This is a genomic window from Brucella sp. TWI432 (assembly GCF_039674445.1).
GTDB lineage: Bacteria > Pseudomonadota > Alphaproteobacteria > Rhizobiales > Rhizobiaceae > Brucella > Brucella chromiisoli.
In genome coordinates this window covers 56,149-112,447 of the sequence record NZ_JBDJNL010000008.1, presented here as the reverse complement: position 1 = coordinate 112,447, position 56,299 = coordinate 56,149, and the positions used below count along the sequence as shown (strand labels likewise).

The following is a 56,299-nucleotide window of genomic DNA, read 5'->3' as shown; positions in this document are numbered from 1 at the left end:
ATCGTCGCGCCATTCGATTTTGAGTGGGCCGCCGGGGACATTGACGGTGACATTGCGTTCGGTGCGTCCCGTACGTGCGCCTGAGACGGCAGCAGCGCAGGCGGCGGAACCACAGGCACGGGTGAGGCCCGCGCCACGTTCCCATGTGCGCAGGTTCATGCTGTCGCGCGATGTGATTTGTGCGATGGAAATATTGGCGCGTTGCGGGAAGACCGGGGCATGTTCCAGTCCGGGACCATATTTATCCAGTGCATAGGACCAGACATCGTTTTCAACCCAGAAGATCGCGTGCGGATTGCCCATGGATGCGATCGACGGCGCTTGCAGAACAGGCGCATCAGCAGGGCCAGCAGACAGGTCGATGGCGCTTGTGTCTTCAACTGCATGGGCGAGGGGGATTTCCTTCCAGCCGAAATGCGGCTTGCCCATATCGACGGTAATCAGCCCATCTTCGTGCTCATTGGCGGTCAGGATGCCAGCCAGTGTCTGGAAGACATAATCCTGCTTGCCGCTTTCTTTGGAAAGCCATTGCACAACGCAGCGCGTACCATTGCCGCAAGCCTGCGCCTGCGTGCCATCGCAATTGATGATCTCGATATAATGATCGGTGCCGGGCGTTTTGGGATCATGAATGGCCATGATCTGATCAAACGCGGTTGCCTCATCTGCGGCCAAACGGATGGCAGCAGTCGCAGCAATATGATCGCTGCGTCCGCGCATATCAGCAACAATGATCTTGTTGCCCAATCCGTTCATCTTGGCGAAGATGGCCTTGCTCATTGCTGGTTCGTGGTCCCGTTCGTTTAGAAAGGCTCTATATGGCGGAAAAGCCCACAAATTGCCAGTACCGGCGCACTATTGACTGTAACGGTGTTTGATGGTCCGCATTCTGCATCGCAGTTTGTTCAAAAACTGTGTCCTTCCTGCGCCATTTTGAAAATTTCTAAGCACTTTCAAGCCTTCCTGATCCTGTTTTGACGAAATTCGCACAAGACTACAGTTGATTTTTTAACCATATCGCCATTTTATCGGTGCAATAATGTTTTAGGTCGAGCTTTCAAACTCGATCCTGCAAGGGGCACTCCCCCACTTGTTGGCCCCACCAAGACCAGGAATTGGAGAACCAGATGGGAATTTCAAAAGCAAGTTTGCTCAGCATTGCTGCGGCGGGCGCTATTCTGGCCGGTTGCCAAAGCTCCCGGGTCGGCGGTTTTGACAACAATGCATCGCCACCGCCACCAGCACCGCTGCGCTCTGCTCCCGTCAGTTCTGTGCAGTCCGGCAATTTGAATGCGCCGACATCGTTTCCGACGGCGCCGACGACTGACACTTCAATGCCTGCCGCAGGCACGCAGGTTGCAAGTCTGCCGCCCGAATCGGCACCTGATCTGACGCCGGGCAAGGTTGCTGGCGTGTGGAATGCTTCCCTTGCCGGTCAGAACTGCAAGATCGCAACCCCGCAGACCAAATATGGTCAGGGTTTCCGCGCTGGCCCATTGCGCTGCCCCGGTGAACTTGGAAGCCTCGCTTCATGGGCGGTCAATGGCAAGCAGCTTTCGCTTTATGATGCGAATGGCGGCACGGTCGCAACGCTTTATTCTTCCGGTCCGAGCCGATTTGACGGCCAGACCACAAGCGGTCAGGCCGTTTCGCTGTCGCGCTGATAAAGCAACTGCGTTAAAGACAGGCGGAGCAGTCGCAAGACGCTCCGCCTTTTCTGCAATTGAGTGGTGGGACAGACAATCATGTCTTTCGACGGTAATCTGAAGGCGTTCCCCTCGGTTCGCGAGCATTATGACGCGCTGGTCAAGGCGGGGGAAGTCGAGGCCGATCCCGCGCAGCTTGAACTGACCGCACGCTATGACCGGCTGATCGAGGAAGTTTGCAGCAAACGCCTGTCGCGCAAATCGAGTGCGCTGGGCTGGCTGTTTGGCAAGCGCAAAGAGATTGCCACCGTCAAAGGCCTTTATGTCCATGGCGAGGTTGGGCGTGGCAAGACCATGCTGATGGATATGTTCTTCCAGCTTTTGCCGGTCGAACGCAAACGCCGCGCGCATTTCAATGATTTCATGGCCGATGTCCATGAGCGTATCAATGCGCATCGTCAGGCCTTGAAGCGTGGCGAAACCAAGCAGGAAGACCCGATTCCGCCGGTTGCAGAAGCTTTGGCGCATCAGGCTTGGGTGCTTTGCTTTGACGAATTTACTGTGACCGATATTGCGGATGCGATGATCTTGTCGCGCCTGTTCAGCGCTTTGTTTGCGCGCGGCGTGGTGCTGATTGCGACGTCCAACGTGGCACCGGACAATCTTTATCGCGATGGGCTGAACCGTCAGCTGTTCCTGCCCTTTGTCGATATTCTCAAGCAGCATGTCGATGTGATCAATCTCGATTCGCGCACCGATTACCGGCTGGAAAAGCTCGACCGTCAGCCGGTTTATCTGACACCGCTTAATTCCGAGACGAGCAAACGGATGGAGGCTGCGTGGACAGCGCTGAAGGCTGATCGGCAAGAAAAGCCGGATGTGATCCACATCAAGGGGCGCGATATTTCCGTGCGCCGTGCAGTACCGGGGGCAGCACGCTTCAGCTTTGATGAACTGTGCGCGCAGCCGCTTGCAGCCAATGATTATATCGCTATCGTCACGCGCTATTCGACATTGTTTATCGATGATGTGCCGATGCTTGACTATTCGCGCCGCAATGAAGCCAAGCGCTTTATTTTGCTCATCGACGTGCTTTATGATCATCATGCGCGGCTTTTCATCTCTGCCGAAGCGCAGCCTGAAAAGCTCTACGAGGCTAAGCAGGGCGTGGAAGCCTTTGAGTTTGACCGTACAGCCTCGCGCCTTTTTGAAATGCAGAGCGCAGAATATCTCGACAGTTTTTCAGAAAGAGCTCAAGGCTGAGACAGCTTCGCCGTCTTTGCGCCCTATCATCGAATTGACAAAGACTCGACTTATAGAAAGTTCGGGCTATGTTGCTTTGCAAAAAGGGCAGAATGCGGGAGGAGCGGTGCTCCTTCAGCAAGCTCTTTAAGACGATCACCTGCGGCCCGGCTGGTGCATCTTTCAAGATGCGAAACAGCCGGACGATAGAGTCGAGTTGCCTTCATTTTGTCAAAATATATTACGTTTACGTAAGAACATATAAATCTAACCGATTGAAAACATTAGTCGCAAAATAATGAGTTGAGTTTTTTTGCAAAGAGTCCTATCGAACCCTCGCAGCGCAGACGCGTTTTCCGGGAGGAAACCGGATAGCTTCATGCGTTTCTGGATCAAACTTGAGGAAAGAAACAATCATGGCACGCAACAAGATTGCCCTCATCGGCTCCGGCATGATCGGCGGCACGCTCGCTCATCTTGCTGGCCTGAAGGAACTCGGCGACGTCGTCCTTTTCGATATTGCGGAAGGCACTCCGCAGGGTAAGGGACTGGATATTGCAGAATCTTCACCCGTTGACGGTTTTGATGCGAAGTTCACCGGTGCAAACGACTATGCCGCAATTGAAGGCGCAGACGTTGTCATCGTTACCGCAGGCGTGCCGCGTAAGCCGGGCATGAGCCGCGACGATCTTCTGGGTATCAACCTGAAGGTCATGGAACAGGTCGGCGCAGGCATCAAGAAATATGCGCCTGAAGCTTTCGTCATCTGCATCACCAACCCGCTTGATGCGATGGTCTGGGCTTTGCAGAAGTTCTCCGGCCTGCCAGCGCACAAAGTTGTCGGCATGGCTGGCGTTCTCGACAGCGCCCGTTTCCGTTACTTCCTGTCGGAAGAATTCAACGTGTCTGTCGAAGACGTCACGGCATTCGTGCTTGGTGGCCACGGCGACTCAATGGTTCCGCTCGCTCGTTATTCGACCGTTGCCGGTATTCCGCTGCCAGATCTCGTCAAGATGGGCTGGACCACACAGGAAAAGCTCGACAAGATCATTCAGCGCACCCGTGATGGCGGCGCAGAAATCGTCGGCCTGCTCAAGACCGGTTCTGCTTTCTACGCGCCTGCTTCGTCGGCAATCGCGATGGCTGAATCCTACCTCAAGGACAAGAAGCGCGTTCTGCCTGTCGCAGCACAGCTTTCCGGTCAGTATGGCGTGAACGACATGTATGTCGGCGTTCCAACCGTGATTGGTGCCAATGGCGTTGAACGCATTATCGAGATCGATCTTGATAAGGGCGAAAAGGCTGAGTTCGAAAAGTCGGTCGCATCTGTTGCCGGTCTTTGCGAAGCTTGCATCGGCATTGCTCCGTCACTGAAATAAGTTCCAGACAAGGCCGGGTTGCTCTTGGGCGTGCCCGGCCTTTTCCGGCTGTCAATCCGTACCGGCTCTGTTGAAAGGGTCGGGAATCCGCAGAGGACAACCAGATGAATATTCACGAATACCAGGCCAAGCGCCTGCTCCACACTTACGGCGCACCGATCGCCAATGGTGTGGCTGTTTATTCCGTCGAACAGGCGGAAGAATGGGCAAAGACGCTTCCCGGCCCGCTTTATGTCGTCAAGAGCCAGATCCATGCTGGTGGACGCGGCAAGGGCAAGTTCAAGGAACTCGGCCCTGATGCCAAGGGCGGCGTGCGCCTCGCAAAGTCTGTCGAGGAAGTGGTTGCCAATGCAAAGGAAATGCTCGGCAACACGCTCGTCACCAAGCAGACCGGCGAAGCTGGCAAGCAGGTCAACCGTCTTTACATCGAAGATGGTGCAGATATTGAGCGCGAGCTTTATCTCTCGATCCTCATCGACCGCACCGTTGGCCGTCCTGCTTTCGTCGTTTCGACCGAAGGCGGCATGGATATCGAAGCTGTTGCGGAAGAAACCCCTGAAAAGATCATCACGGTTGCCATCGATCCTGCCAAGGGCGTGACCGATGCAGACGCCAACAAGCTCGCCGATGCGTTAGAGCTTAAAGGCGAAGCCCGTGAAGACGGCCTCAAGCTGTTCCCGATCCTCTACAAGGCCTTCACCGAGAAGGACATGAGCCTTCTGGAAATCAACCCGCTGATCGTCATGACCAATGGTCGCGTGCGCGTTCTCGATGCCAAGGTATCGTTCGACGGCAATGCACTGTTCCGTCATCCTGACATTCAGGAACTGCGCGATCTGTCGGAAGAAGACGAAAAGGAAATCGAAGCTTCCAAGCACGATCTCGCTTACGTTGCTCTTGATGGCAATATCGGCTGCATGGTCAATGGTGCAGGCCTTGCCATGGCAACCATGGATATCATCAAGCTCTATGGTGCTGAACCGGCTAACTTCCTCGACGTTGGCGGCGGCGCTTCCAAGGAAAAGGTCACGGCTGCGTTCAAGATCATCACCGCTGATCCGGCTGTTCAGGGCATTCTGGTCAACATCTTCGGTGGCATCATGAAGTGCGACGTGATCGCTGAAGGCGTGATCGCTGCCGTCAAGGAAGTCGGCCTCAAGGTTCCTCTGGTTGTCCGTCTTGAAGGCACCAATGTCGAGCTTGGCAAGAAGATCATCAACGAGAGCGGCCTGAATGTTATTTCAGCTGACGATCTCGACGATGCGGCGCAGAAAATCGTCGCTGCAGTGAAGGGGAATTAAGGCATGTCCATTCTCGTTAACAAGGACACCAAGGTTCTCGTACAGGGCCTGACCGGCAAGACCGGTACTTTCCACACCGAACAGGCGCTTGCTTATTACGGCACGCAGATGGTCGGCGGTATTCACCCGAAAAAGGGTGGCGAAACCTGGGAAGGTTCGAAAGGCGAAAAGCTTCCGATCTTCGCAACTGTTGCAGAAGCCAAGGAACGCACAGGTGCAGACGCATCGGTGATCTACGTTCCGCCAGCAGGTGCGGCGGACGCAATCATCGAAGCGATTGACGCTGAAGTTCCGTTCATCGTCTGCATCACCGAAGGCATTCCGGTCATGGACATGGTTCGCGTCAAGGAGCGTCTGGAACGCTCAAAGTCGCGCCTGCTCGGACCGAACTGCCCGGGTATCCTGACCCCAGAAGAATGCAAGATCGGCATTATGCCGGGCAATATCTTCAAGAAGGGTTCTGTGGGTGTTGTTTCCCGCTCCGGCACACTTACCTATGAAGCAGTGTTTCAGACTTCGAACGAAGGTCTCGGCCAGACCACGGCTGTTGGTATCGGCGGCGACCCGGTCAAGGGCACCGAGTTCATCGACGTGCTGGAAATGTTCCTGGCCGACGACGAAACCAAGTCGATTGTCATGATCGGTGAAATCGGCGGTTCGGCTGAAGAAGAAGCTGCGCAGTTCCTGAAGGACGAAGCCAAGCGCGGTCGAAGCAAGCCAATGGTTGGCTTTATCGCTGGCCGTACCGCTCCTGCCGGACGCACCATGGGCCATGCGGGTGCTGTGATCTCCGGTGGCAAGGGCGGCGCAGAAGACAAGATTGCAGCCATGGAATCGGCTGGCATTCGCGTGTCTCCTTCGCCAGCACAGCTGGGCAAGACGCTGGTTGAAGTCCTTAAGGGCTAAGATTGCGCATTGTCGATTGAAATGCCCCGGCAGTGGCGAAAGCTGCTGCCGGGTTTCATACAGATACCGGGGCGGCCGGTTAAGAGAATGTCAGGCTTTGGCCATCATTCTTCCGCATGAATCAAGTTTGTGATCGAGTTATGCCGGGGTCTGTTGTGGTTCCTCCCCGGCGGCGTGAGGGATGAAGGTCAAAAGCTTCCGGCCCGCGCATGATGAGCTACTACAAGGAGACGGAGCGGAGGCTCCGGATTAGGTTATGGCAAGGCAAGAACAAGCCAACGACGTTTTCGCCCTTACCTCATTCCTCTATGGCGGCAATGCCGACTATATTGAGGAGCTGTATGCCAAGTACGAGGATGATCCCACATCGGTTGATCCCGAGTGGCGTGAGTTCTTCGCACAGCTGAAAGATGATGCCGACGATGTGCGTAAAAACGCACAGGGCGCAAGCTGGACGCGCAAGAACTGGCCCATTCCGGCCAATGGCGAGCTGATCTCGGCGCTTGACGGCAACTGGGCCAGTGTCGAAAAGCATGTGACCGACAAGCTGAAGGACAAGGCCAAGGCTGACGCCAAGAGTGCCGCTGCAGCATTGACCGCCGAAGAGATTGCACAGGCTGCACGTGATAGCGTTCGCGCCATCATGATGATCCGCGCCTATCGTATGCGCGGCCACCTCCATGCCAATCTTGATCCGCTTGGTCTTGCTGAAAAGCCAAACGACTTTAGCGAACTTGATCCGGCAACCTATGGCTTCACACCTGCCGATTATGATCGCAAGATTTTCATTGACAATGTTCTGGGTCTTGAATATGCGACCGTGCCGCAGATGCTTGAAATCCTCAAGCGCACCTATTGCGGCAATATCGGCGTCGAATTCATGCACATCTCTGATCCGGTTGAAAAGGCTTGGATTCAGGAACGCATCGAAGGCCCGGACAAAGGCTATGCCTTCACCGCTGAAGGCAAGAAGGCCATTCTGTCGAAGCTGATCGAAGCTGAAGGCTTTGAGCAGTTCATCGATGTGAAGTACAAGGGCACCAAGCGGTTTGGTCTTGATGGCGGTGAATCGCTGATCCCGGCGCTCGAGCAGATCGTCAAGCGTGGCGGGCAGATGGGCCTCAAGGAAGTCGTGCTTGGCATGGCGCACCGTGGTCGTCTGAACGTGCTGTCTCAGGTTATGGGCAAGCCGCACCGCGCAATCTTCCACGAGTTCAAGGGCGGCTCTTATGCGCCTGACGATGTGGAAGGTTCGGGTGACGTGAAGTACCATCTTGGTGCTTCCTCGGACCGCGAGTTTGATGGCAACAAGGTTCACCTTTCGCTGACTGCAAACCCGTCGCATCTCGAAATCGTCAATCCAGTTGTCATGGGCAAGGCACGCGCCAAGCAGGATCTGCTTGTTGGCCGCACCCGCGATGACATGGTGCCATTGACGGAACGCGCCAAGGTTCTGCCGCTGCTTCTGCATGGCGATGCTGCTTTTGCCGGTCAGGGTGTGGTTGCTGAGTGCCTTGGTCTTTCAGGTCTGCGCGGTCACCGTGTCGGCGGTACGCTGCATTTCATCATCAACAACCAGATTGGCTTCACCACCAATCCGGGCTTCTCGCGCTCTTCGCCTTATCCGTCGGATGTGGCCAAGATGATTGAAGCACCGATTTTCCACGTCAATGGCGATGATCCGGAAGCGGTTGTTTTTGCAGCCAAGGTTGCGATGGAATTCCGCATGATCTTCCACAAGCCGGTGGTCATTGACATGTTCTGTTACCGCCGCTTTGGTCACAATGAAGGTGACGAACCATCCTTCACGCAGCCGTTGATGTATAAGGAAATCCGCGCGCACAAGACAACTGTTCAGCTTTACAGTGAAAAGCTGATTGCTGAAGGTTTGCTGGTACAGGCTGACGTCGACAAGATGAAGGCTGACTGGCGCGAAAAGCTTGAGCAGGAATTCGAAGCTGGCCAGAGCTACAAGCCGAACAAGGCTGACTGGTTCGATGGTGCCTGGAGTGGTCTGCGCACGGCTGACAATGCCGATGAGCAGCGTCGTGGCAAGACCGGCGTTCCAATCAAAACGCTGAAAGAAATCGGCAAGAAGCTTGTTGAAGTGCCAAAGGACTTTCATGTCCACCGCACGATCCAGCGCTTCCTTGATAACCGTGCCAAGATGGTTGAGACGGGCGAAGGCATTGATTGGGCAACGGCTGAATCGCTTGCTTTCGGTTCGCTTGTTTCGGAGGGCCATCCGATCCGTCTGTCGGGTCAGGACGTTGAACGCGGCACCTTCTCGCAGCGTCATACGGTTCTTTACGATCAGGAAAACCAGAACCGCTACATTCCGCTGAACAATGTTCAGAAGGGTCAGGCGATCTACGAAGCCATCAACTCGATGCTTTCGGAAGAAGCCGTGCTCGGTTACGAATATGGTTATTCGCTGTCCGATCCACGTGCGCTGGTGCTCTGGGAAGCCCAGTTCGGCGATTTCGCCAATGGTGCGCAGGTTGTCTTCGACCAGTTCATCTCGTCGGGTGAACGCAAGTGGCTGCGTATGTCGGGTCTCGTCTGCCTTCTGCCGCATGGCTATGAAGGTCAGGGTCCAGAGCATTCGTCAGCGCGTCTTGAGCGTTATCTCCAGCTTTGCGCTGAGGATAACATGCAGGTTGCCAATGTTACCACGCCGGCTAACTACTTCCACATTCTGCGCCGTCAGATGAAGCGTGACTTCCGCAAGCCGCTTATCATGATGACGCCGAAGTCGCTGCTGCGCCACAAGCGTGCTGTTTCAAGCCTGAACGAATTGTCGGGTGATTCGTCGTTCCACCGTCTGCTTTGGGATGATGCACAGTACAACAAGGGCGATGAAGGCATTAAGCTTCAGAAGGATGCAAAGATCCGTCGCGTCGTTCTGTGCTCGGGCAAGGTCTATTATGATCTTTACGAAGAGCGCGAAAAGCGTGGCATTGACGATGTCTATCTTCTGCGCGTCGAACAGCTGTATCCGTTCCCGGCCAAGGCACTCATCAATGAGCTGTCGCGCTTCCGTCAGGCAGAAATTGTCTGGTGTCAGGAAGAGCCGAAGAACATGGGTGCGTGGTCGTTCATCGATCCGTATCTGGAATGGGTTTTGGCGCATATCGATGCCAAGCATCAGCGCGTTCGCTATACCGGTCGTCCGGCAGCGGCATCGCCTGCAACGGGCCTGATGTCGAAGCATCTTGAACAGCTGGCCGCATTCCTTGAGGATGCACTCGGCAATTAATTTAACTTTCGGCCGGAAGCAGTTTGAAAAAAGCTGCTTCCGCTTGAATTGAAGTCAAATCTAACGATTGAAGATCAACGGAAGAAGAAACCATGGCTACCGAAATTCGCGTTCCCACGCTTGGGGAGTCCGTTACTGAGGCAACCATCGGAAAGTGGTTCAAGAAAGTCGGCGATGCTGTTGCTGTCGATGAACCTCTGGTGGAACTGGAAACCGACAAGGTAACAGTGGAAGTTCCAGCTGCGGCTGCGGGCGTACTGGCCGAAATCGTGGCACAGGAAGGCGACACGGTTGAAGTGAACGCACTGCTCGGCCAGATTTCCGGTGCGGGTGCTGCACCTGCTCCGAAGAAGGAAGAAGCCAAGCCAGCTGCAGCTGCTGCTCCGGTTGCGGCCCCTGTTGCGTCGGCATCGTCGGGCCCGGCAATGCAGCCAGCCCCCGCCGCTTCAAAGCTCCTCACTGAAAAAGGCCTTTCGGCTGATCAGGTTGAGGGTTCGGGCAAGCGCGGTCAGGTTCTCAAGGGCGATGTTCTTGACGCGATCGCCAAGGGTGTTTCGACTGCTCCTGCGGCAGCCGCTCCTGTTGCAGCGCGTCCGGCTTCGTCGGCTGATGATGCACCACGCGAAGAACGCGTGAAGATGACCCGTCTGCGCCAGACCATTGCCAAGCGCCTCAAGGATGCGCAGAACACCGCTGCGATGCTGACGACTTACAACGAAGTCGATATGTCGGCAGTGATGGAACTGCGTTCGCGCTATAAGGATATTTTTGAGAAGAAGCATGGCGTGAAGCTCGGCTTCATGGGCTTCTTCACGAAGGCTGTGACGCATGCGCTCAAAGAAATTCCGGCTGTTAATGCCGAGATCGACGGCACCGATATCATCTACAAGAACTTTGCGCATGTCGGCATGGCCGTCGGCACCGACAAGGGTCTTGTTGTTCCTGTTATCCGCGACGCTGACCAGCTTTCGATCGCAGGCGTTGAAAAGGAACTGGGTCGTCTTGCGAAAGCGGCACGCGACGGTTCTTTGTCGATGGCAGACATGCAGGGCGGCACATTCACCATCACCAATGGTGGTGTTTACGGCTCGCTGATGTCTTCGCCGATCCTCAATTCGCCGCAGTCGGGTATTCTTGGCATGCACAAGATCCAGGAACGTCCGGTTGTTGTTGGCGGCCAGATCGTCATCCGTCCGATGATGTATCTTGCACTCTCCTACGATCACCGCATCGTTGACGGCAAGGAAGCCGTGACCTTCCTTGTTCGCGTCAAGGAAAGCCTGGAAGATCCGGAGCGTCTGGTTCTTGATCTTTAATCGGAGACAGTGATGGAGCCGGGCATGTTTTCATCGTCGCCTTTTCTTCCGCTGATTGGCTGGAGTGTGGTTCTGCTGGTGGTTCACATCCTCTTGCAGGGCTTTACGGCGACGAGGGAACTCGGCTCCCAATGGAATGCAGGTCCGCGCGATGAAGGGCGCAAGCCCTCCGGTCATCTGGCCGGTCGTGCGGACCGTGCGTCTGCCAATTTCCGCGAGACCTATCCCGCATTTGTTGCGCTCGCTCTTGCACTTGTGTTCAAAGGGGAGGCGGCAGGTTTCGGGCTTTATGGTGCATGGATCTGGATTATGTGCCGCATTATCTATGTGCCGCTTTATCTTGCGGGCATTCCCTATATCCGCTCGCTTGTCTGGATCGGTTCGCTGGCCGGGCTTGCGTGCATGTTTTTCAATCTGGTTTTTTGATGGTTGCCTGCATCTCTTGATGCGGGGGCGAAGGAAAAGCGATGCATCCCTATCTGTTTGAACTTGCATCTCTGATGGCGATTTTTGCCTTTGCTATCGTTTCGCCGGGCGCTGATTTGGCTATGGTTATCCGCCAGTCGCTGATGCATGGACGTCGTGAGGCCATCATCACCAGTTTCGGCATTGGTTCGGCCTTAATGATGCATGTCACCTATACGGTGCTTGGTCTCGGGCTGATTATTTCCAAGTCGATCTATCTGTTTAATATCGTGAAATGGTGCGGTGTGGCCTATCTGGTCTATATCGGCATCAAGGCACTGCGCGCTGGTACGACGAAGATCGATATCGACATGCGAGAGCAGGACAAGCAACGCAAGCAGAGCGCGCTCAAGGCTTTCAGCCTTGGTTTTGCCGCCAATGCGCTTAACCCCAAGGCGGTGTTTTTCTTTCTGTCGATTTTCTCGACCGTCGTCAGTCTTCATACACCGACAGAAGTCAAGCTTGGCTACGGCGTTGTGATGGCCACAGCATTGATTTCGTGGTTTATCGGTGTCAGCCTCTTTATGACAACGCCGAAGATGCGCGCGGTTTTTTCGCGTGCTTCAAAGTGGATCGACAGAACGAGTGGCGTTGTTTTCATTGCGCTTGGTCTGAAACTTGCTGCTGAAAAGGCGCATTAAAGCTGCCGGATGAACGAGGAGAACCGACAGATGCCTGATGTTAAGAAGCTCTTCAAAGTGGTGGCAGCATCTGCGCTCGCCGTTACGGTTTTCTCAAGTGCTGTTCAGGCCGCCTGCACGCAGAACCGTGCAGTGTATCGTGACCGGGGTGATGCTTACACGCTCACGTTTCATGAGGGGCAGTCGAACGCGCTCAAGATGAATCCGGCCCCCACCAATGAATTCACGATTACCGCCGATGACAAGCCGGAGTTCAAGCTTTCCGGTCTGGTGATCTGGCCGGAAGAGGGCGTTGCACGTCCGTATGCGCTCATTACCTATAACTGCAAGAACGGTGGCACTGACCCTGAAGACCTTGATGATTGCAGTCTCTGGCAGAGTGTTATCTATGCGCTGAAAGAAGGTGCGGAAGCCGATGTTTTGCCCAAGGCCGATGAGCCGGCAGCGCAGGCCATTCTGTTTCCCGATCTGGCAACAGCGCTCGACGGATATGATTTTGGTGCAGCGAAGCCTGAAAAGCCGCTTCAGTTCGAGACGTTTCGTTTCAAGGCCTGCACCCCTGAAGAATGACCGGATTTCCGGTTTTGTAACAGTTTAAGGGCCGTAACGGCCATTCTGGATCAGACTGAAGAAGGATAGTTTAATGTCATACGATGTGGTTGTCATCGGTACCGGCCCCGGCGGTTATGTTGCTGCAATCAAGGCCGCACAGCTTGGCCTTTCGGTGGCGGTGATCGAAAAGCGCAAGACCTTTGGCGGCACGTGTCTCAACGTTGGCTGCATTCCTTCCAAGGCGTTGTTGCACGCATCGGAAGTGTTTGCGGAAGCCGGACATTCTTTTGATACGCTGGGTGTTGAAGTCGGTACGCCGAAGCTCAATCTTGAAAAGATGATGGCGCACAAGGATGCGACGGTGAAGTCGAATACGTCGGGCGTCGAATTCCTGTTCAAAAAGAACAAGATCACGCCATTCATCGGCACTGGCAAGATCGTTGCCAAGGGCAAGGTTTCCGTGACGGCCGAAGATGGCAGCGTTCAGGAAATCGAAGCCAAGAACATCATTATCGCAACCGGTTCGGACGTTGCTGGCATTCCCGGTGTCAAGGTGGACATCGATGAGAAGGTCATCCTGTCTTCAACGGGGGCAATCGCGCTCGACAAGGTTCCGGGTCATCTGGTTGTCGTTGGTGGCGGCGTGATCGGTCTGGAACTTGGTTCCGTCTGGTCCCGTCTTGGTGCGAAAGTGACGGTTGTCGAATATCTCGACAAGGTTCTGGGCGCGATGGACGGCGAAGTGTCCAAGCAGTTCCAGCGTCTTCTTGAAAAGCAGGGCATTGTTTTCAAGCTTGGCGCAAAGGTGACGGGCGTTGAAAAGGCTGGTAAGGGCGCAAAAGTGACCTTTGAACCAGTCAAGGGCGGCGATGCGGAAACACTCGAAGCCGATGCCGTTCTGATTTCGACTGGCCGCCGTCCTTATACCGATGGTCTTGGTCTTGCTGAAGCAGGCGTCAATGTCGATGATCGCGGTCGTGTGGCAATCGATGATCATTGGCGCACCAATGTCGAGGGGATTTATGCCATCGGTGACGTGGTTCAGGGCCCAATGCTCGCACATAAGGCCGAAGACGAAGGCATTGCCGTTGCGGAAATCATCGCCGGTCAGGCAGGACATGTAAACTTCGACGTTATTCCAAGCGTTGTTTATACGCAGCCGGAAGTCGCCTCCGTTGGCAAGACCGAGGAAGAGCTGAAAGCCGCAGGCATCGAATACAAGATCGGCAAGTTCCCGTTCACGGCCAATGGTCGCGCACGCGCCATGCAGCACACGGATGGCTTTGTGAAGATCCTCGCCGACAAGGCAACGGATCGCGTTCTTGGCGCCCATATCCTCGGCTATAATGCCGGCGAAATGATCCACGAGCTGGCTGTTCTGATGGAGTTTGGTGGTTCGTCCGAAGATCTCGCACGCACCTGCCACGCGCATCCAACCATGTCGGAAGCCGTTCGTGAATCGGCGCTGGCAACCTTTGCCAAGCCAATCCATATGTAATTATTGGTTCAAACCAATATGAAGAAAGGCCTGCTCGCGCAGGCCTTTTTTGTCGGTTTTGTGCCGGTGGGGCAGGCGGTGCCGCCGGTTGCGCTGATTGTTCCGAAACAGCGTAGTCAGGCGCGGGGATGCGCGTTGTCATACACTTCGAGAAGGCGTGCGGTATCGACGCCGGTATAGACCTGTGTTGTTGAAAGGCTCGCATGACCGAGCAGCTCCTGAATGGTGCGCAGATCGCCGCCACGGCCAAGCAGATGCGTGGCAAAGGAATGGCGCAGGGCATGCGGGGTTGCGGTATCGGGAAGGCCGAGGCCGGCACGCAGTTTCTGCATCTCGCGTTGAATAATGGCGGCATGAAGCTGTCCGCCCTTGGCACCGCGGAACAAAGCTTTGTCGGGCGAAAGATCAAACGGGCAAAGCGCTCTGTATTGCGCCACAGCGCGATGCACCGCTGGCAACAGTGGCACCATGCGGGACTTGCCGCCTTTACCGGTGATGGTGATCGAAAGCACGGATGGGTCGTTTAGCGCTTCACCCGCAAGGCTTAAAGCTTCTGAAATGCGCAGGCCGCACCCATAGAGCAGTGTGAGAACGGCAGCATTGCGCGCTGCAATCCACGGCTCTTCCGCCATCTGGCCATCGGCAGCAACAACGCGGCGCGCATCTTCTGCGGTGAGTGGCTTTGGCAGCGACTTTGGCTGGCGCGGTGCGCGTATGGCACCTGCACCGGCTGCATTGATCAGGCCGCGCCGTTCCAGATGCCGCAACAGCGAGCGAACGCCTGCGAGACCGCGGCCAAGCGTGCGCGCGCCTGCACCATTGTTGCGGCGATTGGCAAGATAGGAGCGCAAATCCGCGATACGCAGATTGCCGATGTCTTTGATCGACGGCGGCTCGCCCAGATGCCCGGTCATGAATTGCAGAAACTGACGCGTGTCGCGCTCATAGGCTTCAAGGGTGTTTTCCGAAAGACGGCGCATGTCTTTGAGTGATTTCAGCCATTCCTCGCGTGCCGCCGCAAGGTCGGCGCGGGCTGGGATAAGGAAGTCGGCTTTGCTGGTCATGATCGGGATTCGCTCTTGGCGTTGTTGTCGGTGCAGTGTGACAGCGATAGGTTGCCGGGCAGTAAATATTGCTTTTCGCTCTTTTCCTTGGCGTTCTTGCGAGAAATTGGGTATGCGATTAGCAATTGTATCTAATCACGGAAATATTCATGCCTCGTCCCGAGAACCCAATCCAGCTTGCCGTCATCGGAGCCGCGCATGGCATACGTGGCGAAGTTCGGGTCAAGACATTTACCGATGATCCGCTGGCTATTGCTGATTACGGCCATCTCTATGATGCGCAGGGCAAGGCCTATGAGGTGCTGGAAGCCCGTGCGGCAAAGACTGTTGTTGTTGTTCGCTTCAAGGGCGTCAATGATCGCAATGCTGCCGAAGCGCTCAACGGCACCGAGCTTTTCATCGACCGCTCACAATTGCACGATGATGAACTTGATGAAGATGAGTTTTTCCAGACGGATTTGATCGGGCTTGAAGCCGTTGATGCGAACGGTCAATCCTATGGGGTTGTGAGTGCCCTTTTCGATTTTGGTGGCGGCGATCTGATTGAGCTCAGTCTCAAAGGCAAACGTCCAATGCTGATCCCGTTTACGGAAGCAGCGGTGCCGGAAATCGATTTTGACAAGGGGACTATAACGGTCGAGCCTTATGCTGCGGGACTGATTGCCGAGGATGATGAGGCAGCGCTTCGCGAATATACCAAGCAGCAAAACGACCAGAAGCGACCAAAGAAATCATGAGCGCGCTTTCTGATACGGATAAAGCGCGACCGGGATTTCATGCTTCGGTGCTGACGCTTTATCCTGAAATGTTTCCGGGGCCGCTTGGCATTTCGCTTGCTGGCAAGGCGCTTTCTGAAAGCACGTGGTTGCTTGATACAGTGCAGATTCGCGATTTTGCTGAAGGCAAGCACCGCATGGTGGATGACACGCCATCGGGTGGTGGTGCGGGCATGGTGATGAAACCGGATGTGGTGGCGCGCGCGCTCGATTCGGTTGCTGATGATCGTCCGATGCTGCTGATGAGTCCGCGCGGTGCGCCGCTCACACAAAAGCGCGTGCGTGAACTGGCTGACGGTCCGGGCGCGATTATTCTGTGTGGCCGTTTTGAAGGTGTCGATGAGCGGGTGATCGAAGGACGCGCGCTCGAAGAGATTTCGATCGGCGATTATATTCTGTCGGGTGGCGAGACTGCGGCCATCGTTTTGCTGGATGCGATTGTGCGGCTTTTGCCTGGCGTGATGGGCAACCGGGAATCGGGCGAGACGGAAAGCTTTGAAACCGGGCTTCTGGAACATCCGCATTATACCCGCCCGCAGATTTGGGAGGATCGCTCGATCCCTGAAATTCTCACCTCCGGCAATCATGGTGCGATTGATAAATGGCGCCATGCTGAGGCTGAACGCATTACAAAAGAACGGCGTCCTGATCTTTGGGAAGCCTATCGCAAGGGCAAGCGCTCATGAACCTGATCCAGCGGCTTGAAAGCCTTTCTCTGGCGCTGTTGGCGCTTGGCGCATATTGGGTGATGGGCGCAAACTGGTGGCTGTTTGCGATTCTCGTCCTTGCACCGGATCTATCGTTCTTTGCTTATCTTAAAGGACCACGCACGGGCGCTGTCGTCTATAATATCGCGCATAGCTGGATTGGCGTTGTGCTTGTGGCCGTGCTTGGCTGGGTTATGAGCTGGCCAGTTTGCCTTTTGATTGCGCTTATCTGGGCTGTTCATATTGGCGTGGATCGTGCGCTTGGCTTCGGCCTTAAATACGGAACCGGTTTTCAGGATACGCATCTTGGCCGTATTGGCGGAAAATAGCGATTTCGCAGCACCGATATTGATTCATTGACGGCAATGGTGTATTGCCGCGCCAGTTGGGCAAAAGCCCGACATCTTTAAACCAATAAATGGTGTACCGCTCCTGCCTGGTTTTTCGGGCATAACCACAGGGCCAAAGATGCTTGGTGGTGAGTGCAGAGCGCTCTGGCTGTTTGAGAAGAATTCAGAAGGAAGAGACGATGAATATCATTCGTCAGCTTGAAGCCGAACAGGCAGCCAAGATCGAAGAAAAGCGCAAGCTTCCAGATTTCCAGCCAGGTGACAGCGTTCGCGTTCAGGTGCGCGTTACCGAAGGTACACGTACCCGTGTGCAGGCTTATGAAGGCGTTTGCATTGCCCGTTCCGGCGCTGGCATCAACGAAAACTTCACCGTTCGTAAGATTTCTTACGGCGAAGGCGTAGAGCGCGTATTCCCGGTTTATTCGCCAATCGTGGAAGGTGTTGAAGTTGTTCGCCGCGGTAAGGTCCGTCGCGCGAAGCTTTACTACCTCCGTGGCCTCACCGGTAAGGCTGCACGTATTGCTGAAAAGAAAGACAACCGTTCCAAGGCAGAACGCGAAGCCGACAAGATCGCTGCTGCCAAAGCAGAAGCTGCAAAGACTGCTGCTGAATAAGCCAGTTGTGCAAGAATCTGAAAAGGGCGGCCTTTGGGTCGCCTTTTTTATTTGCAAAAGCCAAAAGGCTGCGTAACATATTGCACAATTTCGCCTACATTGCGCAAGATTGTTACTGCGACACCCTGTTGCGGTTTGTGTTTCTTGACGAAATGCGGTGGCGGGTGCATATGACAGCCAATTAAGAACTATTCAAAGGAACTCTCGCAATGAGCGCGCCGCGTACACTTTATGACAAGATCTGGGACGACCATGTGGTGGATCAGCAGGACGATGGTACCTGCCTCCTTTATATTGATCGCCATCTTGTGCATGAAGTGACAAGCCCACAGGCTTTCGAAGGCCTGCGCATGACGGGCCGCAAGGTGCGCCATCCAGAGCGTACACTGGCTGTTGTCGATCATAATGTTCCAACATCGCCAGATCGTATCAACGGCATCAAGAATGAAGAAAGCCGCATTCAGGTTGAGGCTCTTGCCAAGAATGCCGCTGATTTTGGCGTTGAATATTATTCCGAGCGTGATCGTCGTCAGGGCGTGGTGCATATCGTTGGTCCAGAGCAGGGCTTTACGCTGCCGGGCATGACGATTGTGTGCGGTGACAGCCATACATCGACGCATGGTGCATTTGGTTCGCTGGCGCATGGTATCGGCACATCGGAAGTCGAACATGTTCTGGCAACGCAGACGCTGATCCAGAAAAAAGCCAAGAACATGCTGGTGCGTGTTGAGGGTGAACTGGCTCCGGGCGTTACTGCCAAGGACATCACGCTTGCCATCATCGGCGAAATCGGCACCGCAGGTGGCACCGGTTACGTAATCGAATATGCAGGCAGCGCCATTCGCTCGTTGTCGATGGAAGGTCGTATGACCGTCTGCAACATGTCGATTGAAGGTGGTGCGCGCGCCGGTCTTATTGCGCCGGATAAAACCACATTTGAATATATCAAAGACAAGCCGCGTGCGCCCAAGGGCGAAGAGCTTGAGCAGGCGATCCGGTATTGGAAGACGCTCAATTCGGATGAAGGGGCGCATTTCGACAAGATCGTCGAGCTTGATGCTGCCAAGATTTCGCCGGTTGTATCCTGGGGCTCATCGCCGGAAGATGTGGTCTTCGTCACCGGTATCGTTCCCAACCCGGACGAGATCAAGGACGAAACCAAGCGTGCATCCAAGTGGCGTGCGCTTGACTATATGGGCCTGAAGCCTGGCACCAAGATGACGGACATCGCCATTGACCGCGTTTTCATCGGATCTTGCACGAACGGACGTATTGAGGATTTGCGCGATGCAGCCCGTATGGTCGAAGGCAAGAAGGTTGCGGCAAGCGTGAACGCCATGATCGTTCCGGGTTCGGGCCTTGTGAAGGAGCAGGCGGAAGCGGAAGGTCTCGACAAGATTTTCATCGAAGCGGGTTTTGACTGGCGCGAGCCGGGCTGTTCGATGTGCCTTGCCATGAATGATGACCGTCTGAAGCCGGGTGAGCGTTGCGCTTCGACGTCAAACCGTAACTTTGAAGGCCGTCAGGGCTTCAAGGGTCGCACGCATCTCGTTTCGCCCGCCATGGCAGCCGCTGCAGCGATTGCCGGTCATTTCGTGGACATTCGCGACTGGAACTGATGGTCGTAAAAGATGATTGAGAAAACCGCCGGAGTGATCCGGCGGTTTTTTTGTTTCGTAAACAACGTATTATTTGCATTTCTAAATTAGATGCTTTTTTAGCGGTTTTGGTCTAATATAGCATTCAATGAATGGTGCGGGGTGTGGTCTTCTCGCGCCACCAGATATATGCAGGGATGGACGGATGGATGGTGCTGAGTTCATACTGCTTATAAATACGACGGTTTCGGGTCTGTTTGCTCTCACCTTTTTCGGTATCGCTGCCTATGCCCGTGATAACGCTGCCGCCCCCGTGTTTGGGCTCGGCTTTGTTTTTGCGATGCTGTACTTTCTCACTGAGATCCTGATCTCCTTCCTCCCCAGCCAGAAATTCGCTTACATGCTCAGTTTTGGCATGTATTTCATAACGCTTTCCTGTCTGGTTGTCGGTCTTGCCCGCATGTATGGTCTTCCTGTGCCGTGGGTGCGGCTGGGGCTTCTCTTTGCCGGTTCGCTGGTCATGATCTTTGCGATTTACGATATCGCCCGCAGTCAGATGCTTGGCCGTATTCTTTATCAGTTGCCGTATTTTCTGATCCTCGTGCTGGCTGCGTGGATCGTTTTGCGCAGCCGCACGAGCGTTCATTCCCGCAGCAAGCCCTTTGGCAGGTCGTGGGGGGCATTGGATGGCATGATGGCGGCGCTCTTTATGGTGAGCGCCCTTCATTTTCTGATTAAACCGGTTCTCGCCACTATGGTCGGCGGTGTTGGTGCTTCGCCTGATGATTATATGCATACCAATTATGCGCTGCTGGTTCAGTCGATCGGTGCCGGGCTTTCGGTTGCCGGTGGTTTGCTGCTTCTGCTCAGTCTGATGGGGGAGCTGATTTCCGATGTGACGCTGCGTTCGGAGACGGATCAGCTTTCCGGACTTCTCAACCGTCGCGGTTTTGAATTCCGCGCCGAAGCGGCGATCGAAAAATCCAAGCGCATGCGACAGGCACTTTCGCTGATTATCTGCGATATTGATTACTTCAAGTCGATCAACGATACCCATGGACACGCTTTGGGCGACAGGGTGATTGCAGCTTTTGCTGATGAATTGCGTCGTGCGGCGGCGGCGAAGGATGGCATTGCCGCACGGATGGGCGGCGAGGAGTTCGCTGTTCTGTTGCCCGGCCATACCATCCAGTCGGCATGGCGTTTTGCTGAACGCGTGCGGCTGGCCTGTGCCGATATAACGCTTTCCGGTCCTTCGGGCGATGTGGGTTTCGCGGTGAGTTTTGGCGTGACGGAAATGGAGTTCGACGATGTCTTTGCCGATGTCTTTAAGCGGGCTGATGGCGCGCTCTATGAAGCCAAGAAGAATGGCCGCAATTGCGTTCGCACGGCACTTCCGATGATGCTTGACGATAATGTGGTCGAGCTTCGTGGTGCTGCCAAAGGTCGTTGAGCACTTCCAATGCTTCAATCAAACAGGAAATGCTCTGGCTCATCTGATTTTGTGCGCGCCGCGCTTTACCTTTGGTCGGGCTGGCGTCTACAATCGTTGAGCTCCGTGATGCTGGGCTGTGTTTCGAGAGAGAGTTCTTATGACCAATGATCATTCCGTCGATATCGGGCTGCTTCATCTGCGGGACGCGCATGAGTTTGCGCCTCTGCTTGCGAGTTATGCACAAGCGTTGAAGCGCGGGGCACCACGTCGCCCGGATGAGTTTTACGCCGAGCAGCTTTTGCAGGATCGTGCCACAGAAATTCTCGGCGCACGCGTGGATGGCAATCTGGTTGGCTTTGTGATTTTTTATGATCTTCCTGAACCTATTTCCGGCCTGCGCGCCGGCCAGGTTGACCATATTTATGTGCATCATGATCATCGCGGTAAGGGTATCGCCAAAGCGTTTATTGATCTGCTTGCCGACAAGGCGGAAGAGCGCAGCTGGTCGAAGCTTATGCTCAATGCGCCGCGTGTGCCTGAGGATGGCCGCAAGTTATATGAGCAGATTGCCGCCGCTGCCGACTGGTCCAGCTATGTGATTCGCTTTGGCAACTAAGCTGCGTCCGCAAAAGTAGATGAAATTACACATGTTTTTGTGAAACATCGACTTCAATCGTTTGAATTCAGGAATCACGCGAATGTGTCGTTGAGGTGCGACCAATTGTTAGTCTTTTCGTGAAAAAGCGTCTTTGACGTGGTGGTGAAAGCGCAGTAGAAAGCGCCTCATAGGGTCGTGTGACACGATCCAGCCACATTTTCTGGGTCGTGCCGGCGCAGGATTGAAGATTCTGTTTCCTGTGCTGTGAACGACATCGAACTCGGTTCTGCATGAACCGGCCATTCGCTTTGTCATGCCAAACGTGTTTGGCGGGATAAGGCGGGTAGAAACGTCAGGGAAGCCCACGAGAGCCATGACACAACCGACCGCAACGCGTCAGCGTCCTTTGTCGCCGCATTTGTCGATTTATCGACCAAAGATCACGATGACGATGTCCATCATCCATCGTATCACGGGCGGCGCCCTTTATTTCGGAACCCTTCTTCTCGCTGCATGGCTGATTGCGGCTGCAATCGGTGAAGATGCCTTCAACACCGTAAGCGCAATCTACAGTTCGTGGTTTGGCTATCTGGTTCTGTTTGGCTACACTTGGGCGCTTCTGCACCATCTGGCCGGCGGTGTGCGCCATTTCATCTGGGACATGGGTGCCGGTCTTGAAAAGCACACAGCCAGCAAGATTGCATGGCTGACGCTGGCCTTCTCGCTGCCTGCAACGATCCTTGTCTGGGTTGTTGCTTTTGCAGTGCGCTGAAAGGAGTTCTGACATGAACGATATGCGTACGCCTCTCGGCAAGGTTCGTGGACTTGGCTCGGCCAAGGAAGGCACCGGCCATTTCTGGTTTCAGCGCATGAGTGCTGTCGCACTCGTGCCGCTCGTTCTGTTTTTCATAGGTCTGGTTATTTCGCTTCACGGCGCAAGCTATGCCGAAGTAAAGGCCGCTTTGGCGCATCCGTTCACCGCTCTGGTGATGGCGCTGTTCGTGCTGACCGGCGTCTATCACATGCGTCTTGGCATGCAGGTTATTATTGAAGATTACATTCACGGCGAAGGCATGAAGGTCCTGCTCGTCATGCTCAACACCTTTTTCACGGTGGTTGTGGGCGTGGCTTGCGTTTATGCGATCCTCAAGCTGAGCTTCGGAGGTTGATAGCCCGATGGCTAGTGCACAAAACAATGCAGCCAATGCTGCGGGCGAAAAGAACTATACGTTCATCGATCACAAATTCGACGTTGTTGTCGTTGGCGCTGGCGGTGCTGGCCTGCGTGCAACGCTCGGTATGGCCGAACAGGGTTTTAAGACCGCCTGTATCACCAAAGTGTTCCCAACGCGTTCGCACACGGTTGCAGCGCAGGGCGGCATTGCCGCTTCGCTGAAAAATATGGGGCCGGATAGCTGGCAGTGGCATATGTACGACACCGTCAAGGGGTCGGACTGGCTGGGCGATACGGACGCTATGGAATATCTGGCGCGTGAAGCACCGGCTGCGGTTTATGAGCTGGAACATTACGGCGTTCCGTTCTCGCGTACCGAAGAAGGCAAAATCTATCAGCGCCCATTCGGCGGCCACATGCAGAATTTTGGTGATGGTCCACCAGTACAGCGCACGTGTGCGGCCGCTGACCGTACCGGTCATGCGATCCTGCATACGCTTTACGGCCAGTCGCTGAAAAACAACGCGCAGTTCTTCATTGAATATTTCGCGCTTGATCTCATCATGACCGATGGTGTTTGCACCGGCGTTGTTGCGTGGAACCTTGATGATGGGACGATCCATCGCTTTTCCGCGAAAATGGTGGTTCTGGCGACGGGTGGTTATGGCCGTTCCTATTTCTCGGCGACTTCGGCGCATACCTGCACCGGCGACGGCGGCGGCATGGCGGCGCGTGCGGGGCTTCCGCTCCAGGACATGGAATTCGTTCAGTTCCACCCAACCGGCATTTACGGCGCGGGCTGCCTGATTACGGAAGGCGCACGCGGCGAAGGCGGCTATCTCGTTAATTCCGAAGGCGAGCGCTTCATGGAGCGTTATGCGCCTTCCGCCAAGGATCTTGCTTCGCGTGACGTTGTTTCGCGCTGCATGACCATGGAAATCCGCGCTGGTCGCGGCGTTGGCAAGAACAAGGACCACATCTACCTGCATCTCGACCATCTTGATCCGGCTGTTCTGCATGAACGCCTGCCGGGTATTTCCGAGTCGGCCAAGATTTTCGCAGGCGTTGATGTGACCAAGGAACCGATCCCGGTTCTGCCAACCGTGCACTATAATATGGGCGGCATTCCAACCAATTATTGGGGCGAAGTGCTGAACCCGACGCAAGAAGATCCTGACCGCGTTCAGCCGGGCCTGATGGCTGTGGGTGAAGCAGGTTGCGCATCCGTGCATGGTGCCAACCGTCTCGGCTCCAACTCGCTGATCGATTTGGTTGTGTTTGGCCGTGCGGCTGCAATTCGCGCTGGCGAAGTCATCGACCGCGCTGCGAAGATTCCTGACATCAACGAAGCAGCCGTCGATAAGATCGTGGATCGTTTCCATCGCCTGCGTTATGCCAACGGCTCGACACCGACCGCAGAACTGCGCGAAAAGATGCAGCGCACCATGCAGGAAGATGCTGCCGTTTTCCGTACTTCTGAATCGCTCAAGCAAGGCGTCGAGCGTATGTCCGCAATCTGGAAAGAACTGCCTGACGTTAAGGTCAGTGACCGTTCGATGATCTGGAATTCGGATCTGGTTGAAACGCTGGAACTGGAAAATCTGATGGCAAACGCGATGGTGACAGTCGTTTCGGCTGAAGCCCGTCAAGAAAGCCGCGGTGCGCATGCGCATGAGGATTTCCCGGACCGTAACGACGCCGAATGGCGTAAACACACCCTTTCCTGGCTGTCGCCAAATGGCGAAGTGAAGCTTGATTACCGTCCAGTTCATCTCGATCCGCTGACGACCGAGGAAGAAGGCGGCATCAATCTGGCCAAGATTGCGCCCAAGAAGCGCGTTTACTGATCGAGGGAATGAGCAATGGTTGAACTCGCACTTCCCAAGAACTCCCGCATGCAGGAAGGCAAGACCTGGCCGCGTCCAGATGGTGCCAAGAATGTCACGGAGTTCCGCATTTATCGCTGGTCGCCGGATGACGACGCAAATCCAAGCATCGACACGTATTATGTCGATCGTGACGATTGCGGCCCGATGGTGCTCGACGGTCTTCTTTATATCAAGAACAAGATCGACCCGACGCTGACGCTACGCCGTTCGTGCCGTGAAGGCATTTGCGGGTCCTGCGCCATGAACATTGATGGTGCCAACACGCTTGCCTGTACCAAGGGCATGGATGAGATCAAGGGCTCCATCAAGGTTTATCCGCTGCCGCATATGCCGGTGGTGAAGGATCTGGTGCCGGATCTGAGCAACTTCTACGCCCAGCACCGTTCGATTGAGCCTTGGCTCAAGACGGTATCGCCAGAGCCGCAGAAGGAATGGCTGCAGAGCCACGAAGATCGTCAGAAGCTCGATGGTCTTTACGAATGCATTCTCTGCGCTTGCTGCTCGACCTCATGCCCAAGCTACTGGTGGAATGGCGATCGTTACCTCGGACCAGCCGTGCTGCTTCAGGCCTATCGCTGGCTGATCGACAGTCGCGACGAAGCCAAGGGCGAACGTCTCGACAATCTCGAAGATCCGTTCCGCCTCTATCGCTGCCACACCATCATGAACTGCGCGCAAACCTGCCCGAAGGGTCTCAATCCTGCCAAGGCGATTGCCGAAATCAAGAAGATGATGGTCGAGCGCCGCGTGTAATCGCGGCAATCGCTTCTTCTTGCGATCCCTGTCGGCCTGCGGCCTCCACGCCTCTTGTACCGAAATCAAGGAGATGATGGTCGAGCGCCGCGTGTAGAACGTGTTTTCATAATCGATAGAAGGGAGGCTCTGCCTCCCTTTTCTTTTGCCAAAATAATGGCGGAGGCTTGATTTTTCCGTGCTGGCCATATCTGATCTGAAAGCAGAAACTTAACGCTGCTTCAGGGGGCATCATGCTTGATCATATCGGTTTCAATATTTCCAGCATGCCAAAGTCCAGCGCTTTCTATGACGCTGCGTTGGCGCCACTCGGCATCACGCGGGCGATGGAGTTTGGTGACTGGGTCGGCTATGGCCGCAATGGCAAGCCGGAATTCTGGATCGGCAAGCAGAAGGGCGCAAAACTCGAAGGCGTTTTGCATGTGGCTTTTTCGGCAGGCACCCGCTCGGAGGTTGATCGCTTTTATGAGGCTGCCATGGCTGTGGGCGGGCGTGACAATGGCAAACCGGGAATCCGCGAGCATTATCATCCCGATTATTATGCAGCCTTCGTGCTTGATCCTGACGGGCATAATATCGAAGCGGTCTGTCATCTTCCCGAATGAAAAAGGCGGGCCATGCCCGCCTTTCGATTATCTGCCAGCTCGCGTGAGATGGGCGTTCGGATTATTTGTTTTAACGCGCATCTTTGTCCGAAATCCGTTTCACACTTCTCGGGATACGCTTTAAACCAGCTTGGCGTCCAGTGTCACTTCAATGGCACCCAGTGCTTTTGACAAGGGGCAGGATTCCTTGGCCTTTTTTGCCAGCGCCGCAAAATCAGCTTCTTCAATGCCAGGGATTGTGGCTGTAAGCGTGATTGCGCTCTTGCTGATTGCAAAGCCACCACCTGAAGCCGGTCCAACGCTTATAGCCGCTGTTGCTTCAAGCTTTTCCGGTGGTGTGCCGTGCTCTGTCAGAAGTGCTGAAAGCTGCATGGCGAAGCAGCCGGCGTGCGCTGCCCCCAGAAGCTCTTCGGGATTTGTGCCTGCGCGTCCGCTTTCATCTTCAAAGCGCGCTTTGAAATCATAAGGAAGGTCTTTGAGCGCGCCGCTCTGCGTGTTGAGCGTGCCTTTGCCTTCCTTGAGTGTGCCTTTCCAGACTGCGGTTGCTTTTCTGTCCATTGGGAAGCTCCTCTTGATTGGTTTCTAACCACCAGATAGGGCAGCTTCCCCAAGCTTCCAGATTAAATCGCCTCGCCTTGCAATAGGCGCGGCGTTTCGCCCGAAAGACCGGCTGCCTGCTTGATGAAGAAGGATTTGAGGCTTGGTACGCGGTCCACAAGGCCCAGTCCCATGTCGCGCATGGTCCGGACTGCGGGATTGTCGTTGGAGAACAATTTTGTCAGCACGTCGGTTGTGACGCCCATCTGCACGGTGTCGAAACGACGCCAAGCCTGATAGCGCTCAAGCGCTGCAAAGGAGCCGATGTCGAGGCCGAGGCGGTCCGTTTCAACGATAACTTGGGCAATGGCTGCTGCATCACGGAAGCCGAGATTGAGGCCCTGGCCGGCAATCGGGTGGATACGGTGGGCTGCATCGCCCACAAGCGCAAAGCGTGGCTTCACAAATTCGCGGGCCAGTGTCAGGCCAAGCGGGAAAGCACGGCGAGGGCCTTCAACGTGCAGCGCGCCAAGACGGTGTCCAAAACGCTGCTCAAGCTCGGCATCAAAGATGAAATCATCTTCGCGGACCAGACGTTCGGCATCAGCTCTGCGTTCTGTCCACACGAGCGAACTGCGATTGCCCTTGAGTGGCAGGATGGCAAAGGGGCCGGCAGGCAGGAAATGTTCATCCGCGCGGCCACCATGCGGACGCTCGTGCTTAACATTGCAGACAATGCCTGATTGGTCATAGTCCCAGTTCACTGTCTTGATGCCAGCAATGTCACGCAGGCGCGATTTTGCGCCATCCGCGGCAATCAACAGACGTGTGCTGAGTGTTTCACCATTGGCCAGCGTGACGGTGACGGATTCAGGGCTGGTTTTAAACGTCTCGACACTCATGCCCTCAATGAAGGTGATGCCGAGTTCGTGTGCCTTTTTGTGCAGCGCAGTGTTGAGCACGCGGTTTTCAACCATGTGTGCGAAAGGTTCGCCGGGGTTCACATCGCCTGAAAAGGTTAGAAAGACCGGGCGCACAGGATCGGAGGTGCGGGAATCAGTGATGACCATTTCAGTGATCGGCTGCGCGTCGGCAACGATCTCCTGCCAGCAGCCGAGTTTATCGAGCATGCGCGAAGCCGCCGCTGCAATGGAGGATGCCCGTGGGTCCTTCTTCCATGCGCCCACCGGGGCGCCGTCAATGACGGCAACAGAAAGATGCGGAGCCGCTGCCTTGACCGCCACGGCAGTAACGAGGCCGACATAGCCGCCGCCTGCGATTACCAGATCGCTTTTTTCCGTGGTTTTCTGCTTGCTTGCCGCAGCCATTGCCTCTTCCTTTCGGATATCTTCAGAGCGCTCTTCGATGAACATAACAGGCTGCAACAGGACACAGGAACTTGACAGTTTCGTCTATGCAGGCCCAAACAGTTCAACAAAATATATCGTCTATATAAGGTTCCAGGAGACAGGCTGTCCATGTCGAATAACGAAAAGACCGATCTATTGAAGGCTGAGCAGACTGCTGCCATGCAGCAGCTCCTCGACACGCTTGATCTTGAAACGCTTGAAATGGATCTTTTCCGCGGCAACAGCCCGCAGGTGGGCTGGCAGCGCGTTTTTGGCGGGCAGGTGATCGGGCAGGCGCTGATCGCAGCGCAGCGCACCGTCGACCCCGAACGGCATGTTCATTCGCTGCATGGCTATTTTGTGCGGCCGGGCGATCCGGCTATCCCGATCATTTATGAGGTGGATCGCATCCGCGACGGGTCAAGCTTCAACACGCGCCGCGTGTTGGCAAAGCAGCACGGCAAGGCGATTTTTACGCTCTCAGCATCGTTCCAGATTGATGAAAATGGTCTGGAGCACCAGATCAATATGCCCGAGGGGCTTCCCATGCCGGAACAATTGATGGGCGATCATGATCTTAAGGAAGAGTATTTGCATCTGGCACCGGCAGGCGTGCGCAAATATTGGGAGCAGGAGCGCCCCATTGAGATCAAGCCGGTGTCACTCAAACATTATTTTTCGCGCGAAAAACTGCCACCAAGCCAGCATGTCTGGGTGCGGGCACGTGGTATCGTGCCGGATGAACGTGCGCTACAGGCCGCTATTCTCGCCTATCTTTCGGATATGACTTTGCTGGATACATCGTTGCATCCGCACGGGCGCACGATTTTCGATCGCGACTTGCAGGTGGCAAGCCTTGATCACGCCATGTGGTTTCATCGCCCAAGCCGGCTCGATGACTGGCTTCTTTACACACAGGACACACCGAGTGCGTCCGGTGCACGTGGGCTGAACCGTGGCGCGCTTTATACGCGGGACGGTGTGCTGATTGCGTCAGTCGCGCAGGAAGGCCTTATTCGTGTGCATGAAAAAGACAAATGATGATATTTTAATCATCATTTTCACCGGTGTTTAATTTTTAATCAATGTTGATTGGGTGAAAATGGGCATTGGCCGTAAAAGCTGAATCCCATGAATCACTTAGAGTGGTTTTTCTCTCGTAGAAAAACCACTCCTTCTTTTTTCTGACAGAAATTTCAGGCGCGTCTGCGTTTCGCGCGAGGGTCGAAAAGCCCTGTTTCGGGGCGGAAATGTGCCACTCTCCACCGTGATCTTGCCAGATACTGCGTTTGGAATATGAGAAAAATTGCATTTTCTTTGGGTTGTCGCGCGCAACTGGCATGATTTTTGTTTCTCTCAGTTCGAACCGGTCTTTTCAGCGCAGACGCGTTTGAAGCCGCCATTCGACGGAGATATTCGATGCTGATAACAGGAAGATTCAAGCAAACGGCTTTAGCCACCTTGCCTATGCTGCTCGTTCTTGCAGGGACTGCGCTGGCACAGGACGCATCCCAGCCGACACCAACTCTTGATACTGGCGATACTGCCTGGATGCTGACTTCAACCGCGCTTGTGTTGATGATGACAATTCCCGGTCTTGCGCTGTTTTACGGCGGCATGGTGCGCAAGAAGAACGTACTTTCGACAGTTATGCAGAGCTTTGCCATTACCTGCCTTATGTCGGTGTTGTGGATGTTCTTCGGCTATTCGCTCGCCTTCACCGATGGCGGTTCGATGAATGCTTATATCGGCGGCTTCGATAAGGCATTTCTGAAGGGCGTCACGATGGATTCGCTCACCGGGACGATCCCGGAATATCTCTTCATCGTCTTCCAGATGACCTTTGCGGTTATCACACCCGCCCTTATCGCCGGCTCGTTTGCCGAACGCATGAAGTTCTCCTCGATGCTGGTCTTCATGGTTCTGTGGCTGTTCATCGTCTATGTGCCGGTTGCACATTGGGTCTGGGGCGGCGGCTTCCTTGGCTCTGACGGCGTTCTTGATTTTGCCGGTGGCACGGTTGTTCACATCAATGCCGGTGTTGCCGGTCTGGTTGCAGCGCTCATCATTGGCAAGCGCGATGGCTACGGCCACGTCAATATGGCACCACACAATCTCGTTCTCTCGGTTGTTGGTGCAGCCCTTCTGTGGGTGGGCTGGTTTGGCTTCAATGCAGGTTCGGCTCTGGGTGCAAACGCACTGGCTGCCGTTGCCATGCTCAACACGCAGGTTGCAACCGCTGGTGCGGCTCTCGCCTGGATGTTCATCGAATGGGCGATTTCGGGCAAGCCAAGCGTTCTCGGCATTATTTCGGGTGCGGTTGCCGGTCTTGTTGCCGTAACGCCTGCTGCGGGCTTTGTTGACCCAACGGGCGCATTGATCATCGGCGTGATTGCGGGTGCTGTCTGCTACATCGCAGCCGTAAAGATCAAGCACGCGCTTGGTTATGACGATTCGCTCGATGCCTTTGGCGTTCATGGTGTTGGCGGTTTTGTTGGTGCGATCCTCACTGGTTTCTTTGCCGATGTTACGATCAATGCGGCAGGTGAAGGGGCAACCATGGGCAAGCAGTTCTTCGGCGCTGCCATCACCGTTGTCTACACGGCGATCGCAACCGCAATCATCCTTTATGTGATCAAAGCCGTGATGGGTCTGCGCCCGAGCAAGCAGGCTGAAATGGAAGGCCTTGATATCGCGTTGCACGGCGAATCTGTTCAGTAGAACAGGCTTGTCTCAAGAGGAAAAAGGCGCGGGAAACCGCGCCTTTTTCATTTTCTGGTGAAAGGCAGTGCATGGTTAATGGGGAATTAACCATCGCCCGATTAGGATCAGCCCGATTCATTGTGCTCGGGCGTCTTTGCCCACAGGCAACATTTATATGGTTCGGGACAGGCTTTATGCAGCAAGGATATTCGCCCTCATACCCGTTGCGCGACGAGCGGGTTTCGGAAGACAGGCTGAAACTGGCCAATATCTTCCGCAGGCAATTCTATATCCTGTTCGGTCTGGCGCTGCTTTCGCTGGCCGCTATGGCGGTGGGCGCGCTTGCAACGTGGAATGTTGCCGATCCCAGCCTCAGCCATGCAACGGATAATCCGGTTACCAATGCTCTTGGCTATCCGGGTGCGGTTTTCTCCGATCTTGCCATGCAGTTCTTTGGCCTTGCCAGCGTTCCGGTTCTGCTGCCGCTGGTGGTCTGGTCGCTGTTGCTCATGACGCGCGGCGGGATCAGCCGTGTCGGCCGGCGCAGTCTGGCATGGATGGGGGCTGCGCTTTTGTTTGCAGCCATTGCAAGCTGTTTTGCTGTTCCTTCAAGCTGGCCGATGCCAATTGGTCTTGGTGGTGTGTTTGGCGATATGGTGCTGCGCCTTCCGGGTCTGTTTCTGGGCGCATTTCCGCAAGGTGCGATCGCATCCGGCATTGCGCTGGTGCTGGTTTTCCCGGCACTCTGGCTCTGCCTGTTTGCCAGCGGGATCATTGGCCGCCGTGAAGCGCTCGTTGATGCCGGCTCCGCGCGGGGTGCATCGGCTGGCGATGATTTTGCCGAGGACGAAGATCAGGAGGATGAGACATCATCTGGCGGCTTCTCTGCATTTGTCGGGGCTCTCACCCATACAATTTTCAGCGCTTCGGCGACTTTCAGGCGTTGGACCGGTATCAACCGCCGCAAGCAGCGCGAAGATGAATATGGCGATATGCGCAGCGCGCGCGCAAGCGCGCAAGCGCGCAATGGTTCGCGGCGCGAGCCGGGCTTTGATGGTGCCTCTTCGGAAGAACCGCCGTTCGATTTGGATGATCCGATGGACGGAGCGCCGCTTGCGGGTGAAGAATGGCACGATGCGCCGCCGCAGCGTTCTAAAGCGCGCGTCGGTGAACGCGCGCCTGCACCAAAGAGCGGCGCACGCATTCAGCGTGAAGCGCAGACATCCTTCCTGAAAGAAGGTGGTGCATTTGAAATGCCATCGCTGCATTTTCTTGCTGAACCAAAGCTTGTGCAGCGCGACGCATCCCTGTCCAAGGATGCGCTTGAACAGAATGCGCGGCTTCTGGAAGGTGTGCTGGAAGATTTCGGCGTGCGTGGCGAGATCATCAATGTGAAACCGGGGCCAGTCGTAACGCTTTATGAGCTCGAACCGGCCCCCGGCATCAAATCATCGCGCGTGATTGGTTTGGCGGACGATATTGCTCGCTCAATGAGCGCCATTGCTGCGCGTGTGGCTGTGGTTCCGGGCCGCAATGTGATCGGTATTGAATTGCCGAACCAGAAGCGCGAAATGGTTTACCTGCGCGAAATGCTGGCGAGCCGTGACTTTGAACAGACCAAGGCAAAGCTTGCGCTGGCGCTGGGCAAGACCATCAATGGTGAGCCGGTGATTGCCGATATTGCGAAGATGCCGCATGTGCTTGTGGCCGGTACGACGGGCTCGGGTAAGTCGGTTGCGATCAACACGATGATCCTGTCGCTGCTTTATCGCATGACGCCGCAGGAATGCCGTCTGATCATGATCGATCCGAAAATGCTGGAGCTTTCGATTTATGACGGTATCCCGCATCTGTTGACGCCGGTTGTGACCGATCCGAAGAAGGCTGTGGTCGCGCTCAAGTGGACCGTGCGCGAGATGGAAGACCGCTATCGCAAGATGTCGAAAGTGGGCGTGCGTAATATTGACGGCTTCAATCAGCGCGTCGGTCAGGCACAGAAGAAGGGCGAGCAGATTGCCCGTACCGTGCAAACCGGATTTGACCGAAATACTGGCGAAGCGATCTATGAAACCGAGCAGCTCGATCTGGAGCCAATGCCCTACATTGTCGTGATTATCGACGAAATGGCCGATCTGATGATGGTTGCGGGCAAGGACATTGAAGGCACGGTGCAGCGTCTGGCACAGATGGCGCGTGCGGCGGGTATCCATGTCATCATGGCAACGCAGCGCCCATCCGTCGATGTCATCACCGGTACGATCAAGGCCAATTTCCCGACCCGTATTTCGTTTCAGGTTACATCCAAGATCGACAGCCGAACCATTCTGGGTGAGCAGGGTGCCGAGCAGCTGCTTGGTCAGGGCGATATGCTGTTCATGGCCGGGGGCGGCCGCATTCAGCGCGTGCATGGCCCCTTTGTGGGCGATGACGAGGTGGAACGTATCGTTCAACACCTGAAACTTCAGGGTGTGCCGGAATATCTGGATGCGATCACTGAGGATGAGGAAGAGGATGAAGGTGGCGGTCCGGCCGGAACATCGAACCTTGAAAATTCCGATGATCCTTATGATCAGGCTGTGGCTGTGGTGCTGCGTGATAAGAAGGCTTCGACGTCCTATATCCAGCGTCGTTTGGGTATTGGCTATAACCGTGCGGCTTCGATTATCGAGCGCATGGAAGAAGAAGGGATCGTCGGCCCTGCCAATCATGCCGGTAAGCGCGAGATACTGGTGCCGACCTGTGACGATGATTTCTAACTGAAATCTCATCGGCTTTCTGTTGCCACACTCGCGCCTAACTGCCCGATTATTTTACGAGAATGAAGAAAAAAGAGAATTTGCCGATGATGATCTCCCGTATTGCTGCATTCGTGAAAGCAAGCCGTTTTGCGGCCATCCTCGGATTGGGAGTTTTGAGCATTGGCGCGGCTTCTCCGGCTTTTGTGCCCGTTGCGGCGCAGGCACAGGGCGTAAGCGGTGCTGCTGCTGCGCAGCAGATTGCGGATCATTTTTCCTCACTGCGCACATTGACCGGTGAATTTGTTCAGTTCGGCCCCAAGGGCGAACAGACGGGCGGCACGTTCTATCTGGAACGTCCGGGCAAGATTCGCTTCAATTACACCGATTCCCCGATCCGCGTGATTTCGGATGGCAATCAGGTTGTTATCAACAACCGAAAGCTCGACACGTGGGATATGTATGCGCTGGGAACCACCCCGCTCAAAATGCTTCTGGCGGACCGGATTGATTTGGGCGGCGGTCGTCTTCAGAGTGTGAAGCAGGACCCGGACATGACCACGCTTGTGGTGGGGGACAAGACAGCATTTGGTAATTCAAAAATCACCATGATGTTTGATCCCAAGACCAAGGATCTCAAGCAGTGGACCATTACCGACGCGCAGGGCCTCGATACCACGATCATGGTGTTCAATGTTCGCAGCGGTGTCCGCTTCACGGATGATATGTTCAAGATCGATTATCAGCGCATCGCAATGAAACGCAAAGGCCAGTGATCTTTATTCCTGAGGTTTGCATTTATCGGATAAATCGTTAGGTTCGCGGCCATCTTCTGATGGCTGTGAGTCTTTCCCCATGACGTTTTCTGTTGCTACCTGGAACATCAATTCCGTTCGTCTGCGCATGCCGCTGGTCGAACAGTTTCTGAGCGATTATCAGCCGGATGTTCTGTGTCTTCAGGAAACCAAATGTCCCGACGATCATTTCCCTTCAAAAGGCTTTCGCGCGCTTGGCTATGAGCATATCGCGATCAGTGGCCAGAAGGGCTATCACGGCGTTGCGACCATCTCGAAACGTCCTTTGGGCGATGTCGAGAAAATCGGTTTTTGTGAGATGGGCGATTGCCGTCATCTGAGCGCTGTGGTGGAAGCGGGTGGCAAAAAGCTGCGCATCCATAATTTCTATGTGCCTGCCGGTGGTGATGAGCCAGACCCGGAAATTAATCCAAAATTTGCCCATAAGCTTGGTTTTCTTGAGGAAATGCGAGCGATTGTCGCTGACAGGCAGGATGGACATTCCTCGATCCTCGTGGGTGATCTCAACATCGCACCGCTTGAAAACGATGTCTGGTCGCACAAGCAACTGCTGAAAATTGTAAGCCATACGCCGATTGAAACCACAACGCTGGAAGACCTTCGTGTGAAAGGCGGGTGGAGTGACTTGATGCGGCAGGCGATTCCGTCCGATCAGAAAATCTACACCTGGTGGAGCTATCGCGCCAAGGATTGGGATGCCGCTGATCGTGGTCGCAGGCTTGATCACGTCTGGGGTTCGGCTGATCTGGAAGCGCATATGCAGGGGCTTCAGGTTCTGCGCGATGCGCGTGGCTGGGATCGTCCGTCTGATCACGTACCAGTGATTGCGACATTCGATCTGGATTAAGATCGCGTTCGGACTTATATAGAGTTGAGTTTAAAAGAGGAGAAAAGAGCAATGGATCGTGCGGCACTGTTTTCAATGACCAGTGTTTTCAACGTTTCCGAGGCTCATCATGTCTTCTCTTCTCACGCTTCAGGATGTTTCAGCGCGCACGGCTGACGGCCGAATTCTCTTTTCTGGCATCAATTTCAGCATCACCGAAGGTCGGATTGGCCTCGTCGGGCGCAATGGTATTGGCAAATCCACGCTTTTGAAAATCATGAGCGGCGATCTGCTGCCAAGCAGTGGAACGATCACGCGCACCGCCCGGATCGGCGTGCTTGCGCAGAATATTGGTAGTGATGCGCAAAAGACGTTGGCCGATCTTTTTGATGCACGTGATGCCTTTGACAGAATTGGGCGGATTGAAGCGGGCGAGGGGTCGGATGCCGATTTCGAACAGGCAGACTGGTTGTTGCCGCAGCGCTTTGACAATGCTTTAAAGGCCTTTGCACTTTCGCTTTCGCCGCAAAGTCTTCTCTGCGAATTGAGCGGCGGACAGCAGACACGCGCAGCACTTGCCGCGCTTTTGTTTCAAGAGCCTGACCTGATTTTGTTGGATGAACCCACCAACAATCTTGATCACGATGGCCGTCAGGCTGTCGCGGATATGCTTGCCGGATGGCGAGGGGCGGCTGTGGTGGTCAGCCATGATCGTGCATTGTTGCAGGTGATGGGTGCGATCGCCGAGCTTTCGCAAGGCGCGTTGACGCTCTATGGCGGCAATTGGGATTTTTATCACGAGAATAAAGAGCGGGAGCGGGAAGCGGCTGCGCGCGATCTGGAATTGGCGCAGCGCGATGTGAAGCAGGTCCGGCTCAAGGCACAGGACGCCAGTGAACGACAGGCAAAAAGCGATGCGCGCGGGCGCAAATCCCGTGCCGATGCGGGTATGAGCAAGATGGCACTTGATGCGCGTGCCGATAAGGCACAGAAGACCGGTGGTCGTGGCGATGCATTTGCAGAGCGCAATGCCGAGCGTGCCCAAAGCCAGCTTAAGGAAGCGGAAGCAAAGGTCGAACGCATCAAGAAAATGCACTTCCATGTTGATGGATCGCTTTCGCCTTCCGGGCGTGTGCTGCTTGAAATGCTCAATGTTTCGGGCGGCCCTCTGCCGGATAGCCCCGTCATTCGGGACGTCTCGCTGAAAATCGTCGGGCCGGAGCGTATCGTCATTCGCGGTGCAAACGGTGCGGGTAAAACCTCGTTGCTGCGGTTGATCACAGGTGATTTGCAGCCCGTTTCGGGCGAGATCGAACGCTTCGTGCCGATTGCCATGTTTGATCAGCAGATGAGCCTGATGGATCGTGGAGCAACGCTTTATGAGAATTTCCGCAGACTGAACAAGGAGGCGAGCGATAACGATGCTTACGCAGCACTGGCGCGTTTTTCATTTCGCGGAGAGAGTGCTGCGCGCCTTGCAGGAGGCTTAAGCGGTGGCGAATTGTTGCGTGCAGCTCTTGCCTGCATTCTTTGTGGAACGCTGAAGCCTGAATTGTTGATCCTGGATGAGCCGACCAACCATCTTGATCTGGATTCCATTCAAGCGCTGGAAACCGCCCTGAATGCATATGAAGGTGGGTTGTTGCTGGTCAGCCACGATCAGACATTTCTCGATGCCATCGGTATCAAGCGGGTCATTGAGTTATGATGTTAGTCGTTGGCGCCAAATTGTGGCGCGACCTTTTCGATGTCGGCAATGAGTTGCAGCAGGTTTTTGCTGATATGCGTATGCAGTGACGCTGCGGCTTCTGGATATTCTTCCAGAATGCGCCGGAAAATGGCGCGGCTGATGCGGATGACTTCCGTTTCTTCCTCGGCAAAAGCGCCGGTCAGGCGTGTGGTCTGCGCAATCAGCGCCATTTCGCCCAGCATCGCACCGGGTTCAACGGGGCGGATTGTAATCCGCCCTTCGTCGGTATCGTGAAACAGTGTGATTTTGCCAGACACGACGATATAACCGCAATCAGCACTCTGGCCTTCGCGAAACAGTTCACGACCGGCGCGCAGCACAAGACGCTCTGCACCAAAGGCGAGCAGACGCAACTGTTCGGGTGAGAAAGATTCGAACAGACCTACTGAGCCGAGAATGCGGATATCGTCATCGAGCGCCATAGCTTGTCATTACACTCGTAACAGGCGCTGTCCATCATGGGACAAGTTTGTATCCCCCGCTTTCTGTAACCAGAAGCGATGCATTGGACGGATCCTTCTCGATTTTCTGGCGCAGACGGTACACATGGGTTTCCAGCGTATGGGTCGTGACACCGGAATTATAGCCCCAGACTTCTTCAAGCAGCACATCGCGGCTGATGACCTTATCGCCTGCACGATAGAGATACTTGATGATCGCTGCTTCTTTTTCGGTCAGGCGAATCTTGCCGCCCTTTTCATCGATAAGCAGCTTCTGACCTGGCTTGAAGGTGTAAGGTCCGACGATGAATGTCGCGTCTTCGCTCTGCTCGTGCTGGCGCAGCTGTGCGCGGATGCGTGCCAGCAGAACGGCGAATTTGAATGGCTTGGTGACGTAATCATTTGCCCCTGATTCGAGGCCGAGAATCGTATCCGATTCGGTGTCGTGACCGGTCAGCATGATGATCGGAGCCTTGAAACCGCCCTTGCGCAGAAGTTTAACCGCTTCGCGTCCGTCCATATCCGGCAGGCCGACATCCATGACCAGCAGATCGACAATACCGTTACGGGCGCTCTGGATGCCCTTGGTGGCGTTGTCTTCCTGAAGAATCTGGAACTCTTCGCACAGTTCAAGCTGTTCGACGAGGATGGAGCGGAGATCTTCATCATCGTCCACGATCAGTATTGTACGACCTGTCATGCCTGTCCTCGTTACTCTTTGATTCAAATAGTGGTTGGTGTTTTATGACATTTAATCGCGGTAAGTTGAAGCCGTGAAAAAATGAGAGTGTTTTTTAAGCATTCGTTTAAACTTTATCAGCTGGCAGAAAGCGGAGGCAGGCTTGACCAGAAACCAAAAAAGCCACGGCATTGGCATTATCGATGTAAGGGCAAAACCTGGCCACAGGACGCGCGGCCTGCTTGTTGCAGGCAATTTGGTGCTCCAATGTGCGCTTGGCAAGGGGGGAATCAGCGCTTTTAAGCGTGAGGGCGATGGTGCCACGCCGCTTTCGTCCATGCGATTGCTCTATGGCTATCGGCGTGGAGATGCGGGTCATCTGCCTTTCTCACGTCTTCCTTTGCGACGCGTGCGTAAACTCGACGGCTGGTGTGACGCGCCAAAAGATCCGAATTACAATCGTCCGGTGAACCTGCCGTTTAAGGCAAGCCACGAGAAGATGTGGCGCAATGACGATGTTTATGATGTCTGTATTGTGATGGACTGGAACATTCGCCCGCGCAGGCGCGGCTGCGGCAGCGCGATTTTCTTTCATCTGGCGCGGACGGGATTTACGCCGACTGAAGGCTGTATAGCCCTCAAGCGCGCCGATATGGCGCGCCTCCTACCACATCTGAGCGACAGAACGGTGGTTCGCGTCTTGCGGTGATCAGTGCGCTCCGGCAGGAACGATTTTCACCTCGTTGCCTTCGGCATCGAAGAGCTTTCCGTTCTGAACATAATCGCCATCATGCAGTTCTGCGATCTGATGGTGGCGAATGATGCGTTCGGTGCCTTCGGCAAAAACGGACATCTGGTTTGAATTGCCGCCTTTGAACTCATTGAACATCAAGTTGAGCGCGATTGCCATCAGGGCCGCCGAACTGATGCCCGAATGGAAAATGGTTTCAAACCAGCCCGGGAAGTGATGGTAGAAGTCCGGCGCTGCAATGGGGATCATACCGAAACCGATGGAGGTTGCCACAATGATCAGATTGATGTTGTTGTGATAATCGACCTTTGAAAGCGTGCGGATGCCGCTTGCAGCAACGGTTCCAAAAAGCACGATTCCGGCACCGCCCAGCACGGAGGGGGGGACACAGGCAATGACACGTCCCATCACAGGCAGGAGGCCGAGCGTGATGAGAATAAGCCCGCCTGTTGCCACCACATAACGGCTTTTCACCCCGGTTACGGCTACAAGACCGACATTCTGCGCAAAGGCGCTTTGGGTGAATGAGCCGACAACTGGTGCCAGAATGCTTGATGCCATATCGGCCCGCAATCCATCGCCCAGACGGCGCGAGTTGACTTTGGTTCCCAGAATTTCGCCAACGGCCAGAATATCGGCAGAGGTTTCCACCAGTGTGACGATGATCACGATGAACATGGACAATGTGGCCGCAATGCTGAAAATCGGCCAGCCGAAATGGAAGATTTCCGGCAGCGCCATAAGAGGGCCTTCAGATATGCGGGAAAAGTCGGTCATGCCGAGTGCCCACGCAATCCCTGTTCCGATGACCATGGCAAGCAGGATGGAGAGGCGGGAAATCGTGGCATTGCCGACTTTGCTCAGCAAAAGCACGATCAGCAGTGTAAGCCCGGCGAGACCGATATTGCCCATGCTGCCGAAATCTGGCGCTTTGCTGTTGCCACCCATGGCCCAGCGGGCTGCAACAGGCATCAGCGTGAGGCCGATGGTGGTGATCACAATGCCAGTGACGAGCGGCGGAAAGAAACGTGTCACCCGCGAAAAGATCGGTGTGATGAGAAAGCCGATCACCGATGCAGCGATGACGGCTCCGAGTACGACCTGAAGCCCCACTTCTCCTGTTTGAGCTGATGTGACGATGGCCACCATGGTGGCAACACCGGCGAAGGACACGCCTTGAACCAGCGGAAGCTGGCAACCGAAAAACGGAATGCCGATGGTTTGCAGAACCGTTGCCACGCCGCCTGCAAAAAGCGAGGCGGTGATCAGCAGGCCGACTTCGCTGGCACTTAGACCTGCTGCCTGACCGATAATCAGTGGCACGGCGACAATGCCGCCATACATGGTCAGAACATGCTGGAAGCCATAGGCCAGATTGGCGGCAATGGATAGTTTTTCATCTTCGGGACGTGGATTGACCGCTATCCCGGTTGGGTGTGTATTCACGTTTATCCCTCCCGATGTCTCTCCTCAAAGACAGGGGGCGAGTATATCCCTCATCGGCCAACGTACTGCATGGGTTTTTCTTGAAGTTGTTTTCGATGCGAGCGGGTGAATGCGTTTATGCGGATGCGTCGCGCATCGCATCACCAAGAACGGTAAAGATATAAGGCTCTATTGATTGCGCAACATTGAAACGCAGATAGCGTGTTGCCTTTCGCGAGGGACTGAAAACATCGCCCGGTGCCAGCATGACGTCTTTTTGCAGGGCATAGCGCGCGATCTTGCCTGAATCCATCCCTTCGGGTAGCTGGGCCCAGAGAAAAAGACCACCCTGCGGCTCTGTCCAGAGTTCAAGCCCTGCTGCTTTGAGCCGGTTGGCGGTCATGGTCATCGCATCGGCAAGTTTTGCACGCAGGCTGTCGATATGGCGGCGATAGGTGCCATCGGTGAGCAGCGTATGGACGATTTGCGCAGACAAAACATTGCTGCTGAATGAGGTTGCAAGTTTCAGATCGGTCAGGCCGTCGATCCAGTCGTGGCGTGCGGCAATGTAACCAACGCGCGCCGCAGCCGAGAGTGTTTTTGAAAAACTGCCGATATGCAGAACGCGGTCAAAGCCGTCGAGTTCAGCAAGCAGCGGTGAGGGGGATGGATGAAAATCACCGAAGATATTGTCTTCAACCAGTTTGATATCATGCAGTTCTGCAAGTTTCAGCAAACGGTGTGCCGTTGCAGGCGTCATGATACCGCCGGTTGGATTGTGCAGCCCTGCATTGGAAATATAGAGCTTTGGTGCGTGTTCTTCAGCCACTTTGGCGAAGGCATCCAGATCGGGGCCGGAATGCGTATAGGGAATGCCGATGAGTTTGACGCGATGCGAAAGAAGTGCTGCCTGAAAATTGAAATAGCAGGGATCATCCACGAGCACGGTGTCGCCTGGTTGCAGCAGAAAGCGGCAGATAAGGTCGATGGCATGGGTGCCGGAATCGGTCAGCAATATATCGCCGCCTGACATATCGATCCCTTGTTCGGACAGCTTGCGGGCAAGATGGTTTCGCAAAGGGCGAAAGCCGAGCGGTTCACCATAGGTGACAAGATTGCTATTTTCATCGCGGGCGATGGCGCGCATGGCCCGGCGGATGCCTTCGAGTGGCAACCATTCATCGGGTAGCCAGCCGCAACCCGGCTTGTAAGTCTCGCTGTGCGCTTCAAGCGATTGCCGCATGACCCAGAAAGGATCAATCTGCCTGTCCTTGTATGGCATTGTTGCGGTTATGGTGAAGGGTTGGCGCGCGCGCTCAGAAACATAAAAACCCGCACCGCGGCGCGATTGAATAATGCCTTCCGCAACCAGACGGTCATAGGCTTCGACCACGGTTGATTTTGAGACGTTCATCGTGTCCGCCAGCCGGCGAATGGATGGCAGACGGGCACCGGGAGCAAGGCTCATCGCGGCGATGCGGTCGCGAATGATGGTCATGACCTTTTCGACGAGTGGCATTTTTTCAGATGCGGCTTTTTCATCGCTGTGTCCGCCAAGATAGGCGGCCTCAACGGCTTCAAGACTGCGCAAAAGGCCCTTTGAAATCATCTGTATCATCCTTTGTATCGGTACAGTTTAGCAGAATTGTCTGCAAATTGTCTCTGATCAATTGGCCGCATGGGATGCACATATGGAAAATCACCTAACAAGTTTGATGAAGGTCGAAAAGACGCAATGAGCAAAACAGCGGGTTGGATTAACGGTTTTCTGGGGGTTCTCATTTTCAGCGGGTCACTGCCGGCCACACGGCTGGCGGTGATCGATATCGACCCGACTTTTTTGACGATGGCGCGAGCATCGATGGCGGGCCTTATTGGCCTTGTGCTGTTGCTTGCCTTTCGTGCGCCATTTCCGCGCTCTCAAGACATTGTTTCCCTGCTTGTTGTGGCGCTCGGTGTGGTGGTGGGCTTCCCGCTTTTGACCGGTCTTGCGCTGCAACATATGACCTCAGCCCATGCGATTGTCTTTATCGGCCTGCTGCCGCTTTCGACGGCTTTGTTTGCGGTGATGCGCGGTGGTGAGAGACCGCGTCCTTTGTTCTGGCTGTTTTCAGTTGCTGGCGGTGTCATCGTCGCATCCTATGCCTACGGTCAGGGCAGTCAGTCCACATTGCTGGGCGATATGCTGATGCTCGGCGCAATCATCGTTTGCGGACTGGGATATGCCGAAGGCGCAAGCCTTTCACGCAGGCTCGGCGGCTGGCAGGTGATCTGCTGGGCGCTGGTCTTTTCGCTGCCGATCATGCTGCCGCTCAGTATTCTGATGCGTCCTCAAACATGGGGGCATATCGGCGCAATGGCATGGGGTGGACTTGCCTATGTTACGTTATTTTCAATGCTGATCGGCTTTTTCTTCTGGTATCGCGGGCTTGCGCAGGGCGGTGCTGCGGCTGTCGGACAGCTGCAATTGTTGCAGCCATTTTTCGGGCTGATGCTCGCTGCATCCATCGCGGGTGAGCCGGTGAGCATGGGAATGGTGATGACCGCTGGTGTGGTGGTGCTGTGTGTGGCTGGCGCGAAGAGGTTTGCCTAAATAAAAGCTTGTCGCCCAAAAGTGGGAACCGGTTTTGGGAACATCGACAAGCGCTATAAGAATGTCCAGACGGTTGTGCGCTTGACCTCTGCATCTTCAAGAGCGCGTGTGACAGGCACCGTATAGACGGCAAGCTGCTCAAGCCGCTGTTTGGGAAGATAGGCGCGGCCCGGATCGCCGACGATGATGCGGGCACCACGTGCAGCAAGCTTTGAAAACCACGGAATCAGACGATCTGCGAGTGGCTTTTCATAGAACACATCGCCCGCAAGTACGACCTCCCAGCCATGATCCCGATCGATCAGGTCGGTGAGTGTCGGGGTAATGGCAACGCTGTTTGCAGCCGCGTTGATTTCGATTGCCGGTAGCGCAAAGGGATCAATATCGGATGCGGTAACGCTTTTTGCGCCCGCCTTCATCGCGCTAATGGCGACGAGACCCGAGCCGGATGCGAAATCCAGCACGGTTTTGCCTGCAACTGCCTTCGGATGATCGAGAATATAGCGTGCAACACCCTGACCGCCTGCCCATGCAAAAGCCCAGAAGGGCGGCGGCAGGCCGATGGTTGCCAGTTCTTCCTCGGTTTTATGCCAGAGGTCGTGGGCTTCATCGGCCAGATAGAGGCTGATTTCCGGCACATGCGGTGGCGCTTGCAGGCCGGTATTGGCCAGTATGAAATCGCGCGTGCTTTTTTGTGCCGGATCAAGCATCAGATGTCTTTGGCATCCAGTCCACCCATACGGCAGACTTCAATCCACTCGTCTTCTGTCACTGGTTGCACCGAAAGACGCATCGAGGTGACGAGCGCCATTTTTTCGAGCTTTGGATTGGCTTTTACATCCTTGAGCGTGACAGGTTTTGGCATGTCGCGCACGGCCTTGATATCCACACAATCCCAGCGCGGATCGTCCGTGGTGCTGTCAGGATGCGAAAGGGCGCAGACTTCGACAATGCCGACCACTTCCAGACCTTCGTTGGAATGATAAAAAAAGCCTTTGTCGCCGAGCTTCATGGCGCGCATGTTGTTGCGTGCGAGATAGTTGCGCACACCGTCCCACTGCTCGCCTTGTTCACCACGGGCTTTCTGCATTTCCCATGACCATTTGAACGGTTCGGACTTGAACAGCCAGTAAGCCATTATTCTACCTTCAAGCGTTTGCAGGATTGTTGATGGCCCAGTTCCACGGGCGCACGCTCACATCAGCAAAAAGACCGGCCAGTGCGTAAGGGTCATTGGCGCCGATCTTTTCGGCTTCTGCCTTTGAGGCTGCTTCAACCACGACGAGGCTGCCATTTGGCTTGCCGTCTTCGCCGAGGAAAGGACCTGCGAACTTCAGCGTATCACCAAGGCCCTTGAGATAGTCGAGATGCGCCGGGCGCGTATCAAGGCGTACTTGCAGATGGTCAGGCTTGTCGTTGCACAGAAGAGCAAAAAGCATGTTTAATCCTCGGTCTTGAGTGGTCGGTTAAGAAGAGCCGTCACAGCTTCATCAATCGTTGTTTTTCCTGCAAGAAGGGCTGCAACCGCCGTGATGATCGGGGCTGGAACACTATATTTTCTGCAAAGTTCGGCTGCGATGGGAGCTGTTGCAACACCTTCCGCCAGGGGGCGGTTGGTGAGGTCTTCGCTACGTCCCAAAGCCAGTCCGTAAGAATAATTGCGTGACTGCGATGACGAACAGGTCAGCATCAGATCGCCAAGGCCGGAGAGGCCCATGATGGTTTCAGGCTTTGCGCCCATGGCAAGTGCTACACGGCGCAGTTCGGCAAAGCCGCGTGTGACAAGTGCTGCCTGAGCACTCGCACCATAGCCACGCCCGATGGCCGCCCCTGCTGCGAGAGCCAGCACATTTTTCAGTGCGCCACCGATTTCAACGCCCTTGAGATCGGTGGTCGAATAACAGCGGAATGCGGGGCCGGAGAGCGTTGCTGCCAATTGATCGGCAATGGCGGCATTTTCGCAGGCAATGGTTACAGCCGTTGGCAGGCCGCGCGCCACGTCGGTGGCAAAGCTTGGGCCGGAAAGGGCTGCGATTTGATGATCGGGCAGAACGTCGGCCACAACTTCTGACATCAGCCGGCCGGTGTCGCGCTCAATGCCCTTGGCGCATAAAATGACGGGCGCCGATTGCGGAATGAGACGGCTCAATTCCAGAAGACCTTTGCGCATGGACTGTGCCGGAATGACGGCGAGGATTGCATCGGCATTTTCAAGCACAGCCTGCGCATCCGTGCTGGCGCGAATACCGTGCGGCAGTTCGATCTCGCCAAGATAAGCAGGGTTGCGGCGCTGGGTGTTTATATGGTCAACCGTTTTGGCATCACGGGCATAAAGCCATGTGGCATGGTTGCCTGTGGCTGCCATGCTTGCCAATGCCGTGCCCCATGCGCCACCGCCCAGAACGGCAATTTTTGCGCGCTTACTCATGCTTTTGCTCCGCGGCGTCCGGTGCCGAACACGGGTGCTGATTTTTCATCCAGCGGCCAGCGTGAGCGCGGCGCGAGATTGAGCGAATCAGGGCCTTTGGTTGCAGCACGCTCAGCACCTGCCCAGGCGATCATCGCCGCATTGTCGGTACAGAGATTGAGTGGGGGGGCAATGAAACTGAAACCGTGCTTTGCGCACAGCTTTTCAAGCGAGGCGCGCAAGGTCTTGTTGGCCGCAACGCCGCCCGCCACGATCAGCGATGGTGTTTCGCAATCCGGGAACTCCAGCTTAAAACGCTCCAGCGACCGCTTCACCCGATCCGACAATGTATCGGCAACCGCATCCTGAAACGAGGCGCAGATGTCTGAAACATCCTGATCGGACAAGGGGCTAAGTTCTGTTGCCGTCTGGCGCACAGCGGTTTTGAGTCCGGAAAACGAGAAGTCGAGCCGGGCTTCGCCTTTGAGCGGTCTTGGCAGCGCAAAACGCTTGGGGTCGCCCTGTAACGCCATGCGTTCAACAGCCGGTCCGCCGGGATAGGGCAGGCCGAGCAGCTTGGCAGTTTTGTCGAAAGCCTCGCCCAGTGCATCGTCGATGGTCGTGCCAAGGCGTTCATAATCACCAAGGCCGCGCACCAGAACCATCTGCGTGTGACCACCGGACACCAGCAGCAGCAGATAAGGAAATGGAAGATCATCCGTCAGTCGCGCAGTCAGCGCATGGCCTTCCAGATGATTGACCGCATAAAAGGGCTTGTTTGCAGCCATGGCTATGGCCTTGGCGGTCATCAGGCCGACAATCAGCCCGCCGATCAGGCCGGGACCGGCAGTCGCAGCGATTGCGTCCACTTCATCGAGCTTGAGATTGGCGTCTTTGAGCGCGCGTTCGACCAGCCGGTCGAGCGCCTCGACATGGGCGCGCGCAGCGATTTCGGGCACCACGCCACCATAAGGTTCATGTTCGGCGATCTGGCTGAGCACGACATTGGACAAAATATGCCCTTTGCCGCTATCGTCCCGTTCAACGATGGCGGCGGCTGTTTCGTCGCAACTTGTCTCTATTCCAAGAATGCGCATTTGCGGTTAGACCCTGTCTATCTCGTAATCTTACTTAAAATATTTGAGAAACCCGGTATCATGGACGGCGCGATATGCAAACAGCATCCTTGAAGATTGGCACCAGAGGCAGCAAGCTTGCGCTTGCGCAGGCTTATGAAACGCGCTCGCGTCTGATCGCCGCGCATGGTCTTGATGAAGATGCCATCGAAATCGTGCCGATGTCTACTGCGGGGGATCGCATTCAAGATCGTCCGCTGTCGCAGGTGGGCGGCAAGGGGCTTTTTACCGAAGAGATCGAAGCCGCACTCAAAGAGGGTCGCATTGATCTGGCTGTGCATTCCACCAAGGACATGCCGACTGTTCTGCCGGAAGGTCTTCATCTTTCCACATTTCTTGAGCGCGAAGATCCGCGCGATGCTTTTGTTGGCCGCACCTCAAAACGGTTTCTCGATCTGCCGCAGGGCGCTATCGTCGGCTCGTCGTCGCTGCGCCGTCAGGCAATGATCAAACGCCTGCGTCCTGACCTTCAGGTGGTGATGTTTCGCGGCAATGTCCAGACACGTCTGCGTAAGCTTGAAGAAGGCGAAGTGGACGGCACATTCCTGGCCTGTGCCGGTTTGACGCGTCTTGATCTCGCCGACGTGATCACTGATCTGCTGGACCCTTTAATCTTCCTGCCAGCACCGGGACAGGGGGCAATTGGCATTGAAAGCCGCATTGGTGATGAGAAGATCGACGCGCTGCTAAAGCCTTTGGCGCATCACGACACACATGTGGCGCTGGCCTGTGAACGCGCGTTTCTGGCAACACTTGATGGCTCATGCCGCACGCCGATTGCCGGTCTTGCACGTGTTGAGGGGGATAAGGTCTCGTTCCGTGGCTTGATCCTGACACCGGATGGCCGTGCCGCGCATGAGGTCACGGCAGAAGGTTTGGCTTCGGACGCAGCCGAGCTTGGCTCAGATGCCGCCAAGCGTGTGCGTGCGCAAGCAGGCCCACAGTTTTTCGAGGGCTGGGAGTAACATTGGCGCAAAAGCGAAACGCAGTGACCGGCGGTCGTGTTTTGATCACACGGCCGGAACCGTCGGCGTCAGTGACGGCGGCAAAGCTTGCTGATCTTGGCTTTTCGCCGGTTTTGCTGCCTGTAAGCCGGACCATCGCGCTTGAATTTTCAATCAAGAATGAGGCTTTCGATGCGCTGGCAGTGACGAGCGCCAATGCCTTTCGGCATGTTCCCACCGAATATCTTGAATCGTTGAAGGCATTGCCCTTGTTTGCGGTGGGCGAAGGCACAGCAAGGGCAGCGCAGGACGCGGGCTTTCAGACTGTGATCGAAGGCGGTGGTGATGCGGTGCATCTGGCTGCAACGCTTGCCGGGCGCCTGCCGAAAAGTGCCAGACTTCTTTATCTTGCCGGTCGTGTGCGCCAGTCCATATTTGAGGACAGGGTTTCAGAGGCCGGGCTCAATATGGAGGTCTGTGATGTCTATGATATTGAGGCAATTGATTATTCAGCCAATGAAATCAGTGCGCTTTTCAAGGACGGTCCATTTGTCGCGGTGCTGCTCTACTCCGCAGTTGCTGCACAGCGTTTTGTGGAAATAATGCAGAAATTTCAGTTGCAATTTCATGCGCAGTTGGATGCTGAAACCCGGTTTTTCTGTATTTCTGAACGTGTTGGCCGTATGCTGCCAGAGGAATGGCAGGCGAGGCGGCTTGTTGCCGATCATCCGGATGAGCGTGGTATTTTTCGTTTGTTTTCCAAACTTTGACTCTTTTCCGGGCAACCTTCCTTCATCTGACGATTTTATCTGATAAGCTCTGAAGCACCTGATAGGCGAATACGAGAGGACCCATGGCGAAATCCGGCACTCCGCGACATTCCAAACCGGCAACCAAGCCTGTGACGATCAATCTTGATCCGTCAGATGTTAAACGCGTCGATGAAGACAAGACGGCTCAAGCGACACCCAAAGCCGAACCTGTCGGGGATTTTTCTCAGAAAGCCGATCCCAAGCTTGGGAGCGCTCCAAAACCAGAAGCCTCAAAAACAGGGCCCCAAGTGGAAAAGCCGCCCTTTACCGCAGGTGTTAAGCCGGACGTATCGAAAGATATGCCCCGTTCTGGCGCATCGGTGCCGCCTGTGAATGAAAAGAAATCCGGATCGACCGGTGCCTATCTTCTGGCGAGTGTTGCGGGTGGTGTGATTGCGCTGGCCGGATTGCTCGGATTGCAATGGGGCAATGTCGTGCCTTCGCCGGGCGCGCGTGTGACGGCAGAGCAGCTTGCGCATATTGAGCAGCAGATTGCAGATTTGCGCAGCAATCCAGTGCCTGCGCCGCTCGATGCTGCAAGCAAAACTCAGCTTGCCGATTTGCAGAAGAATGTCGAAGCGGCTGAGATCAAGGCGGAAGCCGTTGCCGGAAGCCTGACGGAGGTTCAGCAGCAGATTGCGGCCTTGCCAAAGGCAGGCGAGAGCACGGCGGTTTCCGCCGATGTTTCAGCTTTGACCGAACGGCTTGCATCGCTTGAGCAGCAGCTCAGTCACGCGAAGAATCAAGCCGATCAGGCCGCGGCGGGCGTTTCCGGCAATAGCGGCACGATTTCGAACCTTGAACAAAAGCTTGTATCGCTTCAGGACAAAGTGAGTGAAAGCGCACGCCAACCCGATGCATCGGTATTGATTGCAGCCAATGCGTTGAAGACAGCGATTGATCGCGGCGGATCGTTCAGGGCCGAGCTTGATACCTTTACATCGGTTGCTCCGCAGGGCACATCCGTTGAAGATTTGGCGGCTTTTGCCGACAAAGGCGTGCCGACGATTGCCGATCTCAATGCATGGTTTGGGCCTGTTGCCAACACGATCATCGCCACGGAAAACAAGCTGCCTGCCGATGCGGGGATCTGGGATCAGCTGGTTGCCAGCGCCAAAGGGCTTGTCAGTGTGCGCCCTGTCGCCGGTAATGTCAGCGGAACAGGTGTCGGGCCGATAACGGCGCGTATGGAAGCAGCACTACAGGCTGGTGATCTTGAGCGTGCGGTTTCGGAATGGGAGCAGTTGCCTGCCGATGCCAAGGCTGTTTCGGAAGAATTTGCAGGCCAGATGAAGGCACGGCGTGATGCCGACGCGCTCATCCAGCGTCTTGTGAGCGAAAGCCTCAAGCCAAAGACCGCAACAGACGCTCCGGCGCCAAATTAGGGAGGCGTCCATGCTGCGTGTGATTCTTTACTTCGCTATCGTTGTTGTTCTGGGATTTGGCTTTTCGTGGCTTGCGGATCGTCCCGGCGAACTTGATGTCACCTTTGCAGGCAATCATTACAATGTGCCGCTGATTACCGCTGCTGCCGGTGTTGTGGCACTTGTTGCTGCAATTTTAATCCTTTGGTGGCTGATCAAAAGCATTATCCAGTCACCCTACACACTGCGCCGGCATTTTCGTGCGCGCACCCGTGATCGGGGTTATCAGTCGCTTTCGACCGGGCTGATCGCCGCTGGCGCCGGGGATGCGGAAGCTGCGCGCCGCATGACGAAGCAAGCAGCGAAGCTGCTCAATTCCGATCAGGAACCGCTGATCAAGCTTCTTGAAGCCCAGACGGCCATGCTGGAAGGGCGCACGGATGACGCCCGCAAGGGCTTTGAAGCGATGATTGAGGACCCGGAAACCAGGCTTTTGGGCTTGAGGGGCCTTTATATCGAAGCGCAACGAGTCGGTGCGCGTGAGGCCGCTCGTCATTATGCGGCGGAAGCCGTCAAAGAAGCGCCGCAGCTTGAGTGGGCATCGTCTGCTGTCATGGGGCAGCTTTGCTCGGATGGCGATTGGGATGGTGCCTTGAAGCTCGTTGATGCGCGCAAGCAGGCATTGGCGCATGGAAAAGACGTGGTGAAAAAGGAGCGTGCAGCGCTTCTCACGGCAAAGGCCATGGCGAGTATCGATGTCGACCATGCACAAGCCAAGGCGAATGCACTTGAAGCCAACAAGCTGGCTCCTGATCTGGTGCCTGCGGCGGTTGTTGCAGCGCGTGCGCTGTTTGCCGATGGCGAAGTGCGCAAGGGCTCTAAAATTCTCGAAGCGGCATGGAAGCGTTCGCCGCATCCCGATATTGCTTCGACTTATGTTTATGGCCGGGCCGGCGACACGGTTCAGGATCGCCTGAAACGGGCAAAGCATCTGGTGGCGCTACGCTCCAACAACGCGGAGGGCAGCCTTGCGCTGGCGCGTGCCGCCTATGAGGCGGGTGAGTATCGCTTGGCGCGTGAGAATGCCGAACAGGTCTTGCGCGGCGCGCCGCGCGAAAGCGCTTATCTGTTGCTTGCAGATATTGAAGAGGCCGAAACGGGCGATCAGGGCAAGGTGCGGCAGTGGCTTGCGCAGGCGGTTAAAGCGCCGCGTGATCCGGCGTGGACGGCAGACGGCTATGTGTCTGAGCAATGGTCACCGGTGTCTCCGCTCACAGGTCGCCTGAATAGCTTTGAATGGAAAGTGCCAGTCGAGCACCTTTCGCCGGTGATTGAAGTGGAAAAGCCGGAAATCGCTGAGGCTGTTGCTGACAGCAGCCCAGAAAGCAAGGCAATCGTTCCGGTTGAGAAACATGCGCTAAAGCCGAAATTCGAAGATGTGGTTGAGGCGGAAGTTGTTGTGCCGGATGCGGAACCGGTGAAGATAAAGCCGGAGCCGGTTAAGCCTGAAATTAAGCAGGTTGAGAAGCCAGCCGTTCTGGATGTTGCTGACCCCGACATCGAAGATGACAACAAGAAACGCCCCGGTCATATTGTTGTTGACGATCCCGGTGTGGATGAAAACAAGGCCGCTCAGAAGAGCCAGAACAATGGTTTGCGCCTCTTCTGACCCCAATATTGTTGCTCAAACACCACGCTTGTACCGCCTTGCGCTGCTGAAACGCAGCCAAGGCGCTTTGCCGTCTTGTGCCTTGCAACCATCTCGCTAGTTTCAATGCTTCTAAAGAGCGTTTCACGTTTTTCGGGATGCGCTATTTTGTCGAAACTGTTCCTGTAGTGAGGGTGAATGTTCGATCGTCTGCTGGATTTTTTAAAAGAGTTGCCGGGCAATGGTTTGCGAGAGCGCGGCGAGAAATTTTCCGAGGATGATCCAAGACTGGCTGCCGCTGCACTGATGTTTCACATCATGGATGCGGATGGGGATGCGCGTGAAGTGGAGCGCGCCAAGCTTTCGACCATGCTTTCGCAGAAATATGGTTTGAAGGGCGATGCACTCAAACAGCTCATTCGTGCTGCCGAAGAAGCCGATCAGGAATCAATCAGCCTGTCGGATTTCACCTCTGTTCTCAAACGCCATCTCGACTATCAGGCGCGTCTCGATTTCATCGCGCTGATGTGGAACATCGTCTATGCGGACGGTGTTGCCAGCGAAGTTGAGGTGGATGTGATGTGGCGTGTGGCGGAGCTTATCGGCATCAAGGCCGAGGATCGCGACCAGATTGAAGCGCAGGTTCAGGCTGGAAACAAAGCTGCGCCTCAGGCCTGATACAACGTTTTCGTGCGCGGATTGCTCCGCACTTTGCGCATTTGCCGTAACTGCTCTGATATCTGTCCCGAAGAGGCTGGTTTTCGGGACAGATTTGTCAGGGGACTGATCAGTCCTTGCCGAGCAGGCCTTTCCAGATGATTGCACCGATGGCTGCGCCAATCAGCGGTGCGACCCAGAACAGCCAGAGCTGATTGATTGCGCCGGTTTCAGCAAACAGCGCTGCGGCTGATGAACGGGCTGGATTAACCGACGTATTGCTGATCGGGATCGACACAAGATGGATCAGCGTCAAAGACAGACCGATGGCAATCGGCGCAAATCCCGATGGGGCTGATGAAGACGTCGAACCCAGAATGACGATCAGGAAAAATGCCGTCAAAACGGTCTCGGCAATCAGTGCCGATGTGAGGCTGTAGCCGCCGGGTGAAAGTTCGCCATAACCATTGGATGCAAAGCCACCGACCGTGAAACCGCTTTTGCCGGTTGCGATCAGGTAGAGAATGGTTGCCGCAACCACGCCGCCCAAAATCTGTGCGATCCAGTATGGGATGAGGTCTTTGGCCGGAAAGCGCCCTGCGACCATAAGGCCGAGCGATACGGCCGGATTGAAGTGGCCGCCGGAAATGCCTCCCACAGCATAAGCCATTGTCAGCACGGTGAGACCGAATGCAAGAGCGACGCCCGCAAAGCCAATGCCGAGTTCGGGATAGGCTGCCGCGAAGATTGCGCTGCCGCAACCGCCGAAGACGAGCCAGAGCGTTCCAAAAAATTCCGCAGACAGTTTGTTCAACATGGAAGCCCCTGTGTTGTTGCAGTGATAAATGCCAATGTGATTCATATCTATAAATATATATCCAAATTTTTTGGTACATAAAATGTGTTATGTTTTTATTATAGTTTATTAGCGTCCGTTTATATTGAAGGGGCGATAGTAAGTTACGGACTGAATTTCATTTATATTAGAAATCGCTGTTAATAGCGTAAATCGTGAAAAATAGCCCTGAACAGCCCTTAAATTGGCCATTTTACGGCCTTAATTTAAATCGCTGTGATCGCGTGTGTTGCATATTGCGGGGGTGCGTGCACACACGCTATAAGTGATTTTCATGCAGCTGATTGCGATGAAAATGTATTTTGCAAAGCGGGTGTTTCGTGGGCATTAGAGGGAGTTGCCAGCCTTGAATATTCAATCTGAGGCACGAACATGCAGATTGATTCTGCAATCCGTGATGGTTATTGCCCTGGGTGCGGTTGTGTCAGGTTGTGCCGCCTCGGCATGGTCTGAAACCGTTCGGATCGACAGCAGGCCTGCCATGCCGACAGAATGTGCCGGTTGGCAGCGGATCGATCTCAAGCAGCGAACGGCCATGGTCCTTCTGCGCGAAGATGCTCGTCTTGCAACGGACATCGATGCCCATAATCTTAAAGGTCGCCATCTCGGCTGCTGGGAATAAGTCTTTTTGCAGATTTGACGCGTTGGGATGTGCTTAAAGCCGATGCAGGCTTTGGCGCATCATGTTCTGTTGCGCCTGTCCGCATATTTGCCTGAATGTTCTGCATTATAAAAACACAATGCGCGCGCAATTTTTATAGATGATTCTGCCCGAATTCACTTCAAATTAACCTCACATTAACCATGGAGGTTAAAGGTCATTCTGATATCGATTTCATCCGCAGCCTTATCAGTATGCGGACAATTTAGAGAAGCACAGCGGTGATACGTTTCGAGAATGTCGGCCTGAGATATGGCATGGGGCCAGAGATCCTCAAGGATGTCAGTTTCCATATTCCGCCGCGTTCCTTCCAGTTTCTGACCGGACCTTCGGGTGCCGGTAAGACCTCTTTGCTGCGCCTGCTGTTCATGGCGCTGAAACCAACGCGCGGGCTTATCAATATTTTTGGCAAGGATGTTGCGCGTCTTGATCACAAGCAGGTGCCTCTTCTTCGTCGACGCATCGGTATTGTATTTCAGGATTTCCGTCTTCTCGACCATATGACAACCTATGAGAATGTTGCGTTGCCGTTGCGTGTGCGTGGCAAGGAGGAAGCGACCTATCGTCATGAGGTGGAAGAACTTCTGCACTGGGTCGGGCTTGGTGACCGGATGAACGTGCTGCCGCCTGTTCTTTCGGGTGGTGAAAAACAGCGTGCAGCGATTGCACGCGCGCTGATTGATCAGCCGGAACTGCTGCTGGCGGATGAGCCGACCGGCAATGTTGATCCGCCGCTCGCCAAGCGTTTGTTGCGGCTTTTCACCGAGCTTAACCGCTCCGGAACTGCGGTCATCATCGCAACGCACGATCTTTCCCTGATGGAACAGGTCAATGCGCGGCGCATGATTCTCGAACATGGGCGGCTCGATATTTATGACTGATGCTGGCAGACACCGCCTCAATGCTTTCCGCAAAATGATGGATGATGTGCGCATACGCTTTGAGGATCTCAAGGATATGCTGCTGGTGCGCATCGGTAAACGCAGAAAGCGTCAGGGGCCAAGCCCCATTGTACCCGATGGAAGCGTAACTGGCACGGCGCTGGTTGCGGTGATTGCGATCATGACCTTCCTTGCCTGTCTCACCCTTGGCGGTGTCACGCTGGTGCGCGCGTCGGCTGCGCAATGGCAAAGCCAGATTGCGCGGGAGGCGACCATTCAGATCCGCCCAGTCGATGGTCTTGATATGGAAAAGGCGCTTCAGGATGCAAGCACCATCGCGCGCGGTTTTGCCGGGGTGAAAAGCACAGGTATCATCGACAAGGATGCGACGGCGCGTCTGCTTGAGCCCTGGCTTGGCAGCGGACTCAATATCGATGAATTGCCAGTGCCGCGTCTGGTTGTCGTGACGATTGACGAAAATTCACCACCGGATTTTGAAACCATGCGGGCGGAAATCACCCGCGCCATTCCAAGTGCGAGTTTTGACGATCATCGCACATGGGTCGACAGGCTGGTTTCGATGGCCAACACCACAGTGCTGATCGGGACCGGTGTGTTGTCGCTGGTGATTGCGGCGACAGTGCTGACGGTTATCTTTGCAACCCGCGGTGCCATGTCCGGCAATGGGCATATTATCGAAGTTCTGCATTTCATCGGTGCCGAATCGAAATTCGTTGCGCGTGAGTTTGAATGGCATTTTTTCCGCACAGCCCTGAAAGGCGCGCTGTTTGGCGGAATGGCCGCGATGCTGGTTTTCCTTGTGTTTTCATGGTGGGCATCCCGGCAGATAGCGACACCTGCCGGTGATCAGGCAGCGGCGATGTTTGGCAATTTCGCCATTGGCCGCGATGGCTATATTGGCGTGGGTGCGATCATCCTTCTGGTGAGTGTGCTGACCATGCTGACCAGTCGTTTGACGGTTGTTCGTCAGCTTGCCACGATGGACGGTCCGGGGGTGCGTGCCGAATGACTGTCTTTTTTGCCAGTAGCGGCCGGAAGATGCGAATTTCCGGTAAGTTTCCGAGTTATCGCCGCAATGATGGTTATGATAACAAGCGAAATACACGCGACTTTCAGAAGACGGCATTGGCAGGGTATCCAGAAAGTACAGATGCAGAGGCAGGCAGAGACGCAAAAAGCCATTCCGGCGCTGTTGCCCGTGATTCGGCAACGGGTGTTGTGGTGTGGCGCCGCAGCCATACAACGGATGCACCACCGGCTCTTGCGCCTGTGGTGGGTAAATTTTTGTGGTCAGTCCTGATGCGTGTATTTCGACGACTTCAGCCGGTTTCCATTGTTCTTTTTCTGGCTCTTGTTGCCTTCCTGATCGGCTTTGTTGCCTTCAGTGAGAAAGTCACCAGCATGCAATCACCGGTGATAGCAGAATCGGCTGATGCCATTGTGGTTTTGACAGGCGGTCAGTCACGCATAAAGGCAGCGCTTGACCTTCTCAAAGAAAAGCAGGGCAAGCGCTTGCTGATCAGCGGCGTGCATCCATCGACCACTGAAAAATCCTTGCAGCGTGCCACGCAATTCGACCAGAGCCTGTTTGATTGCTGTGTTGATCTCGACCGGTCCGCACTCAACACGGTGGGCAATGCAACGCAGAGCGAGCGCTGGATTCGCAACAACAATTATCATCGCGTCATCGTGGTCACCAATAATTACCATATCCCGCGCAGCATTCTTGAAATGTCCTATCGTATGCAGGATGTGGAATTTGTTCCTTATCCGGTCGTCAATACCGAAAGTCGCCCCCATAGCTGGGTTGCCGAGGGCGACACGCTGCGGGTTCTGTTCATTGAATATGTGAAATATCTCGGAGCAGCCATGCGTGTGGGTGGAGCGAAGATCTTGGATAGGCTGTTTGGCTGATACAGAATTGAACATTGTGTCGCGGGATTTCCTGATGGAAAATCCAAAACTTCCTGATATATCGGTTTCCGCAGCTTTCATGGGAAAGCTTTTTGTTTTTACGCATTCTCCTCTGCAAAACCGCTACGCACTTTTGCTGGACATGCTCTAAAGGTTCTCGCCGATACGATGCTTCTCTATCTGCGCTCCGTCTTATTCAATCTGGCGTTTTACATCTGCACTTTGCTGCAGATGATCCTTTATACGCCGTTCTATTTTTTGCTCCCACGCAAGAAGGCGTGGATCGTTCCCAAACTTTGGGCACGGGTCAATCTGTGGCTGCAGAAATATATCGCTGGCACCGATTATGTCATCGAAGGCCTCGAGAATATTCCGCACGGTGCTTATATTGTAGCGCCCAAGCATCAGTCGGCGTGGGATACGTATGCTTTTTTGCCGCAGCTTGACGATCCGGTGCTCATTCTCAAGCGTGAGCTTATGCGCATACCGCTGTTTGGCTGGTATGTTGCCAAGATGGAGATGATCCCCGTTGACCGCGGGTCACGCGTGAAAGCGCTGCATTCCATCACCAAGGGGGCTCAGAAGGCGATCGCTGAGGACCGCCAGATTCTTATCTATCCTGAAGGG

The 56,299-nt window shown here is 55.0% G+C and carries 56 protein-coding genes (2 of these 56 running past the window's edge); 41 read left to right on the top strand and 15 right to left on the bottom strand.

Features of this window, described 5'->3' with window-relative positions:
* A protein-coding gene (gene dapF, locus ABE527_RS12990; protein ID WP_499697158.1) for a diaminopimelate epimerase crosses the window boundary here: on the bottom strand, positions 1-780 show its 5' portion. The gene continues 108 nt to the left of window position 1, outside the view; 780 of the gene's 888 nt are visible here — the first part of the coding sequence; its start codon is at positions 778-780; its stop codon lies off the left edge, out of view.
* 347 nt (positions 781-1,127) lie between these two features.
* Here dapF and ABE527_RS12985 point away from each other — a divergent pair, with 347 nt between their 5' ends.
* The 11 genes from ABE527_RS12985 to lpdA all read left to right on the top strand — a co-directional run bounded on the left by ABE527_RS12985 (position 1,128) and on the right by lpdA (position 14,205).
* Entirely contained in the window at positions 1,128-1,664 is a 537-nt protein-coding gene (locus ABE527_RS12985; RefSeq protein WP_265982382.1) for a protease inhibitor Inh/omp19 family protein, read from the top strand.
* An 81-nt stretch (positions 1,665-1,745) separates the two neighbouring features.
* Positions 1,746-2,909 carry a cell division protein ZapE gene (gene zapE / locus ABE527_RS12980; RefSeq protein WP_499697157.1) on the top strand — a complete coding sequence of 388 codons (1,164 nt, stop codon included), beginning with the start codon at positions 1,746-1,748 and terminating at the stop codon, positions 2,907-2,909.
* Between the two features lie 395 nt (positions 2,910-3,304).
* Positions 3,305-4,267: a malate dehydrogenase gene (mdh, locus tag ABE527_RS12975; protein ID WP_265982380.1), complete on the top strand. Its 963-nt coding sequence runs from the start codon at positions 3,305-3,307 to the stop codon at positions 4,265-4,267.
* A gap of 104 nt (positions 4,268-4,371) precedes the next feature.
* A complete protein-coding gene (sucC, locus tag ABE527_RS12970) occupies positions 4,372-5,568 on the top strand; it encodes an ADP-forming succinate--CoA ligase subunit beta (protein WP_265982379.1) in 1,197 nt (398 codons plus the stop codon).
* 3 nt (positions 5,569-5,571) lie between these two features.
* Positions 5,572-6,474: a succinate--CoA ligase subunit alpha gene (sucD, locus tag ABE527_RS12965; RefSeq protein ID WP_265982378.1), complete on the top strand. Its 903-nt coding sequence runs from the start codon at positions 5,572-5,574 to the stop codon at positions 6,472-6,474.
* Between the two features lie 256 nt (positions 6,475-6,730).
* On the top strand, positions 6,731-9,733 hold the full coding sequence (locus tag ABE527_RS12960) for a 2-oxoglutarate dehydrogenase E1 component (protein ID WP_265982377.1): 3,003 nt from the start codon (positions 6,731-6,733) through the stop codon (positions 9,731-9,733).
* Positions 9,734-9,825: 92 nt separating this feature from the next.
* A complete protein-coding gene (gene odhB / locus ABE527_RS12955; RefSeq protein WP_265982376.1) occupies positions 9,826-11,049 on the top strand; it encodes a 2-oxoglutarate dehydrogenase complex dihydrolipoyllysine-residue succinyltransferase in 1,224 nt (407 codons plus the stop codon).
* A 12-nt stretch (positions 11,050-11,061) separates the two neighbouring features.
* A complete protein-coding gene (locus ABE527_RS12950; RefSeq protein ID WP_499697156.1) occupies positions 11,062-11,475 on the top strand; it encodes an MAPEG family protein in 414 nt (137 codons plus the stop codon).
* Between the two features lie 41 nt (positions 11,476-11,516).
* The gene (locus ABE527_RS12945) at positions 11,517-12,155 is read left to right on the top strand and encodes a LysE family translocator (RefSeq protein WP_499694762.1); all 639 of its coding nucleotides are present in this window, start codon (positions 11,517-11,519) and stop codon (positions 12,153-12,155) included.
* A gap of 30 nt (positions 12,156-12,185) precedes the next feature.
* On the top strand, positions 12,186-12,725 hold the full coding sequence (locus ABE527_RS12940) for a hypothetical protein (protein WP_265982373.1): 540 nt from the start codon (positions 12,186-12,188) through the stop codon (positions 12,723-12,725).
* Between the two features lie 73 nt (positions 12,726-12,798).
* A complete protein-coding gene (gene lpdA, locus ABE527_RS12935) occupies positions 12,799-14,205 on the top strand; it encodes a dihydrolipoyl dehydrogenase (protein ID WP_265982372.1) in 1,407 nt (468 codons plus the stop codon).
* 116 nt (positions 14,206-14,321) lie between these two features.
* Here the strand turns inward: lpdA and ABE527_RS12930 are convergent, their stop codons facing one another.
* A complete protein-coding gene (locus ABE527_RS12930; protein WP_499697155.1) occupies positions 14,322-15,269 on the bottom strand; it encodes a tyrosine recombinase XerC in 948 nt (315 codons plus the stop codon).
* A gap of 149 nt (positions 15,270-15,418) precedes the next feature.
* Here ABE527_RS12930 and rimM point away from each other — a divergent pair, with 149 nt between their 5' ends.
* The 12 genes from rimM to ABE527_RS12870 all read left to right on the top strand — a co-directional run bounded on the left by rimM (position 15,419) and on the right by ABE527_RS12870 (position 25,768).
* Positions 15,419-16,006, top strand: a complete 588-nt coding sequence (gene rimM / locus ABE527_RS12925; protein WP_265982370.1) for a ribosome maturation factor RimM — start codon at positions 15,419-15,421, stop codon at positions 16,004-16,006.
* Positions 16,003-16,731 carry a tRNA (guanosine(37)-N1)-methyltransferase TrmD gene (gene trmD, locus ABE527_RS12920; RefSeq protein WP_499697154.1) on the top strand — a complete coding sequence of 243 codons (729 nt, stop codon included), beginning with the start codon at positions 16,003-16,005 and terminating at the stop codon, positions 16,729-16,731. The genes rimM and trmD overlap by 4 nt, the downstream gene beginning before the upstream one ends.
* A complete protein-coding gene (locus ABE527_RS12915) occupies positions 16,728-17,081 on the top strand; it encodes a DUF4260 domain-containing protein (RefSeq protein ID WP_265982368.1) in 354 nt (117 codons plus the stop codon). The genes trmD and ABE527_RS12915 overlap by 4 nt, the downstream gene beginning before the upstream one ends.
* A 200-nt stretch (positions 17,082-17,281) precedes the next feature.
* Complete coding sequence (gene rplS, locus ABE527_RS12910) at positions 17,282-17,716, top strand: 50S ribosomal protein L19 (protein ID WP_265982367.1); 435 nt, start codon at positions 17,282-17,284, stop codon at positions 17,714-17,716.
* Positions 17,717-17,925: 209 nt separating this feature from the next.
* Complete coding sequence (gene leuC, locus ABE527_RS12905) at positions 17,926-19,335, top strand: 3-isopropylmalate dehydratase large subunit (protein WP_499694758.1); 1,410 nt, start codon at positions 17,926-17,928, stop codon at positions 19,333-19,335.
* 184 nt (positions 19,336-19,519) lie between these two features.
* Complete coding sequence (locus tag ABE527_RS12900) at positions 19,520-20,767, top strand: GGDEF domain-containing protein (RefSeq protein ID WP_265982365.1); 1,248 nt, start codon at positions 19,520-19,522, stop codon at positions 20,765-20,767.
* Positions 20,768-20,906: 139 nt separating this feature from the next.
* A complete protein-coding gene (locus ABE527_RS12895) occupies positions 20,907-21,365 on the top strand; it encodes a GNAT family N-acetyltransferase (protein WP_265982364.1) in 459 nt (152 codons plus the stop codon).
* A 355-nt stretch (positions 21,366-21,720) separates the two neighbouring features.
* Positions 21,721-22,119, top strand: coding sequence for a succinate dehydrogenase, cytochrome b556 subunit (gene sdhC / locus ABE527_RS12890; protein WP_265982363.1), 399 nt, complete (start codon positions 21,721-21,723; stop codon positions 22,117-22,119).
* Positions 22,120-22,132: 13 nt separating this feature from the next.
* Positions 22,133-22,516, top strand: a complete 384-nt coding sequence (gene sdhD / locus ABE527_RS12885) for a succinate dehydrogenase, hydrophobic membrane anchor protein (RefSeq protein WP_265982362.1) — start codon at positions 22,133-22,135, stop codon at positions 22,514-22,516.
* A 7-nt stretch (positions 22,517-22,523) separates the two neighbouring features.
* Positions 22,524-24,368, top strand: coding sequence for a succinate dehydrogenase flavoprotein subunit (gene sdhA / locus ABE527_RS12880; protein WP_499697153.1), 1,845 nt, complete (start codon positions 22,524-22,526; stop codon positions 24,366-24,368).
* Between the two features lie 15 nt (positions 24,369-24,383).
* Entirely contained in the window at positions 24,384-25,163 is a 780-nt protein-coding gene (locus ABE527_RS12875; RefSeq protein WP_265982360.1) for a succinate dehydrogenase iron-sulfur subunit, read from the top strand.
* A 233-nt stretch (positions 25,164-25,396) separates the two neighbouring features.
* Positions 25,397-25,768, top strand: a complete 372-nt coding sequence (locus ABE527_RS12870; protein WP_499697152.1) for a VOC family protein — start codon at positions 25,397-25,399, stop codon at positions 25,766-25,768.
* A 120-nt stretch (positions 25,769-25,888) separates the two neighbouring features.
* On the opposite strand, the gene ABE527_RS12865 is transcribed toward ABE527_RS12870, so the two are convergent.
* Together ABE527_RS12865 and ABE527_RS12860 are read right to left on the bottom strand one after the other, a co-directional pair.
* A complete protein-coding gene (locus ABE527_RS12865) occupies positions 25,889-26,326 on the bottom strand; it encodes an OsmC family protein (RefSeq protein ID WP_499697151.1) in 438 nt (145 codons plus the stop codon).
* Between the two features lie 62 nt (positions 26,327-26,388).
* The gene (locus ABE527_RS12860; RefSeq protein ID WP_499697150.1) at positions 26,389-27,633 is read right to left on the bottom strand and encodes a ubiquinone biosynthesis hydroxylase; all 1,245 of its coding nucleotides are present in this window, start codon (positions 27,631-27,633) and stop codon (positions 26,389-26,391) included.
* Between the two features lie 150 nt (positions 27,634-27,783).
* Between ABE527_RS12860 and tesB the strand changes: the two genes are divergently transcribed.
* On the top strand, positions 27,784-28,695 hold the full coding sequence (tesB, locus tag ABE527_RS12855; protein ID WP_396996073.1) for an acyl-CoA thioesterase II: 912 nt from the start codon (positions 27,784-27,786) through the stop codon (positions 28,693-28,695).
* 37 nt (positions 28,696-28,732) lie between these two features.
* Here tesB and ABE527_RS12850 read toward each other — a convergent pair whose 3' ends face one another.
* On the bottom strand, positions 28,733-28,996 hold the full coding sequence (locus ABE527_RS12850; protein WP_499697149.1) for a hypothetical protein: 264 nt from the start codon (positions 28,994-28,996) through the stop codon (positions 28,733-28,735).
* 77 nt (positions 28,997-29,073) lie between these two features.
* Here ABE527_RS12850 and ABE527_RS12845 point away from each other — a divergent pair, with 77 nt between their 5' ends.
* The 5 genes from ABE527_RS12845 to ABE527_RS12825 all read left to right on the top strand — a co-directional run bounded on the left by ABE527_RS12845 (position 29,074) and on the right by ABE527_RS12825 (position 36,441).
* On the top strand, positions 29,074-30,375 hold the full coding sequence (locus ABE527_RS12845) for an ammonium transporter (protein WP_265982355.1): 1,302 nt from the start codon (positions 29,074-29,076) through the stop codon (positions 30,373-30,375).
* Between the two features lie 176 nt (positions 30,376-30,551).
* Positions 30,552-33,113: a DNA translocase FtsK gene (locus tag ABE527_RS12840; protein ID WP_499697148.1), complete on the top strand. Its 2,562-nt coding sequence runs from the start codon at positions 30,552-30,554 to the stop codon at positions 33,111-33,113.
* A gap of 86 nt (positions 33,114-33,199) precedes the next feature.
* A complete protein-coding gene (locus ABE527_RS12835; protein ID WP_265982353.1) occupies positions 33,200-33,868 on the top strand; it encodes an outer membrane lipoprotein carrier protein LolA in 669 nt (222 codons plus the stop codon).
* Positions 33,869-33,947: 79 nt separating this feature from the next.
* On the top strand, positions 33,948-34,754 hold the full coding sequence (locus tag ABE527_RS12830) for an exodeoxyribonuclease III (protein ID WP_499694753.1): 807 nt from the start codon (positions 33,948-33,950) through the stop codon (positions 34,752-34,754).
* Between the two features lie 109 nt (positions 34,755-34,863).
* A complete protein-coding gene (locus tag ABE527_RS12825) occupies positions 34,864-36,441 on the top strand; it encodes an ABC-F family ATP-binding cassette domain-containing protein (RefSeq protein ID WP_499697147.1) in 1,578 nt (525 codons plus the stop codon).
* A 2-nt stretch (positions 36,442-36,443) separates the two neighbouring features.
* Here ABE527_RS12825 and ABE527_RS12820 read toward each other — a convergent pair whose 3' ends face one another.
* A complete protein-coding gene (locus ABE527_RS12820; RefSeq protein ID WP_265982350.1) occupies positions 36,444-36,905 on the bottom strand; it encodes a cyclic nucleotide-binding domain-containing protein in 462 nt (153 codons plus the stop codon).
* 34 nt (positions 36,906-36,939) lie between these two features.
* The gene (gene optR / locus ABE527_RS12815; RefSeq protein WP_499697146.1) at positions 36,940-37,623 is read right to left on the bottom strand and encodes a response regulator OptR; all 684 of its coding nucleotides are present in this window, start codon (positions 37,621-37,623) and stop codon (positions 36,940-36,942) included.
* A gap of 142 nt (positions 37,624-37,765) precedes the next feature.
* Here optR and ABE527_RS12810 point away from each other — a divergent pair, with 142 nt between their 5' ends.
* Entirely contained in the window at positions 37,766-38,311 is a 546-nt protein-coding gene (locus ABE527_RS12810) for a L,D-transpeptidase family protein (protein WP_499697145.1), read from the top strand.
* On the opposite strand, the gene ABE527_RS12805 is transcribed toward ABE527_RS12810, so the two are convergent.
* Together ABE527_RS12805 and ABE527_RS12800 are read right to left on the bottom strand one after the other, a co-directional pair.
* Positions 38,312-39,799 carry a nucleobase:cation symporter-2 family protein gene (locus ABE527_RS12805; protein WP_499697144.1) on the bottom strand — a complete coding sequence of 496 codons (1,488 nt, stop codon included), beginning with the start codon at positions 39,797-39,799 and terminating at the stop codon, positions 38,312-38,314.
* A 115-nt stretch (positions 39,800-39,914) separates the two neighbouring features.
* Positions 39,915-41,387, bottom strand: a complete 1,473-nt coding sequence (locus ABE527_RS12800) for an aminotransferase-like domain-containing protein (protein WP_265982346.1) — start codon at positions 41,385-41,387, stop codon at positions 39,915-39,917.
* A gap of 126 nt (positions 41,388-41,513) precedes the next feature.
* Here ABE527_RS12800 and ABE527_RS12795 point away from each other — a divergent pair, with 126 nt between their 5' ends.
* Complete coding sequence (locus ABE527_RS12795; protein WP_499697143.1) at positions 41,514-42,371, top strand: DMT family transporter; 858 nt, start codon at positions 41,514-41,516, stop codon at positions 42,369-42,371.
* 53 nt (positions 42,372-42,424) lie between these two features.
* Here the strand turns inward: ABE527_RS12795 and ABE527_RS12790 are convergent, their stop codons facing one another.
* Genes ABE527_RS12790 through tsaD form a run of 5 tightly spaced genes read right to left on the bottom strand, consistent with a single transcriptional unit; the run spans position 42,425 to position 45,875 of the window.
* Complete coding sequence (locus tag ABE527_RS12790; RefSeq protein WP_265982344.1) at positions 42,425-43,081, bottom strand: class I SAM-dependent methyltransferase; 657 nt, start codon at positions 43,079-43,081, stop codon at positions 42,425-42,427.
* Positions 43,081-43,509 carry an EVE domain-containing protein gene (locus tag ABE527_RS12785; protein ID WP_265982343.1) on the bottom strand — a complete coding sequence of 143 codons (429 nt, stop codon included), beginning with the start codon at positions 43,507-43,509 and terminating at the stop codon, positions 43,081-43,083. The genes ABE527_RS12790 and ABE527_RS12785 overlap by 1 nt, the downstream gene beginning before the upstream one ends.
* Before the next feature lie 10 nt (positions 43,510-43,519).
* Positions 43,520-43,810, bottom strand: coding sequence for a YciI-like protein (locus tag ABE527_RS12780; RefSeq protein ID WP_265982342.1), 291 nt, complete (start codon positions 43,808-43,810; stop codon positions 43,520-43,522).
* A 2-nt stretch (positions 43,811-43,812) separates the two neighbouring features.
* Positions 43,813-44,799: an NAD(P)H-dependent glycerol-3-phosphate dehydrogenase gene (locus ABE527_RS12775; RefSeq protein WP_499697142.1), complete on the bottom strand. Its 987-nt coding sequence runs from the start codon at positions 44,797-44,799 to the stop codon at positions 43,813-43,815.
* Positions 44,796-45,875, bottom strand: a complete 1,080-nt coding sequence (tsaD, locus tag ABE527_RS12770; RefSeq protein WP_499697141.1) for a tRNA (adenosine(37)-N6)-threonylcarbamoyltransferase complex transferase subunit TsaD — start codon at positions 45,873-45,875, stop codon at positions 44,796-44,798. The genes ABE527_RS12775 and tsaD overlap by 4 nt, the downstream gene beginning before the upstream one ends.
* A 74-nt stretch (positions 45,876-45,949) precedes the next feature.
* On the opposite strand from tsaD, the gene hemC reads away from it, so the two are divergent.
* The 5 genes from hemC (at position 45,950) to ABE527_RS12745 (ending at position 51,360) form a co-directional block, all read left to right on the top strand.
* Positions 45,950-46,879, top strand: coding sequence for a hydroxymethylbilane synthase (gene hemC, locus ABE527_RS12765; protein ID WP_499697140.1), 930 nt, complete (start codon positions 45,950-45,952; stop codon positions 46,877-46,879).
* Between the two features lie 2 nt (positions 46,880-46,881).
* A complete protein-coding gene (locus ABE527_RS12760) occupies positions 46,882-47,628 on the top strand; it encodes a uroporphyrinogen-III synthase (RefSeq protein ID WP_499697139.1) in 747 nt (248 codons plus the stop codon).
* An 83-nt stretch (positions 47,629-47,711) separates the two neighbouring features.
* Entirely contained in the window at positions 47,712-49,055 is a 1,344-nt protein-coding gene (locus ABE527_RS12755) for a COG4223 family protein (protein WP_499697138.1), read from the top strand.
* Positions 49,056-49,065: 10 nt separating this feature from the next.
* Entirely contained in the window at positions 49,066-50,703 is a 1,638-nt protein-coding gene (locus tag ABE527_RS12750; RefSeq protein ID WP_499697137.1) for a heme biosynthesis protein HemY, read from the top strand.
* Positions 50,704-50,880: 177 nt separating this feature from the next.
* On the top strand, positions 50,881-51,360 hold the full coding sequence (locus ABE527_RS12745) for a tellurite resistance TerB family protein (protein WP_265982333.1): 480 nt from the start codon (positions 50,881-50,883) through the stop codon (positions 51,358-51,360).
* Between the two features lie 109 nt (positions 51,361-51,469).
* On the opposite strand, the gene aqpZ is transcribed toward ABE527_RS12745, so the two are convergent.
* Positions 51,470-52,156: an aquaporin Z gene (gene aqpZ / locus ABE527_RS12740; protein ID WP_499697136.1), complete on the bottom strand. Its 687-nt coding sequence runs from the start codon at positions 52,154-52,156 to the stop codon at positions 51,470-51,472.
* Between the two features lie 385 nt (positions 52,157-52,541).
* Here aqpZ and ABE527_RS12735 point away from each other — a divergent pair, with 385 nt between their 5' ends.
* From ABE527_RS12735 to ABE527_RS12715, 5 genes are all read left to right on the top strand, one after another.
* On the top strand, positions 52,542-52,817 hold the full coding sequence (locus ABE527_RS12735; RefSeq protein ID WP_499694742.1) for a hypothetical protein: 276 nt from the start codon (positions 52,542-52,544) through the stop codon (positions 52,815-52,817).
* Positions 52,818-53,113: 296 nt separating this feature from the next.
* Positions 53,114-53,737, top strand: coding sequence for a cell division ATP-binding protein FtsE (ftsE, locus tag ABE527_RS12730; protein WP_265983798.1), 624 nt, complete (start codon positions 53,114-53,116; stop codon positions 53,735-53,737).
* Between the two features lie 34 nt (positions 53,738-53,771).
* Entirely contained in the window at positions 53,772-54,767 is a 996-nt protein-coding gene (locus ABE527_RS12725; protein ID WP_265983797.1) for a cell division protein FtsX, read from the top strand.
* Complete coding sequence (locus tag ABE527_RS12720; protein ID WP_499697135.1) at positions 54,764-55,672, top strand: YdcF family protein; 909 nt, start codon at positions 54,764-54,766, stop codon at positions 55,670-55,672. The genes ABE527_RS12725 and ABE527_RS12720 overlap by 4 nt, the downstream gene beginning before the upstream one ends.
* Positions 55,673-55,840: 168 nt before the next feature.
* On the top strand, positions 55,841-56,299 hold the 5' portion of the coding sequence (locus tag ABE527_RS12715; protein ID WP_499697134.1) for a lysophospholipid acyltransferase family protein. 324 nt of this gene lie beyond the right edge of the window; the window shows 459 of its 783 coding nt (coding positions 1-459); the start codon lies at positions 55,841-55,843; its stop codon lies off the right edge, out of view.

Excerpts from the sequence above, each read along its gene's own strand:
- ABE527_RS12865 (WP_499697151.1), bottom strand. The coding sequence starts at position 26,326 with ATGGACAGAAAAGCAACCGCAGTCTGGAAAGGCACACTCAAGGAAGGC.
- hemC (WP_499697140.1), top strand. The coding sequence starts at position 45,950 with ATGCAAACAGCATCCTTGAAGATTGGCACCAGAGGCAGCAAGCTTGCG.
- ABE527_RS12720 (WP_499697135.1), top strand. The coding sequence starts at position 54,764 with ATGACTGTCTTTTTTGCCAGTAGCGGCCGGAAGATGCGAATTTCCGGT.
- ABE527_RS12960 (WP_265982377.1), top strand. The coding sequence starts at position 6,731 with ATGGCAAGGCAAGAACAAGCCAACGACGTTTTCGCCCTTACCTCATTC.
- ABE527_RS12840 (WP_499697148.1), top strand. The coding sequence starts at position 30,552 with ATGCAGCAAGGATATTCGCCCTCATACCCGTTGCGCGACGAGCGGGTT.
- ABE527_RS12875 (WP_265982360.1), top strand. The coding sequence starts at position 24,384 with ATGGTTGAACTCGCACTTCCCAAGAACTCCCGCATGCAGGAAGGCAAG.
- ABE527_RS12950 (WP_499697156.1), top strand. The coding sequence starts at position 11,062 with ATGGAGCCGGGCATGTTTTCATCGTCGCCTTTTCTTCCGCTGATTGGC.
- ABE527_RS12795 (WP_499697143.1), top strand. The coding sequence starts at position 41,514 with ATGAGCAAAACAGCGGGTTGGATTAACGGTTTTCTGGGGGTTCTCATT.
- sucC (WP_265982379.1), top strand. The coding sequence starts at position 4,372 with ATGAATATTCACGAATACCAGGCCAAGCGCCTGCTCCACACTTACGGC.
- ABE527_RS12835 (WP_265982353.1), top strand. The coding sequence starts at position 33,200 with ATGATGATCTCCCGTATTGCTGCATTCGTGAAAGCAAGCCGTTTTGCG.
- ABE527_RS12745 (WP_265982333.1), top strand. The coding sequence starts at position 50,881 with ATGTTCGATCGTCTGCTGGATTTTTTAAAAGAGTTGCCGGGCAATGGT.
- ABE527_RS12930 (WP_499697155.1), bottom strand. The coding sequence starts at position 15,269 with ATGACCAGCAAAGCCGACTTCCTTATCCCAGCCCGCGCCGACCTTGCG.
- ABE527_RS12800 (WP_265982346.1), bottom strand. The coding sequence starts at position 41,387 with ATGATTTCAAAGGGCCTTTTGCGCAGTCTTGAAGCCGTTGAGGCCGCC.
- sdhC (WP_265982363.1), top strand. The coding sequence starts at position 21,721 with ATGACACAACCGACCGCAACGCGTCAGCGTCCTTTGTCGCCGCATTTG.
- tesB (WP_396996073.1), top strand. The coding sequence starts at position 27,784 with ATGTCGAATAACGAAAAGACCGATCTATTGAAGGCTGAGCAGACTGCT.
- ABE527_RS12940 (WP_265982373.1), top strand. The coding sequence starts at position 12,186 with ATGCCTGATGTTAAGAAGCTCTTCAAAGTGGTGGCAGCATCTGCGCTC.
- ABE527_RS12790 (WP_265982344.1), bottom strand. The coding sequence starts at position 43,081 with ATGCTTGATCCGGCACAAAAAAGCACGCGCGATTTCATACTGGCCAAT.
- ABE527_RS12985 (WP_265982382.1), top strand. The coding sequence starts at position 1,128 with ATGGGAATTTCAAAAGCAAGTTTGCTCAGCATTGCTGCGGCGGGCGCT.
- sucD (WP_265982378.1), top strand. The coding sequence starts at position 5,572 with ATGTCCATTCTCGTTAACAAGGACACCAAGGTTCTCGTACAGGGCCTG.
- optR (WP_499697146.1), bottom strand. The coding sequence starts at position 37,623 with ATGACAGGTCGTACAATACTGATCGTGGACGATGATGAAGATCTCCGC.
- ABE527_RS12845 (WP_265982355.1), top strand. The coding sequence starts at position 29,074 with ATGCTGATAACAGGAAGATTCAAGCAAACGGCTTTAGCCACCTTGCCT.
- lpdA (WP_265982372.1), top strand. The coding sequence starts at position 12,799 with ATGTCATACGATGTGGTTGTCATCGGTACCGGCCCCGGCGGTTATGTT.
- ABE527_RS12900 (WP_265982365.1), top strand. The coding sequence starts at position 19,520 with ATGGATGGTGCTGAGTTCATACTGCTTATAAATACGACGGTTTCGGGT.
- zapE (WP_499697157.1), top strand. The coding sequence starts at position 1,746 with ATGTCTTTCGACGGTAATCTGAAGGCGTTCCCCTCGGTTCGCGAGCAT.
- leuC (WP_499694758.1), top strand. The coding sequence starts at position 17,926 with ATGAGCGCGCCGCGTACACTTTATGACAAGATCTGGGACGACCATGTG.
- rplS (WP_265982367.1), top strand. The coding sequence starts at position 17,282 with ATGAATATCATTCGTCAGCTTGAAGCCGAACAGGCAGCCAAGATCGAA.
- ABE527_RS12870 (WP_499697152.1), top strand. The coding sequence starts at position 25,397 with ATGCTTGATCATATCGGTTTCAATATTTCCAGCATGCCAAAGTCCAGC.
- ABE527_RS12750 (WP_499697137.1), top strand. The coding sequence starts at position 49,066 with ATGCTGCGTGTGATTCTTTACTTCGCTATCGTTGTTGTTCTGGGATTT.
- ABE527_RS12785 (WP_265982343.1), bottom strand. The coding sequence starts at position 43,509 with ATGGCTTACTGGCTGTTCAAGTCCGAACCGTTCAAATGGTCATGGGAA.
- sdhA (WP_499697153.1), top strand. The coding sequence starts at position 22,524 with ATGGCTAGTGCACAAAACAATGCAGCCAATGCTGCGGGCGAAAAGAAC.
- ABE527_RS12860 (WP_499697150.1), bottom strand. The coding sequence starts at position 27,633 with ATGGCTGCGGCAAGCAAGCAGAAAACCACGGAAAAAAGCGATCTGGTA.
- tsaD (WP_499697141.1), bottom strand. The coding sequence starts at position 45,875 with ATGCGCATTCTTGGAATAGAGACAAGTTGCGACGAAACAGCCGCCGCC.
- ABE527_RS12780 (WP_265982342.1), bottom strand. The coding sequence starts at position 43,810 with ATGCTTTTTGCTCTTCTGTGCAACGACAAGCCTGACCATCTGCAAGTA.
- ABE527_RS12850 (WP_499697149.1), bottom strand. The coding sequence starts at position 28,996 with ATGCCAGTTGCGCGCGACAACCCAAAGAAAATGCAATTTTTCTCATAT.
- ftsE (WP_265983798.1), top strand. The coding sequence starts at position 53,114 with ATGGGGCCAGAGATCCTCAAGGATGTCAGTTTCCATATTCCGCCGCGT.
- ABE527_RS12755 (WP_499697138.1), top strand. The coding sequence starts at position 47,712 with ATGGCGAAATCCGGCACTCCGCGACATTCCAAACCGGCAACCAAGCCT.
- ABE527_RS12820 (WP_265982350.1), bottom strand. The coding sequence starts at position 36,905 with ATGGCGCTCGATGACGATATCCGCATTCTCGGCTCAGTAGGTCTGTTC.
- ABE527_RS12895 (WP_265982364.1), top strand. The coding sequence starts at position 20,907 with ATGACCAATGATCATTCCGTCGATATCGGGCTGCTTCATCTGCGGGAC.
- trmD (WP_499697154.1), top strand. The coding sequence starts at position 16,003 with ATGAGCGCGCTTTCTGATACGGATAAAGCGCGACCGGGATTTCATGCT.
- ABE527_RS12725 (WP_265983797.1), top strand. The coding sequence starts at position 53,772 with ATGATGGATGATGTGCGCATACGCTTTGAGGATCTCAAGGATATGCTG.
- rimM (WP_265982370.1), top strand. The coding sequence starts at position 15,419 with ATGCCTCGTCCCGAGAACCCAATCCAGCTTGCCGTCATCGGAGCCGCG.
- ABE527_RS12830 (WP_499694753.1), top strand. The coding sequence starts at position 33,948 with ATGACGTTTTCTGTTGCTACCTGGAACATCAATTCCGTTCGTCTGCGC.
- aqpZ (WP_499697136.1), bottom strand. The coding sequence starts at position 52,156 with ATGTTGAACAAACTGTCTGCGGAATTTTTTGGAACGCTCTGGCTCGTC.
- mdh (WP_265982380.1), top strand. The coding sequence starts at position 3,305 with ATGGCACGCAACAAGATTGCCCTCATCGGCTCCGGCATGATCGGCGGC.
- odhB (WP_265982376.1), top strand. The coding sequence starts at position 9,826 with ATGGCTACCGAAATTCGCGTTCCCACGCTTGGGGAGTCCGTTACTGAG.
- sdhD (WP_265982362.1), top strand. The coding sequence starts at position 22,133 with ATGAACGATATGCGTACGCCTCTCGGCAAGGTTCGTGGACTTGGCTCG.
- ABE527_RS12825 (WP_499697147.1), top strand. The coding sequence starts at position 34,864 with ATGTCTTCTCTTCTCACGCTTCAGGATGTTTCAGCGCGCACGGCTGAC.
- ABE527_RS12915 (WP_265982368.1), top strand. The coding sequence starts at position 16,728 with ATGAACCTGATCCAGCGGCTTGAAAGCCTTTCTCTGGCGCTGTTGGCG.
- ABE527_RS12775 (WP_499697142.1), bottom strand. The coding sequence starts at position 44,799 with ATGAGTAAGCGCGCAAAAATTGCCGTTCTGGGCGGTGGCGCATGGGGC.
- ABE527_RS12945 (WP_499694762.1), top strand. The coding sequence starts at position 11,517 with ATGCATCCCTATCTGTTTGAACTTGCATCTCTGATGGCGATTTTTGCC.